At 71.2% G+C, this 55,708-nt stretch carries 49 protein-coding genes and 2 pseudogenes (2 of these 51 cut by a window edge); 25 read left to right on the top strand and 26 right to left on the bottom strand.

Annotated features, from left to right (window positions below):
• A protein-coding gene (locus tag JYK02_RS06310; RefSeq protein ID WP_207049529.1) for a DUF1844 domain-containing protein crosses the window boundary here: on the bottom strand, window positions 1-215 show its 5' portion. 97 nt of this gene lie to the left of the window's left edge; only the first 215 of its 312 coding nucleotides appear in the window; it begins with the start codon at window positions 213-215; its stop codon lies beyond the left edge, outside the window.
• Window positions 212-478: a hypothetical protein gene (locus JYK02_RS06315; RefSeq protein WP_207049531.1), complete on the bottom strand. Its 267-nt coding sequence runs from the start codon at window positions 476-478 to the stop codon at window positions 212-214. The genes JYK02_RS06310 and JYK02_RS06315 overlap by 4 nt, the downstream gene beginning before the upstream one ends.
• Window positions 479-571: 93 nt before the next feature.
• Between JYK02_RS06315 and thiE the strand changes: the two genes are divergently transcribed.
• The 3 genes from thiE to thiD are packed head-to-tail and all read left to right on the top strand — an operon-like array spanning window position 572 to window position 2,757.
• Window positions 572-1,231 (top strand): thiamine phosphate synthase, encoded by a 660-nt coding sequence (gene thiE, locus JYK02_RS06320; protein WP_207049532.1) that lies wholly within the window; start codon window positions 572-574, stop codon window positions 1,229-1,231.
• 21 nt (window positions 1,232-1,252) lie between these two features.
• Window positions 1,253-2,020, top strand: a complete 768-nt coding sequence (locus JYK02_RS06325) for a gamma-glutamyl-gamma-aminobutyrate hydrolase family protein (RefSeq protein WP_207049540.1) — start codon at window positions 1,253-1,255, stop codon at window positions 2,018-2,020.
• A complete protein-coding gene (gene thiD, locus JYK02_RS06330) occupies window positions 2,017-2,757 on the top strand; it encodes a bifunctional hydroxymethylpyrimidine kinase/phosphomethylpyrimidine kinase (protein ID WP_207049550.1) in 741 nt (246 codons plus the stop codon). The genes JYK02_RS06325 and thiD overlap by 4 nt, the downstream gene beginning before the upstream one ends.
• A 441-nt stretch (window positions 2,758-3,198) precedes the next feature.
• Here thiD and dnaB read toward each other — a convergent pair whose 3' ends face one another.
• The 12 genes from dnaB to JYK02_RS06390 all read right to left on the bottom strand — a co-directional run bounded on the left by dnaB (window position 3,199) and on the right by JYK02_RS06390 (window position 13,016).
• Complete coding sequence (dnaB, locus tag JYK02_RS06335) at window positions 3,199-4,596, bottom strand: replicative DNA helicase (protein ID WP_207049553.1); 1,398 nt, start codon at window positions 4,594-4,596, stop codon at window positions 3,199-3,201.
• A 158-nt stretch (window positions 4,597-4,754) separates the two neighbouring features.
• Window positions 4,755-5,525 carry a LytR/AlgR family response regulator transcription factor gene (locus JYK02_RS06340; RefSeq protein WP_207049555.1) on the bottom strand — a complete coding sequence of 257 codons (771 nt, stop codon included), beginning with the start codon at window positions 5,523-5,525 and terminating at the stop codon, window positions 4,755-4,757.
• Window positions 5,522-6,622, bottom strand: a complete 1,101-nt coding sequence (locus tag JYK02_RS06345) for a sensor histidine kinase (RefSeq protein ID WP_207049564.1) — start codon at window positions 6,620-6,622, stop codon at window positions 5,522-5,524. The genes JYK02_RS06340 and JYK02_RS06345 overlap by 4 nt, the downstream gene beginning before the upstream one ends.
• 14 nt (window positions 6,623-6,636) lie before the next feature.
• The gene (locus JYK02_RS06350) at window positions 6,637-7,794 is read right to left on the bottom strand and encodes an acyltransferase family protein (protein WP_207049566.1); all 1,158 of its coding nucleotides are present in this window, start codon (window positions 7,792-7,794) and stop codon (window positions 6,637-6,639) included.
• Window positions 7,795-7,986: 192 nt separating this feature from the next.
• On the bottom strand, window positions 7,987-8,430 hold the full coding sequence (rplI, locus tag JYK02_RS06355) for a 50S ribosomal protein L9 (RefSeq protein WP_207049574.1): 444 nt from the start codon (window positions 8,428-8,430) through the stop codon (window positions 7,987-7,989).
• Between the two features lie 30 nt (window positions 8,431-8,460).
• The gene (rpsR, locus tag JYK02_RS06360) at window positions 8,461-8,868 is read right to left on the bottom strand and encodes a 30S ribosomal protein S18 (RefSeq protein ID WP_120524744.1); all 408 of its coding nucleotides are present in this window, start codon (window positions 8,866-8,868) and stop codon (window positions 8,461-8,463) included.
• Window positions 8,869-8,919: 51 nt separating this feature from the next.
• Window positions 8,920-9,396, bottom strand: a complete 477-nt coding sequence (rpsF, locus tag JYK02_RS06365) for a 30S ribosomal protein S6 (RefSeq protein WP_207049577.1) — start codon at window positions 9,394-9,396, stop codon at window positions 8,920-8,922.
• Window positions 9,397-9,674: 278 nt separating this feature from the next.
• A complete protein-coding gene (gene pth / locus JYK02_RS06370; protein ID WP_207049579.1) occupies window positions 9,675-10,250 on the bottom strand; it encodes an aminoacyl-tRNA hydrolase in 576 nt (191 codons plus the stop codon).
• Window positions 10,251-10,364: 114 nt separating this feature from the next.
• Window positions 10,365-11,060 (bottom strand): 50S ribosomal protein L25/general stress protein Ctc, encoded by a 696-nt coding sequence (locus JYK02_RS06375; protein ID WP_207049586.1) that lies wholly within the window; start codon window positions 11,058-11,060, stop codon window positions 10,365-10,367.
• A 232-nt stretch (window positions 11,061-11,292) separates the two neighbouring features.
• Window positions 11,293-12,246 carry a ribose-phosphate pyrophosphokinase gene (locus tag JYK02_RS06380; RefSeq protein WP_207049595.1) on the bottom strand — a complete coding sequence of 318 codons (954 nt, stop codon included), beginning with the start codon at window positions 12,244-12,246 and terminating at the stop codon, window positions 11,293-11,295.
• Window positions 12,247-12,288: 42 nt separating this feature from the next.
• Window positions 12,289-12,588 carry a septation regulator SpoVG gene (gene spoVG, locus JYK02_RS06385; protein WP_014395244.1) on the bottom strand — a complete coding sequence of 100 codons (300 nt, stop codon included), beginning with the start codon at window positions 12,586-12,588 and terminating at the stop codon, window positions 12,289-12,291.
• Window positions 12,589-12,704: 116 nt separating this feature from the next.
• Window positions 12,705-13,016: a DUF5658 family protein gene (locus JYK02_RS06390; RefSeq protein ID WP_242588474.1), complete on the bottom strand. Its 312-nt coding sequence runs from the start codon at window positions 13,014-13,016 to the stop codon at window positions 12,705-12,707.
• A 257-nt stretch (window positions 13,017-13,273) separates the two neighbouring features.
• Between JYK02_RS06390 and JYK02_RS06395 the strand changes: the two genes are divergently transcribed.
• The 4 genes from JYK02_RS06395 to aqpZ all read left to right on the top strand — a co-directional run bounded on the left by JYK02_RS06395 (window position 13,274) and on the right by aqpZ (window position 16,248).
• A complete protein-coding gene (locus JYK02_RS06395; protein ID WP_120524751.1) occupies window positions 13,274-13,873 on the top strand; it encodes a thymidine kinase in 600 nt (199 codons plus the stop codon).
• A 35-nt stretch (window positions 13,874-13,908) separates the two neighbouring features.
• The gene (locus tag JYK02_RS06400) at window positions 13,909-14,724 is read left to right on the top strand and encodes a uracil phosphoribosyltransferase (protein ID WP_207049599.1); all 816 of its coding nucleotides are present in this window, start codon (window positions 13,909-13,911) and stop codon (window positions 14,722-14,724) included.
• Between the two features lie 12 nt (window positions 14,725-14,736).
• On the top strand, window positions 14,737-15,273 hold the full coding sequence (gene hpt, locus JYK02_RS06405; RefSeq protein WP_207049610.1) for a hypoxanthine phosphoribosyltransferase: 537 nt from the start codon (window positions 14,737-14,739) through the stop codon (window positions 15,271-15,273).
• 147 nt (window positions 15,274-15,420) lie between these two features.
• Window positions 15,421-16,248, top strand: a complete 828-nt coding sequence (gene aqpZ / locus JYK02_RS06410; protein WP_207049611.1) for an aquaporin Z — start codon at window positions 15,421-15,423, stop codon at window positions 16,246-16,248.
• Between the two features lie 11 nt (window positions 16,249-16,259).
• On the opposite strand, the gene JYK02_RS06415 is transcribed toward aqpZ, so the two are convergent.
• From JYK02_RS06415 to JYK02_RS06425, 3 genes are all read right to left on the bottom strand, one after another.
• Complete coding sequence (locus JYK02_RS06415; protein ID WP_207049613.1) at window positions 16,260-17,270, bottom strand: ribonucleotide-diphosphate reductase subunit beta; 1,011 nt, start codon at window positions 17,268-17,270, stop codon at window positions 16,260-16,262.
• 51 nt (window positions 17,271-17,321) lie between these two features.
• Window positions 17,322-19,793, bottom strand: coding sequence for a ribonucleoside-diphosphate reductase subunit alpha (locus JYK02_RS06420; RefSeq protein ID WP_431603471.1), 2,472 nt, complete (start codon window positions 19,791-19,793; stop codon window positions 17,322-17,324).
• 428 nt (window positions 19,794-20,221) lie between these two features.
• Window positions 20,222-20,998 carry an IF-2 protein gene (locus tag JYK02_RS06425; RefSeq protein WP_207049615.1) on the bottom strand — a complete coding sequence of 259 codons (777 nt, stop codon included), beginning with the start codon at window positions 20,996-20,998 and terminating at the stop codon, window positions 20,222-20,224.
• Window positions 20,999-21,126: 128 nt separating this feature from the next.
• Between JYK02_RS06425 and JYK02_RS06430 the strand changes: the two genes are divergently transcribed.
• Genes JYK02_RS06430 through JYK02_RS06445 form a run of 4 tightly spaced genes read left to right on the top strand, consistent with a single transcriptional unit; the run spans window position 21,127 to window position 31,777 of the window.
• Entirely contained in the window at window positions 21,127-27,489 is a 6,363-nt protein-coding gene (locus tag JYK02_RS06430; protein ID WP_207049617.1) for a methyltransferase domain-containing protein, read from the top strand.
• Between the two features lie 24 nt (window positions 27,490-27,513).
• Complete coding sequence (gene dapF / locus JYK02_RS06435; RefSeq protein WP_207049619.1) at window positions 27,514-28,365, top strand: diaminopimelate epimerase; 852 nt, start codon at window positions 27,514-27,516, stop codon at window positions 28,363-28,365.
• A 34-nt stretch (window positions 28,366-28,399) separates the two neighbouring features.
• Window positions 28,400-30,250 (top strand): response regulator, encoded by a 1,851-nt coding sequence (locus JYK02_RS06440; protein WP_207049621.1) that lies wholly within the window; start codon window positions 28,400-28,402, stop codon window positions 30,248-30,250.
• A gap of 24 nt (window positions 30,251-30,274) precedes the next feature.
• Entirely contained in the window at window positions 30,275-31,777 is a 1,503-nt protein-coding gene (locus tag JYK02_RS06445) for a DUF4388 domain-containing protein (RefSeq protein WP_207049623.1), read from the top strand.
• 94 nt (window positions 31,778-31,871) lie between these two features.
• Here JYK02_RS06445 and JYK02_RS06450 read toward each other — a convergent pair whose 3' ends face one another.
• Entirely contained in the window at window positions 31,872-33,248 is a 1,377-nt protein-coding gene (locus tag JYK02_RS06450) for a cytochrome P450 (protein WP_207049625.1), read from the bottom strand.
• A gap of 131 nt (window positions 33,249-33,379) precedes the next feature.
• Here JYK02_RS06450 and JYK02_RS40365 point away from each other — a divergent pair, with 131 nt between their 5' ends.
• Both JYK02_RS40365 and JYK02_RS06460 read left to right on the top strand, forming a co-directional pair.
• Window positions 33,380-34,408 (top strand): AraC family transcriptional regulator, encoded by a 1,029-nt coding sequence (locus tag JYK02_RS40365; protein WP_207049628.1) that lies wholly within the window; start codon window positions 33,380-33,382, stop codon window positions 34,406-34,408.
• 86 nt (window positions 34,409-34,494) lie between these two features.
• Window positions 34,495-35,094, top strand: a complete 600-nt coding sequence (locus JYK02_RS06460; RefSeq protein WP_207049630.1) for an RNA methyltransferase — start codon at window positions 34,495-34,497, stop codon at window positions 35,092-35,094.
• Between the two features lie 17 nt (window positions 35,095-35,111).
• Here the strand turns inward: JYK02_RS06460 and JYK02_RS06465 are convergent, their stop codons facing one another.
• Window positions 35,112-35,456: a hypothetical protein gene (locus JYK02_RS06465; protein WP_014395261.1), complete on the bottom strand. Its 345-nt coding sequence runs from the start codon at window positions 35,454-35,456 to the stop codon at window positions 35,112-35,114.
• Window positions 35,457-35,496: 40 nt separating this feature from the next.
• On the opposite strand from JYK02_RS06465, the gene JYK02_RS06470 reads away from it, so the two are divergent.
• The gene (locus JYK02_RS06470; protein ID WP_207049632.1) at window positions 35,497-36,822 is read left to right on the top strand and encodes a tetratricopeptide repeat protein; all 1,326 of its coding nucleotides are present in this window, start codon (window positions 35,497-35,499) and stop codon (window positions 36,820-36,822) included.
• Here JYK02_RS06470 and JYK02_RS06475 read toward each other — a convergent pair.
• Window positions 36,803-38,125 (bottom strand): M16 family metallopeptidase, encoded by a 1,323-nt coding sequence (locus JYK02_RS06475; protein WP_207049640.1) that lies wholly within the window; start codon window positions 38,123-38,125, stop codon window positions 36,803-36,805. The genes JYK02_RS06470 and JYK02_RS06475 overlap by 20 nt on opposite strands.
• A complete protein-coding gene (locus tag JYK02_RS06480; protein WP_207049650.1) occupies window positions 38,122-39,663 on the bottom strand; it encodes a sensor histidine kinase in 1,542 nt (513 codons plus the stop codon). The genes JYK02_RS06475 and JYK02_RS06480 overlap by 4 nt, the downstream gene beginning before the upstream one ends.
• A gap of 123 nt (window positions 39,664-39,786) precedes the next feature.
• Between JYK02_RS06480 and JYK02_RS06485 the strand changes: the two genes are divergently transcribed.
• The 3 genes and pseudogenes from JYK02_RS06485 to JYK02_RS06500 all read left to right on the top strand — a co-directional run bounded on the left by JYK02_RS06485 (window position 39,787) and on the right by JYK02_RS06500 (window position 42,565).
• On the top strand, window positions 39,787-41,319 hold the full coding sequence (locus JYK02_RS06485; protein WP_207049652.1) for a kelch repeat-containing protein: 1,533 nt from the start codon (window positions 39,787-39,789) through the stop codon (window positions 41,317-41,319).
• 21 nt (window positions 41,320-41,340) lie between these two features.
• Window positions 41,341-42,059, top strand: a pseudogene (locus JYK02_RS39530) (DUF2381 family protein).
• Between the two features lie 11 nt (window positions 42,060-42,070).
• Window positions 42,071-42,565: pseudogene (locus JYK02_RS06500) on the top strand (serine/threonine protein kinase).
• 66 nt (window positions 42,566-42,631) lie between these two features.
• Here the strand turns inward: JYK02_RS06500 and JYK02_RS06505 are convergent.
• Complete coding sequence (locus JYK02_RS06505) at window positions 42,632-43,696, bottom strand: cell envelope biogenesis protein TolA (protein ID WP_207049664.1); 1,065 nt, start codon at window positions 43,694-43,696, stop codon at window positions 42,632-42,634.
• A gap of 177 nt (window positions 43,697-43,873) precedes the next feature.
• Between JYK02_RS06505 and JYK02_RS06510 the strand changes: the two genes are divergently transcribed.
• Window positions 43,874-44,701, top strand: a complete 828-nt coding sequence (locus JYK02_RS06510; RefSeq protein ID WP_207049666.1) for a 2-oxo acid dehydrogenase subunit E2 — start codon at window positions 43,874-43,876, stop codon at window positions 44,699-44,701.
• Between the two features lie 7 nt (window positions 44,702-44,708).
• Here the strand turns inward: JYK02_RS06510 and JYK02_RS06515 are convergent, their stop codons facing one another.
• Window positions 44,709-45,203, bottom strand: coding sequence for a MarR family winged helix-turn-helix transcriptional regulator (locus JYK02_RS06515; RefSeq protein ID WP_207049668.1), 495 nt, complete (start codon window positions 45,201-45,203; stop codon window positions 44,709-44,711).
• A 98-nt stretch (window positions 45,204-45,301) separates the two neighbouring features.
• Between JYK02_RS06515 and JYK02_RS06520 the strand changes: the two genes are divergently transcribed.
• The gene (locus tag JYK02_RS06520) at window positions 45,302-45,706 is read left to right on the top strand and encodes a nuclear transport factor 2 family protein (protein ID WP_207049670.1); all 405 of its coding nucleotides are present in this window, start codon (window positions 45,302-45,304) and stop codon (window positions 45,704-45,706) included.
• 1 nt (window position 45,707) lies between these two features.
• Here JYK02_RS06520 and JYK02_RS06525 read toward each other — a convergent pair whose 3' ends face one another.
• Together JYK02_RS06525 and JYK02_RS06530 are read right to left on the bottom strand one after the other, a co-directional pair.
• The gene (locus tag JYK02_RS06525) at window positions 45,708-46,664 is read right to left on the bottom strand and encodes a zinc metalloprotease HtpX (protein WP_207049672.1); all 957 of its coding nucleotides are present in this window, start codon (window positions 46,662-46,664) and stop codon (window positions 45,708-45,710) included.
• 146 nt (window positions 46,665-46,810) lie between these two features.
• Window positions 46,811-47,230 carry a hypothetical protein gene (locus JYK02_RS06530; RefSeq protein WP_207049674.1) on the bottom strand — a complete coding sequence of 140 codons (420 nt, stop codon included), beginning with the start codon at window positions 47,228-47,230 and terminating at the stop codon, window positions 46,811-46,813.
• A gap of 151 nt (window positions 47,231-47,381) precedes the next feature.
• Between JYK02_RS06530 and fni the strand changes: the two genes are divergently transcribed.
• The 5 genes from fni (at window position 47,382) to JYK02_RS06555 (ending at window position 52,909) form a co-directional block, all read left to right on the top strand.
• Window positions 47,382-48,440: a type 2 isopentenyl-diphosphate Delta-isomerase gene (gene fni, locus JYK02_RS06535; RefSeq protein ID WP_207049676.1), complete on the top strand. Its 1,059-nt coding sequence runs from the start codon at window positions 47,382-47,384 to the stop codon at window positions 48,438-48,440.
• Between the two features lie 33 nt (window positions 48,441-48,473).
• Window positions 48,474-49,802, top strand: a complete 1,329-nt coding sequence (locus tag JYK02_RS06540) for a hydroxymethylglutaryl-CoA reductase, degradative (RefSeq protein WP_207049691.1) — start codon at window positions 48,474-48,476, stop codon at window positions 49,800-49,802.
• 94 nt (window positions 49,803-49,896) lie between these two features.
• A complete protein-coding gene (gene mvk, locus JYK02_RS06545; protein WP_207049699.1) occupies window positions 49,897-50,847 on the top strand; it encodes a mevalonate kinase in 951 nt (316 codons plus the stop codon).
• Window positions 50,844-51,830 carry a diphosphomevalonate decarboxylase gene (gene mvaD / locus JYK02_RS06550; RefSeq protein WP_207049705.1) on the top strand — a complete coding sequence of 329 codons (987 nt, stop codon included), beginning with the start codon at window positions 50,844-50,846 and terminating at the stop codon, window positions 51,828-51,830. Before mvk ends, mvaD begins: the two co-directional genes overlap by 4 nt.
• Window positions 51,830-52,909 carry a mevalonate kinase family protein gene (locus JYK02_RS06555; RefSeq protein ID WP_207049707.1) on the top strand — a complete coding sequence of 360 codons (1,080 nt, stop codon included), beginning with the start codon at window positions 51,830-51,832 and terminating at the stop codon, window positions 52,907-52,909. The genes mvaD and JYK02_RS06555 overlap by 1 nt, the downstream gene beginning before the upstream one ends.
• A gap of 32 nt (window positions 52,910-52,941) precedes the next feature.
• Here JYK02_RS06555 and omp85 read toward each other — a convergent pair whose 3' ends face one another.
• Window positions 52,942-54,120, bottom strand: a complete 1,179-nt coding sequence (omp85, locus tag JYK02_RS06560; RefSeq protein ID WP_207049715.1) for an Omp85 family outer membrane protein — start codon at window positions 54,118-54,120, stop codon at window positions 52,942-52,944.
• 153 nt (window positions 54,121-54,273) lie between these two features.
• On the opposite strand from omp85, the gene JYK02_RS06565 reads away from it, so the two are divergent.
• Window positions 54,274-55,708 carry the 5' portion of an alkaline phosphatase family protein gene (locus JYK02_RS06565; RefSeq protein WP_207049725.1) on the top strand. Its footprint extends 158 nt past the window's final position, so 1,435 of the gene's 1,593 nt are visible here — the first part of the coding sequence; its start codon is at window positions 54,274-54,276; the stop codon falls past the right edge of the window.

Here is a 55,708-nt window from a genome sequence, read left to right on the forward strand (position 1 = left end):
TCGCGGAGCATCGCCAGGAGGTCCAGGTTCTGCCGGGCCGAGGGCAGGTCCTTCTCCATGCGGCCCGTCTCCGGGTTCGGCGCGCCCCCCAGGTGGATGAGGACGGCGGAACCCAGCCCGACGACGAAGGTGCTGAACGACAGGGACTCCTCGGAGGCGGGGCTCGCTTCCCCCGTCATCACGAAGGTCTCACCCCGCTTCTCCGAAGGGCTCATTCGGACGCCTTGTCCTCGTCGTCGGCCGACTCGTCGGCGTCGTCCTCGTCGGAGGCGTCGTCGTCCGTGTCGTCCTCGTCCTCGTCATCGAAGTCGTCGTCGAGGTCGCCATCCATCAGCGTCTCGATGGGGACGGCCTTGTCAGCCACGTCCGGCAGCTCCTCGAGGTGCTTCTTGTACGCGTCCTCGTCCACCTGGCCGCTGCGCTGGTAGCGCTCGGCGGTGCGCTTGTCGAGGTGCTTCGGGTTGATGCCTTCGGCCATGATTCAAATCCTCGGAATTGCTTGGAAAACAGCGCGGCACCTTATAGCAGGAGGGACGCCTGTCAACGCCGCTGTCCCCAGGCCCGGAATCCGATGAACGTCTCGCCCCGCCCCCCGCTTCCCCAAGGCCCGTACCTGTTGGTCGACGACAGCGTCCGTCCGGAGCTGTCCCTGGTGGACAAGGCCACGTGCCTGCTCGCTGGCGGCGCCCGCGTCCTCCAGCTGCGCATGAAGCGCACCCCGCCCCGGGAGGCGCTGGCCGCGGCCCGGGCGGTGGTGGCCCGCTGCCGGGAGGCGGGCGCGGTGTGCCTCCTCAACGACCGGGTGGACCTGGCGCTCCTGTCGGACGCGCACGGGGTGCACGTGGGGGACGAGGACCTGCCCCCGGAGGCCGCGCGGGAGCTCTTGGGCCCGGGCCGGTACGTGGGCGTCACGGCGCGGGGGACGGAAGGGGCCCGGACGGCGCTGGCGGCGGGGGCGGACTACGTGGGCGTGGGGCCGCTCTTCGGCACCACCACGAAGGTGGTGCAGGCGCCGGTGCTGGGGCTGGAGGCCTTCCGGCGGGTGGTGGCGGAGAGCCCGCTGCCGGTGGTGGGCATTGGCGGGGTGGGCCTGGCGAACATCGCCCAGGTGGCGGCGACGGGGGCGCACGGCGCGGCCGTGGTGTCCGACGTCCTGCTCGCCCAGGACATCGCCGAGCGGGTGCGCCAGCTCTCCGCCGCGTTTGACAGCGCGCGGGGGACTGGCCTCTAACCGGGAGCCAGCGCCCCCACCATGAACCATCCACCACCGCGTCATCACGGGACGACCCCGCGTCGTCCCAACATCGGCCTGAGCCCGGACTGGGTCCAGCCGGCCGACTCCGCCTTCCCCCGCTACGAGCTGAAGGTGCCCTACGCGGAGGCGGTGCTGCGCGCGGGGGGCCTGCCCTTCGTGCTGCCGTACACCGACGACGCGTCCTGCGTGGACGCCTACCTGGAGCGGGTGTCCGGGCTGGTGGTGACGGGCGGCGCGTTCGACATCCCCCCGTCCGCGTACGGCGAGGAGGCCCGTGAAGGGATGGGCCCGCTGAAGGAGGGCCGCACGGCCTTCGAGGCGCAGCTCATCCGCGGCGCGCTCAAGCGCAACCTGCCGGTGCTGGGCGTCTGCGGCGGCATGCAGCTCTTGGCCGTGGTGCTGGGCGGCACGCTGTTCCAGGACATCCTGCGCGAGGTGCCGGGCGCGCGCGACCACGAGCAGAAGCACGACCGCACCCAGCCGCAGCACCCGGTGGAGGTGAAGAACGGCACGCTCCTGGCGGAGGCCGTGGGGCACGGGCAGCTGATGGTGAACTCCACGCACCACCAGGCGGTGAGCAAGCCGGGCACGGACGTGACGGTGAGCGCGGTGTCGCCGGACGGCGTGGTGGAGGCCATCGAGTCCACCGCGCACGCGTTCGCGCTGGGCGTGCAGTGGCACCCGGAGCTGATGCTGGGGACCATCCCGGTGCACCTGGGCGTCTACAAGTCGCTGGTGCAGAAGGCGCGAGAGCACCGCCGGTGAGGCCTCGCGTCCTGCTCCTGGCGGGACTGGAGCCCACGGGCCGGGCCGGGCTGCTCGCGGACGTGGCCGCGGTGCGCGCGCGGGGCGGCGACGCGGTGGCGGTGCCCACGGCCCAGACGGCGCAGGGCGCGCACACGTTCGCGGTGGTGCCTGCCTCTCCGCGCATGCTGGCCGCGCAGGTGACGGCCGCGCGCGAGTGGGGCCCCCTGCATGCGGTGAAGTGGGGCGTGGTGCCCGGGCCGTCGCAGCTGGCCACCGCGAAGGCGGCGCTCAAGGACTCGGACGTGTGGTGGGTGGTGGATCCGGTGGTGCGCTCGTCGCGGGGGCAGGTGCTGTCGAGGCTGACGGCCCGGCACTACCTGGCGCTGGCGGGCCCGCGCGTGCTGGTGACGCCGAACCTGGAGGAGGCCGCGTGGCTGCTGGGCCGGCCCGCGCTGGGCACGGTGGAGGACGCCCAGGAGGCCGCGGAGGCGCTGTGCCAGCGCGGCTTCGGCGCGGTGCTGGTGAAGGGCGGGCACCTGCCGGAAGGGCAGGGCCTGGCGGACGTGCTCGCGTCCGCCGGCCGCACCGTGGTGATGCGGGGACGGAGGCTGAAGCGGCCCCCTGAGCGCCGGGGCACCGGCTGCCGGCTGGCGTCCGCGCTGGCCGCGGAGCTGGGCCGGGGCACAGGCCCGGAAGCCGCGGTGCGAGCGGCCCGCGAGCATGTCACGGGCTACCTGCGCACCGGCCGGGACTGACGCGCGGCCATCGCCTCCGGCAGAGCGTGCGGCTCGGCGCCGCGCACGAGCCGGGACTGACGCGCGGCCACCGCTCCCGGTAGGGCGTGTGGCTCGGCGCCGCGCGCACCGGCCGGGACTGACGCGTGGCCATCGCCTCCGGCAGAGCGTGCGGCTCGGCGCCGCGCACCGGCCGGGACTGACGCGCGGCCATCGCCTCCGGCAGAGCGTGCGGCTCGGCGCCGCGCACGAGCCGGGACTGACGCGTGGCCACCGCTCCCGGTAGGGCGTGTGGCTCGGCGCCGCGCGCACCGGCCGGGACTGACGCGCGGCCACCACTTCGGCAGGGCGTGCGGCTCGGCGCCGCGCGCACGGGCCGGGACCGACGCGAGCGGACCGGCTTCGGTCCGGGCAGACGGCGCTGGGCTCGGAGCCCCTGCGCGCGGATCAGGACCGGCGCGGCTACTCGGTCCGGGCGCGGCTTTCGAAGCGCGTGTACTCCGCGAGGAACACCAGGTCGATGGAGCCGATGGGGCCGTTACGCTGCTTGGCGACGATGAGCTCCACGGGGATGACCGTGCTGCTCTGGCCCCCGCCACCACCGCCACCGCCACCTCCACCGCCTCCTCCGCCCTCGCCGCCTTCCTCTTCCGTCTCGCGGTGGATGAACATCACCACGTCGGCGTCCTGCTCGATGGAGCCGGACTCACGCAGGTCCGACAGCATGGGCTTGCCGCCCTTGCGCTCCTCCACCTTACGGCTGAGCTGGCTGAGCGCGATGATGGGCACTTCCAGCTCCTTGGCCAGTTGCTTGAGCGCGCGGGAGATTTCCGCCACTTCCAGCTGGCGGCTCTCCACCTTGCCCTTCTGGTGCATCAGCTGGAGGTAGTCGATGACGAGCAGCGACAGGCGCGGGTCCTTCTGCTTCACACGCCGCGCCTTCGCGCGCAGGTCGAACGGGGACAGACCGCCCGAGTCGTCGATGTAGATGGGCGCGTTGTAGAGCGCGCCCGCCATCTCCTGGAACTTCTCCTCGTCGTGCGGGGACAGCCGGCCGCCACGCAGCTTCTTCATGTCCACGCGCGCGGTGGACGCGAGCAGACGCATGAGCAGCTGATCCGCGGGCATTTCCAGGCTGAAGATGCCGACGGCCTTGTTCTCCTTCAGCGCCGCGTGCACCGCGATGTTCATGGCGAAGGACGTCTTGCCCACGCCGGGACGCGCCGCGAGGATGATGAGCTCACCGGCGTGCAGCCCCGTCAGCTGGTTGTCCAGGTCGATGTAGCCCGTGGACAGGCCCGTCACGCCCGTCGCCGCGGTCTTCATCTTGTCCAGCAGGTCGAGCGTCTGCTCCATCAGCTCGCTGACCGGACGCAGGTCGCCTTCGCGCTTCTTCTCCGCGAGGAGGAAGACCTTGCGCTCGGCCTCATCGAGCAGGACGTCCAGCTCGCCCGTCTCCTGGCTGGCGAGTTCCTGGATCTCCCGGCCCGCGTTGGCCAGGCGCCGGCGCAGCGCCTGGTCCTTGACGATGTGGGCGTACTGCACGGCGTTGGCCGCCAGCGGGACGACCTGGTCCAGGCCCATCAGGTACGCGGGGCCGCCCACCGCCACGAGCTGGCCGAGGACCTTGAGCTCCTCCGCGAGCGTCAGGTGGTCCACCTGCTTGCTCTGCTGATCCAGCCGCATCATCGCGGCGAAGATCTGCGCGTGCGAAGGGCTGGCGAAGTCGTCCGCGTGGACGACCTCCGCCACGGGCGTGATGAGCCCGTTGTCCGCCAGCACGGCGCCCAGCACCGCACGCTCCGCGGCGAGATCCTCGTGGACCCGCCGTCCTTCCCTACCGTCCAGGACGTTCTGCATGGCTGCTTGGAACCTCTACAGGCAGCGTCTGACACGTTCCAGCGGACGTCCAGTTTCCTGGCAACAGACCTGTAGCACCCGGTAGGTCCTGGGGAGACGCCCTGACGCACCGTGACACCCGCGCCCCGTCTCCGGGTGAACCGACCCGGCGCGTCGGGCTATTCGGCGGCGCCCCACTGCTGGAGGAAGGCCTCCCGGTAGGTGCGACTGAGGATCACCGTGGAGCCGTCCTTGAGGACGAGGATGCCGTCCCCGTGCGTCCACGGCTCCAGACGGGCCACGGCCTCCAGGTTCACCAGGTCGCTGCGGTGCACGCGCACGAAGCGGGTGGGGTCCAGGCGCTCCTCCAGGGCGCGCAGCGTCTGGCGCACCAGGTGTTCGCCCTGGGCGGTGTACAGCCGCACGTACTTGTCCTCCGAGGACAGGCGCCACACGGTGTCCAGGCGCAGCGGGACCCAGCCCTCGCCCACCTTCACCACCAGCCGCTCCAGGGGGCGCTCCGGGCGGGCGCGGGCCACCGTGGCGAGCAGGGCGTCCAGCGCGGCCGTGCTTTGCGTGCCCGCGCTCAGGAGCGCATGGGCCTTGTCGAGTGCCCGGGAGAAGCGGCCGGCGTCGTAGGGCTTGAGGAGGTAGTCCGCCGCGTGGGCCTCGAAGGCCTGGAGCGCGAAGCGCTCATACGCGGTGGAGAAGATGACGGCGGGGCAGGCGTCCGGCCCGAGCGCCTCCAGGACCTCGAAGCCGGTGAGGCCGGGCATCTGCACGTCGAGCACCACCAGGTCCGGCCGCAGCGCCTCGATGCGCGCCAGCGCCTCCGTCCCGTCCGAGGCCTCGCCCACGCAGGTGAAGCGCGCGTCGGCCTCCAGCAGGCGCTTCACCTTCGCGCGCGCGGGCGCCTCGTCGTCCACCACCAGCACGCGGAACACCGTCATGACGTGGCCTCCCTTCGGGGCAGCCACACCGTCACGCGCGCGCCGCCCTCCGGTCCCGCGCCGCGCTCCAACCGTGCCCGGTCACCGTGCAGGAGCGTGAGCACGCGCTCCAGCTGCGTCAGCCCCACGCCGGGTCCGGAGGCAGGGGAGGGCGCTCCGAAGCCTCGCCCGGTGTCCTCCACCTCCAGCGCCCAGCGGTCGGCCTCGGCGCGCGCGCGGATGCGGACCTCCAGCGTCCCCACCCGGTCCTGGTTGTGCTTCACCGCGTTCTCCACCAGCGTCTGCAGCGCGAAGCACGGCACCCGCTGGGACTCCAGGCCCGGCGCCACGTCCCAGCGCACCTCCAGCCGGTCGCCGAAGCGCGCCGCGAGCAGCGCGACGAAGCGCTCGGTGTGCCCTCGCTCCTCGGCCAGCGTCCAGGTGGGCTCGGTGCGCTCCAGGCTCGCACGCAGCAACTGGCCCAGGTCGCTCAACAGCCGGTCCGTGCGCGACAGGTCCTCGTACATCACCGACCCGATGGTGTGCAGCGCGTTGAAGAGGAAGTGCGGGTGCAACTGGCCCGTGAGCGCCTGGAGCTGCGCGGCCCGCAGTTCACCCTCCAGCTCCGCGGACCGCAGCGCTCGCGCCTGCCGCTCCCGCCACTCGTACACGAGCGAGATGACCGCGCAGCCCAGGCCATAGGAGATGAGGTCCTTCTGGGCCTCCATCGGCAGCGCGTAGACGGGAGGCCCCAGGTCGTACGTCCCCAGCTCCAGCAGCGCGTAGACCACGTGCCGCGTTCCCGCCATCCCCGCGATGTGCAGCGACGTGAAGAGGAGGAACGCCGCGGCGTGGATGCCCAGGAAGCGCGTCCAGCCCGCGCGCGGCGACGGCGCGTTGAGCACCGCCGTCATCAGGATGGGCAGGAGCACCGTGACGACCAGCGCGCTCGTCACCTCCCAGATGAAGGCCGGCGCCCAGTGGCCGGGATGCCGCTGCATGAGCTGCGTCAGCCGCACCGCGCTGCCCTGCCACAGCCCCAGGGCCAGCCCGAACGCCAGGAGCTTGAGCGCCGTGCGCAGCCGCAGCGGGGGCCAGCGCCACGGCCTGGCAGGCATCTGCTCCCGGTCCCTCACCCCACCGCCTCCGGAGCGAGGACGGCCGTCCGCGCCGCGCGGGGCTTCATGCCGAAGAGCGGCCGCAGCCACGACACGCGGGACACGCCCTCGCACAGCGCCAGCGTGAGCGCGAAGGACACCGTGAGCACCACGAACAGCATGGCCCACGGCCCCACCGGCAGCCGCAGGCACAGGTAGCCCACGCACACGATGACCGTCTGGTGGAAGATGTAGAACGGATACGACAGCGCCTGCGCGTGCGGCAGCCACGCGGGGGACACGCGGATGTGCCGCCGCGCGTAGGCCAGCGCCACCAGCAGCCCGCTCCAGATGAGGACGGAGCCCCCCACGATGGCGGGCACCACCGGCATCACCGGCCACGGCCAGACCAGCTCCACGATGAGCGCCACCCCCCACAGGGCCAAAAGCCCGTGGCGCAGCGCCACCAGCCGGCCCCACACGCCCGGGCAGCGGCCCAGCAGGTGGCCGTACAGGAAGAGCAGCCCGTAGAGCAGGAAGGTGCGCGGATCATCGAACAGCGCGTGCGTCTCCGGGTAGTCGCGCAAGAGCACCCGGACGAGCGCCAGCGGCACCCCGAGCCACAGCACGTTGATTCCCCGCGACAGCCACGCGTCCACCCACGCGAGGACCCTTCCACCACGCTCCGTGCGCAGCGCCGCGAAGAGGGGCAGGGCCAGGAGGCAGTAGTGGAACAGGTAGGCCACGAACCACAGATGGTGCCAGCTGAAGCTGCCCGCCGGATAGGACACGAACTCGAACACCGTCGGGTAGAACGCGGCGTAGCTGCCCTGGAACTGCCCCCGGAACAGCCGCTCCACGTAGATCTGCGGCGGCACCACCACGAACATGCCGAACACCAGTGGCAGCAGCAGCCGCTTCGTCCGGTCCTTCGTGAACGCCCCCAGCGAGCGCCGCCGGAGCGCGAACGCCGTGCCCGCGCCGGAGATGACCATCAACAGCGGCATGCGCACCAGGTGCAGCACCGACATCACGGGCTCCAGCTGGGGCAGCGCCTGGGGGCTCTTGATGTGCCAGTCCCAGGTGTTGAACAGCATCCCGGTGTGGAACAGGTGCAGCACCACGATGGCCAGCACCCGGAGCCAGTCCAGGTCGGGGTGGTGCACGGCGGCGGGGCGGGTGGGGGCGTTCATGGGGCGGGGACCTCCAGGCGGTATCCACCGCTGAAGTACCCACGCCGTGGCCCAGGCCTCCACGCGGATGCCGTGGAACGGACCCGGCGCGGCGCCAGCCGGACTGGAGACGCGAAAAGGGCCGCCCGGTTGCCCGGACGGCCCTTCCCTTGAAGCGTTGGAGCCGTGGAGCGCTCCAGGTGATGCGGTGGACTACTCGGCCACCACGTCGACCTTGATCTTCGCCGTCACCTCGCGGTGCAGGCGCAGCTCCACGTCGTAGCTGCCCAGCGACTTGATGGGCTCGGCCAGGTGCAGCTGGCGGCGATCCACCTGCTGGCCCTGGGCCGCGAGCGCCTCGGCGATGTCCAGCACCGTCACGGAGCCGAACAGCTTGTCCTGCTCGCCCACCTTGCGCTTGATGGTGACCTTGACGTTGCCCAGCTTCTTGGCCTGCTCGTCGGCGGCGCCCTTCAGCTTGGCGCTGCGAGCGGTCTGCACGGACTTCTCGTGCTCCAGCTGGCGCAGGTTCTGCTCGCTGGCCAGGACCGCCTTCTTGCGCGGCAGAAGGAAGTTGCGGCCGAAGCCGTCCTTCACCGTGACGAGCTCGCCGGACTTGCCGAGGTTGTCGATGTCCTCACGCAGAATGACCTTCATGTTCCTGTCTCCTGTGTTGCGGACCGGCGGCTAGCCGACCACCGCGTTGTAGGGGAGGAGCGCGATGCCGCGGGCGCGCTTGATGGCGACCGCCACCTCACGCTGGTGCTTCGCGCAGTTGCCGGAGATGCGGCGGGGGATGATCTTGCCGCGCTCGGTGACGAAGTACTTCAGCGTCGCCTGGTCCTTGAAGTCCACCGACGCGTTCTTCTCCGCGCAGAACCGGCAGACCTTCTTGCGGCCGAAGCCACGACCACCGCGCTTGTCGTCGTCGCCGCCCATGCCGCCGCGGTCGCCGCGATCACCACCACGGTCGCGGTCACCGCCGCGATCACCACCACGGTCGCCACCGCGCGAACCGCCGCCGTAGCCGCCACCGCCACCACCGGGGCCGCGGGAAGCGCCCGCGCCCTGCTTGCTATCCATGCCGTTGCTCATGAATGTTCTCGTTTCCTGGAAGGTTGGGGGAAGGTCCCGTCAGACGAGGCTTTAAGCCTCCTCCGCGGACTCCTCTTCCGAATCGCCACCCGCGAACTCCGGGGACTCGCCACGGAAGCCACCCTCGCGCTCGGCGGGGGCGCCCGGACGGGTCTCCTCGACGTCGCCGGCCAGCTTCAGGTCCTCGAGGACCGGACGGGACTCGGGGTCCACTTCGTCCGCGATCTTCACGGAGATGTAGCGGGTGACCTCGTCGAGGTTGCGCAGGTTGCGCTCGATCTCCGCCACCAGCTTGCCGTCACCCAGGAAGCTCGTGTGGACGTAGATGGCGCGCGGCTGCTTGGCCACGGGGAACAGCGTCTTCTTCTTCCCCCACACCGTGAAGCGGAGGACCTTGCCGCCCTCGCGCGAAACGATGCCGCGGACGCGCTCCTTGAGCTTGTCCACGTTGTCGTCGGTGAGGTCCGGCTTGACCAGGAAGATGGTCTCGTACTCACGAAGCCGCTTGGCGGCCTGCGTCTCTGCCATGTTTCTCTCCCCTTGGGGTCGAGTGCCCCCCGGACCATCCGGGGAGCGGGGAAACGGCCGGTGACCCTCGAAGGTCACCACCGGGGACGGGAAATCCTCTCGCGCGCCCGTCACCATCGCGCCTTGGCCCGTGCCTGAACACGGGAAGCTTTGAAAGAACATCCCCCTTGCGAATGCGTGGGACGCACTCCGGGGGAAGGGGCTTCTAAGAGGACCCCTCCTGGAAAGTCAAGCGGAGGGAAGGGGGCAGGCGGCCGGGCGCCGGCGGTCCGGGCGCTTCAGGCCCGGCGGTTGTGGCGGTTCATGGCGGTGGCCAGCCCGTCGCGCACCCAGCTCTCCGCCATGTCCGCCGCCTTGCCGATGAGCTCCTCCAGCCCGCGGCGCTCGCCGTCGTCGAAGTTGGACAGCACGTAGCCCGCCACGCGCTCCTTGGCGTTGGGGCCTTCTGGCTTGCCAATGCCCACCCGCACGCGGATGAAGGCGTCCTCGCCCAGGCACTGCACCATGCTCTTGAGGCCGTTGTGCCCGCCCGCGCCGCCGCCCGCCTTGAGCTGCAGCCGGCCGAAGGGCAGGTCCAGCTCGTCGTGCACCACGAGCACGTCCTGGACGGCGACCTTGTAGAAGCGCGCGGCCTCCGCCACGGAGCGGCCGGACAGGTTCATGTACGTCTGCGGCTCCACGAAGAGGATGCGCTCGCCGCCCAGGCTTCCCTGGCCCACCCGCGCCTGGAACTTGTCCTGGGTGAGCTCCGCGCGGGCGCGCGCGAGCAGCGCGTCCACCACCATGAACCCGACGTTGTGGCGGTGGCGCTCGTACTCGCGCCCGGGGTTGCCCAGCCCGCAGATGAGCTTCATGGACGGCTCCGGAAGGAGGGCGGGGCGCAAGGGGCCCACGCCCGGGAAAAAGACAGCGGGGCAGGCCCTGGAAGAGGCCCGCCCCGCGAGGAGACACCAGACGGCGGAAGAGGACTACTTCTTCGCCGGGGCCTTGGCCGCGGCCGCCGCGGGGGCCTTCGCGTCGCCCGCCTTCGCGTCGCCCGCCTTCGCCGCCGCCGCGGGAGCCGCCGCCGCCGCAGCAGCCGCCGCCGGAGCCGCCTCCGCCGCTTCCGGCGCGGAGAGGACCGCGATGGTGTAGTTGACGTGCGTCTTCACGGACACGCCCTCGGGGAGCTTCACGTCGTTCACGTGGATGGCTTCCGCGATCTTCAGGTTGGTGACGTCCACCTCGATCTGGAGCGGGATGGCGCCGGGGAGCGCCCAGACCTCCAGGTTGCGGCGGATCTGCGTGAGCAGACCGCCGTCCGCCACGCCCGCCGCCTTGCCGGTCAGCACGACGGGCAGGTTCACCTTGACCTGCTCCTTCTCGTTCACGGCGATGAAGTCCGCGTGCAGGATGTCGCGGGTCAGCGGGTCCATCTGGTAGTCCTTCAGGAGGACCTGCTGATCATTGCCCGCCAGCTTCAGCGAGATGAGCGTGTTCAGCTTGTGCGGCGTGTTGATGGCCGTGCGGATGGCCTTCGGGTCCACGGAGATGTGCAGCGGCGCCTTCAGGTGCTTGCCGTAGACGACGGCGGGAACGCGGCCGGCGGCGCGCAGGCGGCGGGCAACGCCCTTGCCGGAGTTGTCACGGGCCTGGGCTTCGAGGGTGCTCTTGTCGGTGGCCATGGAAAGGCTCTCTTTTCGGTGGGGTACCGCGGATGTCACCGGTCCGTCGGGCGCCCTCGGCATCCCACCCCCATGGTGGGCCCCGAAGACGGCGCCCGGGCCGTTTTGCTGGCCCGTTGAACCGGTGGAGGGGGCCGGACATGCCAGCCCCCGGGGTCCTTCGTCAAGCCGCCCGGCTTCCAGGCGGCCCGCAAGCTCGCAAGCTCGCAAGCTCGGAAGACTGGAAGCAGGCTCAGACGAACAGCGAGCTGAGCGAGTCCGCGCGATGGATGCGCGCGATGGCCTCTCCGAAGAGGGCGTCGGTGTGCAGGGCGCGGATCTTCGGGCAGGCCTTGGCGGTGGCGGCCAGCGGCACCGTGTCCGTGAAGACGACCTCCTCCAGGACGGAGTCGGTGATGCGCTGGATGGCGGGGCCGGACAGGATGGGGTGCACCGCGTACGCGACCACGCGGCGCGCGCCCTTGTCCTTCAGCGCCAGGGCCGCCTGCGCGAGCGTGCCCGCGGTGTCCACCATGTCGTCCACGAGGATGGCGTCCTTGCCCTTCACGTCGCCAATGAGGTTCATCACCTCCGAGGCGTTGGGGCGCGGACGGCGCTTGTCGATGATGGCCAGGCCCGTGTTCAGTCGCTTGGAGTAGGCGCGCGCGCGCTCCACGCCGCCGGCGTCCGGGCTGACGATGACCAGCTCGCTGGACTCCGGGAAGCGCTTGCGGATGTCCTCCAGGAACACCGGCGAGCCGTAGAGGTGGTCCGAGGGCATGTTGAAGAAGCCCTGGATCTGCCCGGCGTGCATGTCCATGGACACCACCCGGTTGACCCCCGCGACCTCCAGCATGTCCGCCACCAGCTTGGCGGTGATGGGCGTGCGGGCCGCCACCTTCCGGTCCTGCCGCGCGTAGCCGTAGTACGGCATCACGGCCGTGATGGAGCCGGCGCTCGCCCGCTTGAGGGCGTCGCACATGATGAGCAGCTCCATCAGGTGGTGGTTCGTGGGCGGGCACGTGGACTGGACGATGAACACGTCCTGTCCGCGCACGTTCTCGCCGATCTCGACGTGGATCTCCCCGTCGGAGAACGTGTCCACCGTCGCCTGGCCCAGGGGACGCTGGAGGTACTGGCAGATGCGCTGCGCCAACGCCGGGTTGGAGTTCCCGGCGAACACCTTGAAGTCACGCGACGGCTGCATGGGGGCGCTGACTAACCCGTGAGCGCCCCGAAGGGAAGTTCGTTAGTCGAGTTCCGCGGCCACGGGACCGAGCGTCCCGTTCTGCGCCTGGTGAAGGTGTTTCTCGTACTCAATGAGGATGACCCGCTCCATCTGGCTGCGCGTGTCCGCGTTCAACGGATGGGCGATGTCCTTGTAGGTCCCGTCCTTCCGTTTTTTCGCGGGCATCGCGATGAAGAGCCCGGTGGAGCCGTGGATCACCTTCAAGTCGCGCACGACGAAGCAGTGATCCAGGGTGATGGTGACGTACGCCTTGAGCTTGTCCTCTTCGACCGGAAACACCCGGACGTCGGTGATGTTCATGTCCCCCCCCGAACACTGGAAGATCGGAGCTACGGGGAAGCCTGGGACAGACCGGAGGTGAAAAGCAAGCACCTCCTACCCGTCACACCGGGGACCGTTCACTGCCCCGTCAGCCGCTATGCCCCGAAGGGCCAGTGACTCAGCAGGTGGGCGAGGAAGGCCAGGTGGTAGACGACGATGATGGCGTAGACGACGGCGCCCGCGCGGATGGCGAAGCGGCTGGCCTTGAGCCGGCGGTGCAGGCACAGCAGGCACAGCCCCGCGTTCACGATGAGCAGCTTGCTGAACATGAAGAGCAGCGGGGACTGCTCGTACGCCACGCGCATCACGGGGTTGAGCTCCTCCGCCACCCCCAGCTGCAGGAAGAGCAGGGTGAAGAGCCCGTCCAGCAGGTTCAGCATGAGCAGCGCCACCGACGCCGGCGACATGTAGAAAGAAGCCTGCTGCGCCCAACCCCCGCCCTGCACCTCGTTCGCCGTCGCCGCCACTCGCCACCCCCGAAGGTTCCCGTCCGTGCTACCCGGGGGAAGGGCTATTCAAATCCCTTGCCAGGGGTTTCCCGGGCTTCCCGGAAGCAGCCGGGCAGGCGGCGCGGGTGGGGGCTTGCCTGTCCGGAAACGAAATTGACGGGAAGGGGTGGCCAGCGGAGATTGGCGCCGCTTCCGCCCTTCCCGACGAGTGCCCCTTGCATCAATTCCCCAAAGATATCGGGTGGATAGAGGTCATCTGCGGCTCGATGTTCTCCGGCAAGACGGAGGAGTTGATCCGCCGCGTCAAGCGCGCGCTGTACGGCCGGCAGAAGGTGCGGGTGTTCAAGCCGCGCATCGACACCCGCTATGACGACACGCAGGTGGTGAGCCATTCCCAGTTGAAATTGACGTCCCTCCCCATCGAGAGGGCTGAAGAAATTTTCCGGCACCTGTCCCCCGACACGCAGGTGGTGGGCATCGACGAGGTGCAGTTCCTGGGCGGAGAAGTCGTGCAGGTGTGCGAGGCGCTCGCCCAGAGGGGCATCCGCGTCATCTGCGCCGGGCTGGACCAGGACTACCAGGGGCGCCCCTTCGAGCCGATGCCCCAGCTGATGGCGGTGGCGGAGTACGTCACGAAGGAGCTGGCCATCTGCGCGGTGTGCGGAAACCCGGCCAACCGTTCGCAGCGCATCATTGGCAGCGAGGAGCGGGTGGTGGTGGGCGCGGCGGGGGCCTACGAGCCGCGCTGCCGCAAGTGTCACGTGGCGGAACCCGCGGAGGCCAGCCCTCCGCAGACGCTGAAGCTGTTCGACTGAAGAGCCGCCCAGGAGCGGCGCGGGAGCCCCATCCGATGCGTGACACCCTGTACGCGAACGTCCCGTTCAAGTTGAACGAGATGACCCACCACTATGGGCCCAACGTCCACCTGGTGGGTAATCCGTTTCTCCTCTCCCAACTGGCCACGCTGTGCGCCAAGGGGACGCTCCAGCCGCAGATCAACCGGCTGGTGGAGCAGCTCTACGCGGACCTGGTGAAGACGGTCATCAACGCGGAGTTCCCGCGCAAGATGGTGACCCTCCCCACGCGCATGATCGACTCCACGCCCCTGGGCATCTACCAGGGCGAGGTGGTGGACCCGCAGCTGCGCGTGGTGACGGTGAACATCGCGCGGGCGGGCACGCTGCCGTCGCAGGTGACGTACGACCTGCTCAACTTCACGGTGGATCCGTCCCTGGTGCGCCAGGACCACATCATCATGAGCCGGATGATCGACGCGGCCCAGGCGGTGGTGGGCTCGGAGATTGGCGGCGCGAAGATTGGCGGGGACGTGGATGACGCGTTCGTGCTGTTCCCGGACCCCATGGGGGCCACGGGCGGCAGCCTGTCCACGGCCATCACCCTGTACAAGACGAAGGTGCCCGGGCGGGCGCGGCGCATCATCACGCTCAACCTCATCGTCACGCCGGAGTACCTGCGGCGGATGACGACGGAGCACCCGGACGTCATCATCTACGCGCTCCGTCTGGACCGCGGCCTGTCCCCGCCGGAGGTGTTTGGCACCGCGCCGGGCCTGCTGTGGGAAAAGGAGCGGGGCCTGGATGACCGGCAGTACATTGTCCCCGGCGGCGGCGGCTTCGGGGAGATCATGAACAACGCCTATGTGTAGAGGGAGCACCCGGTGACGACGTTCCACGAGAAGGATGTCGGCGTCCTCATCTCCGAGGAGGCCGTGCAGGCGCGCGTGAAGGAGCTGGGCGCGGAGATCACCCGCGACTACCAGGGCAAGGAGCTCACGCTCATCTGCGTGCTCAAGGGCTCGGCGTTCTTCGCCATCGACCTGGCGCGCGCCATCGACCTGCCGCTCACGCTCGAGTTCCTGGGCGTGTCCAGCTACCACGGCGGCACGGAGTCCACGGGCGAGGTGCGCATCACCACGGACGTGTCCAAGCCGATGGCGGGCAAGCACCTGCTCATCATCGAGGACATCATCGACACGGGGCTCACCATGAGCTTCCTCCTGGAGAACCTCCGGGCGCGCCACCCCGCGTCGGTGAAGATCTGCTCGCTGCTGGAGAAGCCCGCGCGGGCCAAGACGAAGGTGAACATCGACTACAAGGGCTTCGTCATCGAGGACAAGTTCGTCGTCGGGTACGGCCTGGACTACGGCGAGAAGTACCGGAACCTGCCGTTCATCGGCATCTGGAAGCACGTCTGAGTGCCCGGGCGTCCCACCCCGCGGGGTGGGGGCCTTGAGTCTGCGAGGGCCCTGTCCACGCGCCGCAAGGCGGCCGTGTGCAGGGCCTTCGTGCGTCACGGGGTGCGTGCATGCACAGCCTCCTCTGAACACGGAGGAGGCGTGGGCATGCGAGACGGGAACGTGAGGCCCGCCCGGGCGACGACGACCACGGGTGGGGAGGCGATGCGGAAGTACCTGGCGGAGGCCATCGGCACGTTCGTGCTGGTGCTCGGTGGCGTGGGGACGGCGGTGCTGGCGGGCGAGCGCGTCGGCTTCCTCGGCGTGGCGTTCGCCTTCGGGCTGTCGCTGCTGGCCATGGTCTACACGGTGGGCCCCATCTCCGGCTGCCACGTGAACCCGGCCGTGACGGTGGGCCTGCTGATGGCGGGCAAGTTCGACAAGCGCCACGTGGCTGGCTACGTCGTCGCGCAGTGCGTGGGCGCCATCGTGGCGGCGGGCGTGGTGCTGCTCATCGCCAGGGGCGCGCCGGGTGGGTACTCGGCGGGCGCGGAGGGGCTGGGCAGCAACGGCTACGGGGCCTCGTCCCCGGAGGGCTACGGCGGCGGGGCGGCCTTCCTCACGGAGGTGGCGCTCAGCTTCCTGCTGGTGCTGACGGTGCTGGGGGCCACGGACGCGCGAGCGCCGGTGGGCTTCGCGGGCGTGGCCATCGGCCTGGTGCTGACGCTCATCCACCTGGTGGGCATCCCCATCACCAACACGTCGGTGAACCCGGCGCGCAGCCTGGGGCCGGCGCTGTTCGCGGGAGGGGATGCCCTGCGGCAGTTGTGGATGTTCATCATCGCGCCGCTCCTGGGCGCGGCCTTCGCGTCCGCCGTGTACCGGCTGGTGAACCGGCCGGCGGTGCAGATTTCCGCCACGCGCGCGGAGCAGGCCACGGACGAGGAGCGCCGCGAGCGCGTCATGGGCCGGCGCGACGCGGAGCACCCCGTCTAGAGGGTGGGGCGCTAGAAGGCGGCGTCGAAGACGACGTCGTTGGCGGCGCCCACGCCCACGGCCACCTGGTAGGACGACACGCGGCGCTCGAAGAAGTTGGTGAGCTCCTGCACGTCCTGCAGGTCCATGAAGTGCAGCGGGTTCTTCGTGTGGAAGATGGGGGCCATGCCCAGCATCTGGAGGCGCTGGTCGGCCACGTACTCCAGGTAGCCGCGCATCTCCTGCACGGACAGGCCCATCACGCCGCCGCTCAGCAGGTCCTGGGCGAACTGCGTCTCGCACTCCACCGCGTCGCGCATCATCTGCACGACGTCCTTCTCCAGGCTCGCGTCGAAGAGGTCCGGCTCCTCCTTGCGCGCCGTCTTGATGGCCTCGAAGGCGAAGGCCATGTGGGCGGACTCGTCACGGAACACCCAGTTGGTGCCCGCGGCCAGGCCGTTGAGCAGCCCCTTGCTGCGCAGGAAGTACACGTACGCGAAGGCCGCGAAGAAGAAGAGGCCTTCGATGCAGCCCGCGAAGCAGATGAGGTTGAGCAGGAACTGGCGGCGGTCCGACTTGGAGCGGACCTGGTCCACCGCCTGGATGCTGTCCATCCACTTCATGCAGAAGCGCGCCTTGCGCTGGATGGACGGGATGTTGTCCACCGCCGCGAAGGCCTTGGCGCGCTCGGCCGGGTCCGGCACGTAGGTGTCCAGCAGCGTCAGGTAGAACTGGACGTGCAGGGCCTCCTCATAGAGCTGGCGCGACAGGTACATGCGCGCTTCCGGCGCGTTCAGGTGCTTGTAGAGGTTGAGCACCAGGTTGTTGCCGACGATGGAGTCGCCCGTGGCGAAGAAGGCCACCAGCCGGTGGATGAGGTGACGCTCCGCGTCCGTCATCTTCGAGCGCAGGTCCACCAGGTCCGTGGAGAAGTCGATCTCCTCCACCGTCCAGGTGTTCTTGATGGCGTTGCGGTACATCTCGAAGAAGACGGGATACGCCATGGGGCGCAGCGTCAGGTTCATTCCCGGATCGAGCAGCATTTCTTCAGCACTCCCTTACAGACGAAGGACGGGTGGGGGAGACGGCCAGGGCTACTGGCACGCCTCGCACGCCTCGGGGTTCTCCAGCGAGCACGCCACCGCTTCAGCCTCCGCGGTGACCACCTGCGACACCGGCGCGGGCGCGGCGGAAATCGTCGGGCCGCCCTGGCCCACGGTGGCCTTGGCGATGCGGGTCGCCGGGCGCGAGCGCAGGTAGTACGTCGTCTTCAGCCCCTTCTGCCATGCGTAGAAGTACATCGAGGACAGCTTCCCGATGTTGGGCGTCTCCACGAAGAGGTTGAGCGACTGGCTCTGGTCGATGAAGGCGCCGCGGTCCGCGCCCATGTCGATGAGGGCGCGCATGGGGACCTCCCACGCGGTGCGGTAGATGGCGCGCAGCTCCTCCGGCAGCTCCGTGAGGTCCTGCACGCTGCCTTCGGCCAGCTTGATGCGGTTGCGGGTGTTCTCGTTCCAGAGCCCCAGCTGCTGCAGGTCGCGCACCAGGTAGCGGTTCACCTGGAGGAAGTCACCGGACAGCGTCTCGCGCTTGAAGAGGTTGGACACCTGCGGCTCGATGCACTCGTAGCAGCCCGCGATGGACGCGATGGTGGCCGTGGGCGCGATGGCGATCATCAGCGAGTTGCGCAGGCCCACCTTCATGATGCGCGAGCGCAGCGCGTCCCAGCGCAGCGTGTCCTCCGGGACGATGCCCCAGCTGTCGAACTGCAGCTCGCCCTTGGCCGCGCGCGTCTCCGGGAAGGACGGGTGCGCGCCGAACTGCTCCGCCAGGTCGGAGGAGGTGACGAGCGCCGCGTAGTAGATCTCCTCGGAGATCTTCTTGGACAGGTTGCGCGCCTCCACGGAATCGAAGGGCATGCGCAGCTGGAAGAAGACGTCCTGGAGGCCCATCAGGCCCAGGCCCACCGGGCGCCAGCGGCGGTTGGAGTCCGCGGCGGTGGGGATGGGGTAGTAGTTGAGGTCGATGACGCGATCCAACTGCTTGAGCGCGAGCATCGCGTTGGAGCGCAGCAGGTCGAAGTCGAACTTCCCGTCCTTCACCATGCGGCCCAGGTTGAGCGAGCCCAGGTTGCACACCGCCGTCTCACCCTGGCTCGTGACCTCCAGGATTTCGGTGCAGAGGTTGGACAGGTGGATGACGTTGCCCGGCTGGCCCGTCTGGTTGCTCTTGCGGTTGCAGATGTCCTTGAAGGTCATCCAGCCGTTGCCCGTCTGGGCCAGCACCTTCATCATCCGGGCGTACAGGTCGCGCGCCTTCACCTTGCGCACGGCCTGGCCCTGGGCCTCGGCCTCCACGTAGGCCTTCTCGAAGGCCTCGCCGAAGAGGTCGGTGAGGTGGGGCGTGGCCTTCGGGTCGAAGAGGCTCCACTCCTGGTCCGCCTCCACGCGGCGCATGAAGAGGTCCGGCACCCAGTTGGCCAGGTTGAGGTTGTGCGCGCGGCGGGCCTCGTCGCCGGTGTTGTCACGCAGCTCGAGGAAGTCCTCGATGTCCGCGTGCCACGTCTCCAGGTACACGCAGCACGCGCCCTTGCGCTTGCCGCCCTGGTTCACCGCCGCCACGGACGCGTCCAGCGTCTTGAGCCACGGGACGATGCCGTTGGAGTGGCCGTTGGTGGACTTGATCAGCGACCCGCGAGCGCGCACGCGGTGGTACGCCACGCCGATGCCGCCGCTGAACTTCGACAGCATCGCGATGTCCGAGTACTTCTTGTAGATGGCGTCCAGCTCGTCCGCCGGCGAGTCCAGCAGGAAGCAGCTGGAGAGCTGCTCGTGGCGGGTGCCGGAGTTGAACAGGGTGGGGGAGCTGGGCAGGTACTCCAGCGAGCTGAACAGGCGGTAGAGCTCGATGGCCTCGCGCGCGTTGTCGCCGGACAGGGCGCACGCCACGCGCAGGAAGAAGTCCTGCGGCGTCTCGATGACTTCGCGCGTCTGCGGGTTCTTGAGGAGGTAGCGGTCGTAGACGGTGCGCAGGCCGAAGTACTCGAACAGGTCGTTGCGGACCGGGTCGATGGCGGCGTTGAGCTTGCGCGCGTTGGCCTGGACGAAGGTGAGCAGGCGGTCCGCGATGAGGCCGTGCTTGTGGCCGGCGGCGACGGACTGGCTGAAGGACTGGATGTCCTGGTTGCTGACCTCCTTCTGGATGAAGGTGGAGAGCAGGCGCGCGGAGAGCCGGGCGTACTCGGGCTCCTCCACGATGAGCGCCGCGGCGGTCTGGATGGACAGGCTGTCCAGCTCGCGCGTGGTGGCGCCGTCGTACAGGCCGCTGATGGTCTTGGTGGCCACGCGCATCACGTCCACGCGTGACAGGCCCACGCAGGACTTGCCCACCGCGCGGACGATCTTGTTGAGGTCCACCGGCTCCGCCGTGCCGTTGCGCTTCTTCACCCGCATCGTGGTGGCGAAATCACCGGGCGCCGACGAGGCCTGCGTGGCGGGCGCCACGGTGGCGGAGTCAGGGGGCGGAGAGGCGACGACGTTCGGCTTCAGGGGCGTCTGGACGGTCACGGGCGTCTCACTTCCGGGCAAGGCAATGGCGTAGCCACCAGGGCGGACTGACCCCGTGGGTGACGGCTTCGGAGATGACAGGGAGGGACTACTTCCGATCAGGACCCGCGGGCTTGGCGGCAACAACCCGACATGTAGCGAATTGTGAGGCGAATGTGTGTGTCAGGCAAGAAAACCACACGAGCCTCCGGGTTTCGGGAACGTGCCCCCGGGGTGGCGGGCGAGCAACAGAGGAGACCCAAGCTATGGGGGGTCCCCTGGTGTGTCAACGCTAGATCCTGTGTAAACCTGCCCCCAGGGTCGGATCGATCATTGCAATCTATGATCACTCACCGACACTTTTCGGGCCGTCCTCCGGCGGACATTTACACGGCCGGAAAAGGCCGCCCGTGACCGTCTTTTTCATGGGGTCATCCAACCCCCCAAGATCAGGGCGCGAGGCCCGCGTCGGGGGTTGGGGCGCCTGACGGAGGCGTGGCGGGGGCCGGTGCTACAGGGGTGTTGCTCGGGCCCGGTGCTACAGGGCTGTTGTCCGGGGCGCTCTCGGTGTGGACGGCGCGGCGCAGGGCCTCCTCCAGGTTCCGGGCGGTGGGGCCCACGGTGGTGAGCATCTGGTTGGCGGCGCGGGCGTGGCGGTTCTCCGTCTCCGCGGCGAGCTTGAGCTGGGCCAGCCCCTCCGACACCAGGCGGCGGGCGTCCTCCAGCTTCTGGCGGGCCTGGTAGAAGGCGACGTCGGTGAGCATGGACTGGAGGCTGCGGCGCTGCTCCTCCGTGATGCCGGAGAGCTTCTCCGCGCGGCGCAGGTAGTAGAGGCCGCGCTCCACCTTGGGGGGCTCGCCGGACGCGATGCGCGGGCGGGCCAGGGTCTCCAGCAGGGGGAAGAGGGCGCGGTCCAGGTCGTCGCGGTCGGTGAACTTCTGCTGCGTCAGCAGGGTGACGTCCTGGCCCTCCAGGGGGATGGGGGCGTAGGTGTCCGCGAGGCGCGGGTCGCCCGGGCGGTAGGCGGCGGCGCCCGTGGGCATGGCGCGGCCCTTCATCACCACCAGCTCGTCGTTCTCCTGCACGACGGTGAAGGTGCGGGCGTTGAGTTGGCCCAGGAGGAAGACGACGCCGCCACCCAGGCCCAGGATGACGAGGAAGACGAGCAGTCGGGTGAAGGTGCGGCGGGCCCGGTAGCCGAATCCCTGCGGTGAATGGGTGGTCATGTCGCCTGCTCTCCGGTCGGTCGGGCGTGGGCCCGTGAGGGTCTGGCCCTGAAATTGGGTCTTCTGGGACTCCAACGCTACAGTTCTCGCCCCCTCGGGAACATCATTTGCAACCCACCTTTCGTCGCATGGGGCCCAGCGAACTGCTGCCCCGCTACATCTTCGCGGAGAGCCTGTTCGCGCGCCGACGCGTGCTCGAGGTCGACGCCGTGTCGTCCACGGGCGGCGAGAGCGCGCGCTTTCTCGTCGAGCGGGGTGCTCGCACCGTGGTGGCGTGCGACGCGGACGTGGCGGCGGTGGAGGCGGCGCAGAAGGCCCATGCGCACCCGCAGCTGCGCTTCCGCGCCAACGTCTATGACGACCTGGAGGCCGGCAGCTTCGACCTGGTGCTGGTGACGGACCTGGCGCCCTACGTGCGCGCGCCGGAGCTGCTGGCGGAGCTGGCGCGGCTGGTGGCCCGGCAGGGCTTCCTCGTCGGCGGCCTGCGCAACATCGCGGGGCTGGCGCTGCCGCAGCTGGTGGATCCCGAAGAGACGGTGCCGCCCACGTACGGGCAGCTGCTGGACGCGCTGAGCGCGCACTTCCCGCATGTGGAGGTGGCCACGCAGTCGCCGGTGCTGGGCTACCAGCTCGCGTTCGAGAAGGGCGAGGGGTTGCAGGTGGACGGCTCGCTGGTGCGGCACAGCGAGGCGGCGTACTTCGTGGTGATGGCGGGCCTGGAGCCGGCGCGGGTGGTGGACCCGACGTGGGTGCAGCTGCCGCCGGAGCCGCTGGCGTTCACGCGAGGCAAGCTGGACGAGGTCGCGGCCCGGGCGAAGACCTGGGAGGAGCGGGCAGGGCGGCTGAAGGAGGCGGTGTCCAAGCTCCGCGCGGAGATTGGTGACCGCGAGGCGGAAGTGGTCGCGCTCAAGCCCGCGCTGGAGGGTGCGCGGCAGGACATGGCGCGGCTGACCGCGCAGCTGGAGCAGGCGCGGGGCACGGTGGAGTCCGCGCGCGAGCGGGACGACCTGAGCAGCCGGCTGCGGCGGCGCGAGCTGGAGCTGCAGGTCGCGACGGAGCGGATCGCCGACGCGGACAAGCGGCTGACGGCGCAGCGCCTGGAGGTGGAGGCGGCGCAGCGGGCGCAGGCGGACGCGGGCGTGCAGGTGCTGGCGGCGCAGGAGTCGCTGCGGCTGGAGCGGGCGCGGCGCGAGGAGACGGCGGCGACGCTGGACGAGACGCGCGAGCGGCTGACCCAGGCGTACACGGACGTGCGCACGCTGCAGGACGAACTGGGCGCGCTGCGCGTGGACCGGGAGCGGGACCGGCTGGCGGCGGAGCGGGCGCAGGACGGGGCGGAGGACCGGCGCCGGCAGGCGGAGGCGGCTCGCGAGCGGGAGCTGCGCATCGCGGAGCAGTACTCGACGGCGCTCGCGGCGGTGGAGCACCTGAAGGCGGAGCTGGCGCGCGCGCAGGAGTCGGCGCGGACGGCGGGCGACGCGGTGCCGGTGAAGGAGGCGGAGTTGGCGCGGGCTCGCCGCGAGTTCGCCGAGGCCCAGCAGCGGATGCACTCCGCGGAAGGGGCGCGCAAGGACGCGGAGGCGCGGCTGTCGGAGCGCGAGTCGCTGCTGCGCGGCCTGGAGACGGAGCTCACCGCGGCGCGCGAGGCGGAAGGCCGGCTGCGGCAGGAGCTGGAAGGGCGCGCGCAGTCCGAGTCGGCGGCGCGGGCGCTGGCGGCGCGGCTGGAGGAGGAGCTCCACGCGGCCAGGCTGCGGCTGGAGACGCTGGAGGCGGAGCAGCAGCGGGTCGAGTCCGCGCAGCACGCGGCGGGGCAGCGGCTGGCGGCGGCGGAGACGGAGCGCGTCCGGGTGGAGGCGGCGCTCGTCCAGGCCATCGACGCGGAGCGGGCCCAGGCGCAGGCGCGGCTGGAGGATGCGCTGGCCCAGGCCCGCGCGGAAGCCGACGAGCGGGTGACGAACGCGCTGGCCGCCGCGCACTCCGACGCGGATTCGCGCCAGGAGCGGGCGCTGGCGGAGGCCCGCGAGCAGGAGGAGGCGCGGCTCGCTCGGGCGCTGGCGGAGGCCCGCGAGCAGGAGGAGGCGCGGGTCGCGCAGGCGTTGGAGTCGGCCCGGGCTGATGCGGATGCGCGTGTCGAGCGTGCGTTGGCGGAAGCAGCGCAGGCGCTGGAGACGAACCGGTCCGACGCGGATGTTCGTGTCGAGCGTGCGTTGGCGGATGCGCGTGAGGCGGCGCAGGCCCTGGAGGCCGCTCGGGCTGATGCGGATGCGCGTGTCGAGCGTGCGAAGGCGGAAGCCGCGCAGGCTCTGATTGAAGTCCAGGCCGATGCGGATGCGCGCGTTGAGCGCGCGCAGGCGGACGCGACGCAGGCGCTGGCTGAAGCCCGGACTGATGCGGATGCGCGCGTTGCGCGTGCGAAGGCGGAAGCCGCGCAGGCGCTGACCGAAGTCCGGACCGACTCGGATGCTCGTGTCGAACTGGCGTTGGCGGAAGCGGTCCAGGCGCTGGATGCGGCCCGGGCTGACGCGGATGCGCGTGTCGCGCGCGCGGTGGCGGAAGCGGCGCAGGCGCTGACTGAAGCCCGGGCTGAGGCGGATGCGCTGTTGGCGAAGGCGCTGGCGGACGCGGCGGCCGAGCGGGAACAGGCCCTTGCCGAGGTTCGCGCGAGTGCTTCGGCTCAACGCAGCCGGCACCTGGCGGACGTGGAGGCCCGCGCGGCGCAGGCGCTCTCTGAAGCGCGCGCGGAGGCAGAGGCCCAGCGGCTCCAGGCCCTTGAGGATGCCCGCGCCGAAGCCGAGGCCGAGCGGGTCCGGCAGTTGGAGGAGGCCGAGCTCCGCGCGGCGCGGATGCTCGCCGAGGTTCGTGCCGAGGCCGACGCGGTCCTTGCCCGCCGGTTGGCGGAAGCTGAAGCCCGCGCGGCCCAGACCCTCGCGGATTCGCGTGCGGAGATGGAAGCCCAGGCTCGCGCCGAGGCCGAGGCCCGGGTGGCCCGTGCTCTCGCCGAAGCCCGCGCAGAGTCGAGTGGCCAGACGGAGCAGGTGCTCGCCAGCGTGCGCGCCGAGGCGGAGGCCCGGCTCACGGAGGCGGAGGTTCGTGCCACGGAGGCCCTCGAGGCCGCGGTCGAACAGGCCCGCGCCGAGGCCCGTGACACCCTGGCCCGTGAGATCTGGGAACACGGAGCCCGGCTCGCGGAGTCGAACCAGGCCCGCGAGGCCGCCGAGGCTCGCAACACGGAGCTGGAGGCCACGCTCCGCACGCTGCGGCAGGAACTGACCGATTCGGAAGCCCTGGCGGCGCTCATCCAGGAGGACCTGTCGCGGGAGCAGAAGGCCCGCGCTTCGACCCAGGCGGAACTCGAAGCGGCACGCGAGTCCCTGATCACCGAGCAGGAGCGGGCGGCTCGCTGGGAGGCGTTGCTCGCCGACACCCAGGCGCAGCTGTTGTCGGAGCGCGAGCAGCAGGCCCGCGCGCAGGTGGCGCTCGCGAACCTGCAGGCGTCGCTCGACGCCGAGCGGGCCCTGCGTGCCCGGTTGGAAGGCTCCGAGTCCTCGTGGAACGAGGCGCAGAGCGCGCTGGAGGCGGACCGGCTGCGGCTGGATGCCGCGCTGGGCGTGGCTCGCACCGTCCTGGAGGAGGAGCGTGCGCAGCGGGTCCGGCTGGAGGCGGCGTTCGCCCAGCTCCAGACGGAATCCGCTTCAGCGCTGGAAGCGGAGCGTGCTCGGGCCGAAGCCTCGCGGGTCGCCGCGCTGGAAGCCCGGACCCAGCTGGAAGGGGACCTGTCGGCGGCACGTGCCGCGCGGCTGTCCACCGAGGCCGCGTTCGAACACACGCGCCAGACCCTCTCCGAGGTCCAGGCCGCCTTCACCGAAGCGCAGCGCACGAACGAGGCCGCGTTGCTGGAGTTGCGGCAGTCGCAGGCGACAGTGCTGGAAGAGGCGCGTGCGGCACTGGCGGACGTGCAGCAGTCGCAGGCCGCCCAGGACGCGACGGTGCGCGAGCTGCGCGCGGAGCTGACGGAAGCGCGGCGGTCCGAGGTGGAGGCGTTGTCCTCGCTGGATGACGCTCGTACGAACGAGGCCGCGCTTCGCTCGGAGCTGGAGACCCTGCGCGCGGCGTCCGTGGCGCAGCGTGAGCGCCTGTCCGCGGCGGAGCAGGCGAAGGACGCGGTCCAGGCCCGGCTCGCGGAAGTGGAAGCATCGCTGTCTGAGACCGAGTCCCGCTACACCGAGCAGGCCGCAATCCTCTCCCCGATACAGCAGGCGCTCGCGGTCGAGACCTCGCGAGCATTCTTGTTGGAGCAGGCCCTGAAGGAGGCGGATGCTCAATATTCCGTCGAAACTTCGCGCGCGAGCTTGCTGGGACAAGCCCTGGAGGAGGCGGAGGCTCGTCATGCCGCCGAAGCTTCGCGCGTGCTCTCGCTGGAACAGGCCCTGACGGAGGCCGAGGCGCGGCTTGCCACGGAGACGGAACGCTTCGCCATGAAGGTGGCGGAGGCGGAGTCCCGGCAGTCCACGGATACCGCACGGCAGGCGTCGCTGGCCCAGACGCTCGCGGAGGCCGAGGCCCGGCTTGCCGCGGAGTCCTCTCGTCGCTCCGAACTGGAAGCGGCGCTCACGGAGGCGGAGTCCCAGCAGGCCGCTGCGTCCGCACGGCGTGCCGAACTCGAGGCATCGCTCGCGGAGGCTGAGTCCCGGCAGGCCGCGGAGTCCACGCACCGCTCGGAGCTGGAAGCTTCGTTGAAGGAAGCCGAGGCCCGCCTCTCCACGTTGGAGCAGGCACTGGCGGACGCGGAGAAGCGCGCTGCCTCCGAGACGTCCCGCCGCGTTGAGCTGGAAGCCTCGCTCACGGAAGTGGAGTTCCGGCTCGCCGCCGAAACCTCGAACCTCAGCGCGCTGGAGGACTCGCTGGCGCAGGCGGAGGCCCGTCTCGCCGCGGGCTCACAGTCGCAGGACGCGGCACGCGAGGCCGAAGCCCAGGCCGCGCGTCTCATGGAGTCCCTGACGACACGCGAGCAGGAGCTGCGCGAGGCCAGTGCCCTGCGTGTCTCCATGGAGGCGCAGCTGGAAGGCGCGCTCTCCCGGACCGAGCGCCAGCAGCAGGACCTGGACGAACTGCGCGCGCAGTTGGGCGTGAAGGAGCAGGAGCTGGCGGCCCTGCGCGCGGAGACGGCCCGGTTGGGTGCCGCGCACCAGGAGCTGATGCGCCTGGGCTCCGAGCTGCAACGGGCACACGCCGCGCTGCATGAGCGGAGCCAGCAGGTGGGCCGGCTGGAGGCGGAGTTGGTGGACGCCAGCGACCGGCTCGCCGCGACGCGCGAGCACGCGGAGGTGCTCGTGGTGCAGCTGGAGACCGCGCGCCGCTTCGCGGGCAAGGCCACGAACCTGGAGGCCGCGCTGGAGGCGCTGCGCGCCGAGCTGGAGACCGCGCGCGCGGAGACGGCCCGGCTCACGGAGACCGGGAACGAGCGCACGTCCACGCTGGAAGGACAGCTCGCGGACCTCACCGCGCGCGCGGAGCAGGAGCGGACCGAACTGGAAGCCCGGCTCTCCACCCTCTCCACCGAGAGGGCGGAGCTTCAGGTTCGGCTCGCGGAACTGTCCGCGCAGGCCGGGACGGACCGGGCCGAGCTGGAAGCCCGCCTCGCCGAACTCACCGAACAAGCCCGCGAGGAGAAGTCCTCCATCGAGGCCCAGCTCGCGGACGTCACCGCCCGGGCCGCCGCGGAGCGGGCCGAGCTCGAAGCGCGCCTCGCGGACCTCACCGCGCAAGCCGACTCCTCGAGCGCTGAACGCGACGCCCGGCTCGCCGAAGCCGAAGCGCGCGCCGCGACGGCACAGGCCGAGCTCGAAGCCCGCCTCCAGCAGTCCGCTGAACTGACCCGCGAATCCCTCGCCGCCATGGAGGCCCGCCTCGTTGCCGCGCTCGAAGAAGCCCGGACCGAGCAGGCCGCGCTGGAGTCCCGCGTCGCCGCCCTGACCCAGGCCGCCGCCGACGCCGAAGCCCAGGCCCGCCGCGCGGACGCCGAGCGCACCGCCATGGCCTCCGAACGCGAGCGCCTCCAGTCCGACCTCACCGTCGCCCGTGCCGCCCGCGTCCGCCTGGAGGGCCGTGCCAGCTCCCTGGAGACCGCCGCCGCGGATGCCGTGCGCATCCTGGACGCCGAGCGCGCTGAACGCGACCAGCTCGCCGCGCGGATCCGCGAACAGCAGGCCCGGCTGGAAGCGCTCGAAACCGAACGCGAGACCCTGGTCCAGGCCCTGGAGGACGCCAAGTCCTCCGCCGCCCCGCCCCCGGAGGACGTCCTGGAGATGGCCGCGGAGATGGAGGTCCTCCAGGCCCACGTGGAGAAGATGCAGGACCAGCTCGCCGCCCGGGAGGCCGAACTGGCCGAGCTGCGCCGCGCCAGCGCCCCCGCCACCCCCGGCGCCTCCCGTCGCGCCATGCCAGCACTGGACGTTCCGTCCCCGCCCAAGAAGGTCGGCGAGCGCGAATAAACGCCGCCGTCTACACTTGCCCCCGTGGACGCAAGAGAACGCATCTTCAAGTACCACGGGCTGGGCAACGACTTCGTGGTCCTGGACCGCCGCCGCACGGGCGTGGACATCGACGCGGAGCAGTCCCGCTGGCTGTGTGACCGGCGCCGGGGCATCGGCGCGGACGGGGTGCTCGCCCTCCTCCCGTCGTCCCGCGGCCTTGCCCGCATGGTCGTCCACAACGCCGACGGCAGCATCGCGGAGATGTGCGGCAACGGCCTGCGCTGTGCGGTGAAGTATCTGGTGGACCACTCTGGCCAGCACCCCGCGGTCATCGACGTGGAGACCGGGGCGGGCGTGCTCACCTGCGAGCCCGGCTACGGCGACGGCGGCGTGGTGGGCGTGGACATCTCCATGGGCCCGGCCCGGCTGGTGGCCGCGAACCTGCCCTCCGGGGCCACGGGAGAGCCTTTCGTCAACGCCCCCGTGCCCGGCCACGAGGACCTGCGGGGCACCGCGGTGAACATGGGCAACCCGCACCTGGTGCTCCTGGATCAACCCCTGGAGGCCGCCGAGCGCCTGGGCCCCACCCTGGAGCGGCACCCGGCCTTCCCGGACCGCACCAACGTGGAGTTCGTCCGCGTGGACGAGGACGGCCTCACCGTCGTCGTCTGGGAGCGGGGCTGCGGCCTCACCCAGGCCTGCGGCACGGGCGCGTGCGCGTCCGCGGTGGCGGCGGTGCTGGCGAAGCGCCTTCCCTCGAACGCCTGGCTGCGCGTCACCCTGCCGGGCGGCGACCTGCGCATCCGCGTTCCGGCCGACCTGTCCGACATCCGGCTCCGGGGCCCGGTGGCCTCCGTCTTCGAAGGCGTTGTCGCGCTTCCAAGGGCCCGATAACCTTCGCTTTTCCTCCCTTCGCCCCCCGAGCGCCGTGGCCGGTCCCATCCTCGTCGTCGACGACGACCTGTTCTTCCGAAACCTCGCCACGGACCTGCTGTCCCGCCGCGGGCACCGCGTGGTGGCGGTGGAGAACGCCACCCTCGCCCTCGAAGAGGTGGCCCGGGCGACGTTCGACCTGGTGCTCACCGACGTGGTGATGCCCGGCGTGGACGGCTTCGCGCTCACCGCGCGCCTGCGCGAGCGCGACCCCGAGCAGGAGGTCATCCTCGTCAGCACGCGCGACGACGTGCAGGGCTCGGAGGTGGCGCTGCGCCTGGGCGTGGCGGACTGCCTCACCAAGCCCATCGAGGAGGCGGACCTGCTGCTCGCGGTGGACCGCGCCATGGAGCGCGCCCAGCTGCGCCACGAGCGCGCGCGGCTCCAGGACGAGAACCTGGAGTTCGCCCGCTTCCACAACCTCCAGCAGCGCTGCCTGGAGCTGCTCTCCCATCCGGATTTGGAATGGCTCCAGGAGCGCGTCATCGCGGACCTGGGCGCGGTGTGCGACGCGCAGAGCGCCGCGCTGTGGGTGGTGGACGACCGGGGAGACCTGGCGCTGCGCTCGTACCGGGGCCTGCTCGACAAGCAGTTCCTGCCGGAGAAGATGAGCCCGGAGGGCCCGCTGTCGTTGCGCCTGCGTGAAGCCGCACCGTGGCTCGCGCGCGACGAGCGCTCCCCGGTGCTGTACGTGCCGCTGGTGGCGTCCGGTGAGGTGATGGGCCTGGCGCAGCTGTCGGATCCGCTCACCGGCGACTTCCGGCTGGAGCACACGCGAGACGCGAAGGTGCTGGCGGACTTCGCGGCGGTGGGCGTGAAGAACGGCCGCAAGCTGATGGCGCTCCAGCGCCTGGGCCTGCGCGACCGCGACACCGCCGCGTACAACCTCAGCTACTTCACCGACTACGCGTCCAAGGAGATCTACAAGGCGCGCAGGTACGGGCGCACGTTCTCGCTCCTGACCTTCAGCATCGACAACCTGCCGCTGGTGCGCGTGCGGCTGGGCGCGCAGGACGCGAAGAAGGCGGTGCGCGGCATCATCAAGGCGCTTAGCAAGATCATCCGCGACTCGGACGTCATCGCGAAGGCGAGCGACCAGGAGTTCTACCTCCTCCTGCCGGAGACGGACTTCTTCGGCGCGATGATGTTCGTGCGCCGCGCCGTGGCCGCCGTGCGGGATGAGCCGGACGTGCAGGACGTGGAGCAGCGCCTGCCGCTCGCGCTGGTGGGCGGGGCCAGCACGTTCCCCAAGGACGGCGAGGACTTCGACGAGCTGGTGCACCGCTGCCGCCGCCGCATGGACGAGCGCCGCGCGTCGCTCCAGCGCCGGCTGATGCTGGACGGGCTGCCGTTCTGGGACGAAGTGGATCTGCTGCTGGGCACACCCAACAGCCCGCGCCTGCCCACGGATGACCGCGCCGAGCCCAGCCGCCGGGGCAAGGTGGCGGACGTGCTCTTCGACGAACTCCAGGTGGAGATCGCCCGGGAGCTGGTGCGCGACCCGGGCTCGCGCGGGCTGCTCTACGTGGGCGGCCCGGAGATCCGCGCGGACCTGCCGCTGGCGGTGGGGCTGGAGCAGGCGCCGCCGGACCTGTCCTCGCGCATCTACCTGCTGGGCCGGCGCGTGGACCTGGAGTCGCACGCGGCGCTCACGCCGGTGTTCCTGGAAGGGGATGAGCGAGTGGCGCGCCACGAGTTCATCCTCTGGCTGTCGGAGAGCGCGTCGTACGCGCTCATCCAGCGGCGGGGGCGGGGCGCGACGTGGGGGTTCCACACCTCGGACACCGCGGTGGTGGACGGGCTCATCTCCAAGCTGCAGGCTGAATACGACCTGCAGCCCTACTGACGTCACGAAGCGGAGCAAGCGACCTTGGCCCAGGTGCGGAAGATCCTCATCGCCGACCCCGACCTCGACTCCGTGCGCGCCCTGTCGCGGGCGCTGCGCACGAAGGGCTATCAGGTGCACTACGCGCCGGATGGCTCGCGAGCGCTGGAGGTCGCGGTGCTCCGGCACCCGGACCTGACGCTCTTCGACGAGGCGTGCCGGCTGCTGGACGCGCGCACGTTCGTGCAGATTCTTCGCACCAACCCGCGCACGGAAGACATCCCGGTGGTGCTCACCACGTCCAGCCTGGACACGGACCGGGCGCGGGGCATGCGGGACGGCACGCTGCGCAAGCCGTTCAACCTGGACGAGGTGCTCAGCCGCATCGAGCACATCTTCCGGCGCAACGAAGCGGCCAAGGACCTCAAGAGCGAGCAGCAGGAGATTGAAGGCTCGCTCAGCCAGCTGAGCATCCCGGACCTCATGCAGATTCTGGGCATGAACAAGCGCAACGGGCGCCTGGCGCTGGAGCGCGGCTCGGAGCGCGGCGAAATCACCGTCTCCGACGGGCGCACGGTGAATGCGCGGTTGGGGAGGGTGGAAGGGGAGAAGGCGCTGTTCCGGCTCCTGGCGTGGACGGAGGGCAACTTCACGTTCACCCCTGGCACCAGCGCCGCGAGGCCGCGCATCAACCGCGCGATGGACGACGCGCTGCTGGAGGGCATGCGCCAGTCGGACGAGGTGAACCGCCTGTTGCCGGGCCTGCCGCCGCGCCACACGCGGCTGATGCTGGCGCCGGAGGTGGACCTGTCCGAGGAGCAGCACCCGGTGACGGCGCAGGTGATGGAGCTCTTGCGCCAGCCGCGCGCGCTGGGCGAGGTGCTGGACCTGGCGCCCGCGACGGACATGGAGGTGCTGGGCGTGCTGTCCACGCTGCTCCAGAAGGGCGTGGCGCGGCCGACGGAGAGCGAAGGCCAGAACCTGGGCGCGGGCGACCTCATCGGCGCGGCGGAGGTGCACGCGCTGCGCGGGCGCCTGTTGCGCACGCGGACGCTGGCGAAGGTGGCGACGGCGAAGGTCTTCGTTTGCGGCAGTGGTTCGTCCGCGGCGCGGCGAATCCTGGCGCGGGTGCCCGGGCTGGAGGCGATGTCGGCGGATCCCACCGCGGTGAAGAGCGGCTTCGGAACGCTGGGACGCCTGGAGCTGAGCGACGTGCTGAACGTGGACTTCTGCGTGCTGCCGCCCGCGGAGGCCGCGCGGCCGCTGTGGCGTCCGTTCAGCGCGGGGGCGATTGGCGCGCTCTTGATGGACAACTCGGAGCCGGCGGTGCGGCTGGCGCACTATCTCGCCTGGGAGGTCCGCATCCCCATCGTGGTGGTGGGCACGGAGGTGCCGGCACCGTTGCAGGGCGCACCGGCCGGCGTGATAGCGCCGGGGGAAGACCTCACGGAAGCGCTGCGAGCCATGCTGGTCCAGGCGCTCAACCCCGCGCCCACGCTGCCCGGCGTCACGCAAGTGCAGCGCGCCTCCGTCACGCCGCCCCAATGAGAGTTCAGGTGCGCTGCTCCAGGGACATCAGGAGCGCGCGGCCTTAGGCCGCAGCGTCAGGTGAAGCCGCACCTGTAGACGCCGCACTGAACGTTCAGGTCCGGCGCTCCAGGTACATGGGCAGCGCGCCCTTCGGCCGCAGCGTCAGGTGCGAGTCCGGGTCCAGCGTGAAGCCGGGCGCTTCGCGCAGGCGGTAGCGCTGGGCCACGGTGGCCAGCACGAGCTGCGTCTCCATCATCGCGAAGCTGTTGCCGATGCACTGCCTCGGTCCGCCGCTGAAGGGGAAGTACGCGAAGCGGTGGCGCTTCGCGGCGGCCTCGGGGGCGAAGCGCTCCGGACGGAAGGCCTCTGGCTCATCCCAGAAGTCCGGGTGGCGGTGCGTGACGTAGGGGCTCACGTCGACCGCGCTTCCCTTCGGGATGCGGAAGCCTCCGATGACGTCGTCCTCCTTCACGGTGCGGCTGAAGATGACCCCCGCGGGGTACAGCCGCATCGCCTCCTCCACCACCTGCTTCGTGTACGTGAGCTTCGGCACGTCCTCCACCGTGGGCGCGCGTCCCCCCAGCACCGCGTCCAGCTCCGCGTGCAGCCGGGCCTCCACCTCCGGGTGCTTCGACAGCAGCCCCCACACCCAGCTCAGCGACGTGGCCGTCGTCTCGTGACCGGCGAGCAGCATCGTCATCACCTCGCTGCCCAGTTGCTCGTCCGTCATGCCCTCGCCCGTGTCCTCGTCGCGCGCGAGCATCAACATCGACAGCAGGTCGCCGGTGTCCTCACCGCGCTGGCGACGCGCCGCGATGATTCCCTGCACCGTTCCCAGCAGTGTTCCGCGCGCGCTCCGGAAGGCCCGGTCGTAGCGCGTGGGCAGCACGGGCGGCAGCATGCGGAAGGTGCGGAACCGCTCGGCGATCTGCTGGCTGAGCTCGGTGAAGGCCTCGCCGACCTGCGCGGCCTGGGCCTCCACCGACGTGCCGAAGAGGGCCTCCCCAACCACGGCGAGCGTCAGCCGCATCATCTCCCCGTTGACGCCCACGGGCGTCCCGTTGGCGGCGGCCCCGTCCCAGCGCTGGAGCATCGCTTCCGTCTGCCGCACCATGCCCGCCGCCATGCCCGCGATGCGCTGCCGGTGGAAGGCGGGCTGGGCCAGCCGCCGCTGCCGGAGCCAGAAGTCCCCCGTACTCGTGAGCAGGCCGTCGCCGGTGATCCACCGGGCCATGCGGTACGACAGGTGGTCCTTCGTGTAGTTCTTCACGTGGTCCTGCAACACGTGCTTCACGGCGTCCGGATGCGCGACCAGGTGCGAGCGCAGCGGCCCCAGCCGGTAGCGCACCACGTCGCCGTACTGGCGATGGAGCCCTCTCAAGCAGCCCAGGATGTCGCGGCGCACGTCGGGCAGGATGCCCATGAGCAGGTGGCCCCGGGGGCCCGGAGGCTCACGGGTGACAGCAACGGTGGCGGCGGCGGTGGTCATGGGGCGCTTCCTCCTGGAGGGAGGTATCGCGCCCCGGCGCCCGGGGTGCATGGTCCCGCGGCGCCAACACATTGTCCGCGGGCGCCACGGCACATTGCGAGCCGAGGGGCCCCGGGCCATGCTGGCCCGCGATGCGTCCACAGACGCTCCAGTCCTCGCTGTTCCGCCCCCTGTTCCAGGTGGGCGCATCGCTGGGCATCGCCCGTGCGCGGCTGCTCGAGGCGGTGGGCGTGGACGAAGCCCTGCTCGCGCGTCCGGACGTGCGGCTGCCCTACGCGGCGCTCCAGCGCGTGTGGACCCTGCTCGTCGAAGTCGGCGGCTCGGAGCCGCTGGCCGTGCGGCTCGCGCAGGCCCTGGAGCCCACCCACGTGGGGCTCGTGGGCTACGTGCTGGTCAACAGCCCCGACCTGCGCACCTCCCTCCAGCGCTATTGCCGCATCCACGCGCTGCTGGATCCGCGCACGCGGTGGCGCGTCAGCGTGCTGCCCGGAGTGCTGCGCGTGGAGCTGGCGCTGGACCCACAGGACGAATGGGCCTCGCGCCTGAAGCACCCGGTGGAGGGGCTGCTCGTGGCGCTGGTGGCCAGTGGCCGCGCGCTCAGCGGCGAGGACTGGCGCCCCACGCGCGTCTGCGTCACGCACCCGCGCCATGCGGCCTCCTCAAGCGTGGAGGCCTTCCTCGGCGTCGGCATCGAATACGACGCGAGCGCCAACCTGGTGCAGGGCGACGAGGCCGCCGCGAAGCTCCCCATCCGTCACGCGGACATCGAGCTGGGCAACCTGCTCCACGCCCGCGCGGAGGCGGAGCTGGCCCTGCTGGAGGCCCACGAGGTCCGCTCCTGGCGCGAGCGCGTGGAGGAGGTGCTGGCGGCCCAGCCCCGCACGGGGGACCTGGTCCCCGTGGACGTCGCGGCGCGGCTCGCGGTGAGTGAGCGCACGCTCCAGCGCCGCCTGCGGGAGGAGGGCGTCACGTTCGCGGGCCTGGAGGACGCCGTGCGCCGCGACCGCGCCTTCCAGTTGCTGCGCGACGGACAGCTGCCCCACTTCGAGATCGCCTTCCTCCTGGGCTTCAGCGACGCCAGCGCCTTCACCCGGGCCTTCCGCCGCTGGAGCGGGACGACGCCGGGGCAGTGGCAGCAGGGACAGGCTCCGAAGCCGTGAGGGGAGCAGGCTCCGGAATCCACCCCCGGCGCGGAATGTTTTCTCCATGGGCGCGGCACACGGCCGCACCGGAGAGGGGAACACGGATGATCAAGACGCTGAGGGACGCGGAGGAGCTGGTGCGCACGCGCCACGTCATCACCGAGGTGCCCACGCACGGGCCCACGTCCCTCGTCGAACAGGTCATGGGTGGCCGGCCCACCGGCAGCTGGCGGGACCATGCGAAGGGGCGCCTCGCGTACCGGCTGGGACGCATGCTGCGCGCGTCGAAGGACGTGCTCGCGGTGCGGCTCGTGGAGGGCAAGGTCGCCTTCGTGGACCCCACGCTGTGGCCCGCCGTCTACCGCGTCGCCATGGAGCCCGCGCGCCGCCGCCCGTCCCTCCAGGGGCTGTCCCTGGACGCCCGCGCGCTGCTGTCCACCGTGGAGCGCGACAAGCGCGTCCAGCTGGACAAGGAAGGGCCGTGGACCAAGGCCCGCGAGGCCCTGGAGGAGCGTCTGCTGGTGCACTTCTCCGAGGCGCAGGACGAGGACGGACGCCACGTCGCGGTGCTGCGCTCGTGGCGGGACTGGGCCTCCGTGACGCTCAAGGCGGACGCGGCCCGGCTCTCCTACGAGGACGCCCAGGCGCGGCTGCGGGCGGCGTGTGACGGGGCGCCCACGGGACTGGGGCCCTGGGTGTTCTGAAGACGCGCGCCGGGGCCTCAGGCCGCTTCGTCGAGGATCTCCAGCGCGTCCCTCACGCCCGGCAGCCGGGCGAGCAGCTCGTACTCCGCGGGCTGGAGCATGGACACGCGGCGTCCGGCGACGCGCTCCATCCACAGCTCGATGCGGTGGTCGCCATCCGGGTTGACCTGCCGCGAGATGCGGGCGCGGCGGCCCTCCTTGTGGCAGGCGAGGATGTCCTGCTGGAGGCTGCGCAGACGGCGGAACACCTTCAGCGCCATTCGACCCTCGGGGGTGTCGAACGTGTGGAAGTGCCGGTTCCGCGACAGCGGCCGGCTGGGATCATGAAGCCTCTCCACGAGGCGGCGCACGAAAGGGTCCATCGACGGAGAACGATAACATCCGGTACCCTGTCCCTCAGCGATGCCCCATCGATTTTTCCCCCGCTCGTGGACGCTCGTCCTGCTCCTGCCGCTTGCCTGCAAGGACCCGGAGACGGCGGCCGCCCAGAAGCAGGCCGTCCAGGTCCAGAACTCGCTCTCGGAGGGCCGTGACGCCCTGACGCAGGGCCAGTACGTGCGCGCCATCGCCGCGCTGCGGAAGGCCGCCAACTCCGCACCGGAGAGCGTGGAGCCGCTGCTGCTGCTGGCCAAGGCCCACCAGGGCGCGGGCAACCCGGGCGCCGCCATCCTGACCCTCAAGCAGGCGGAAGGCCTCCTGCCCGGCACCGACCCGGTCATCCAGAAGCAGCTCGCGGACCTCTACCTGGGCGAGGGCCAGATTCCCCTGGCCATCTCCACGCTCAGCGCGCTGCGGGACGAGGGCAAGTTGCCCAACGAGGACATCCTGGCGCTGGCCCGCCTCCAGGCGCGGCAGGGGCACCCGGACGAGGCCTTCACCACGCTGGAGCGCATCCTCCGGGAGAACCCGGACGACGCCGCGACGAAGACGGTGGAGGCGGAAATCCTGCTCATGAAGGGCGAGGAGCTGCTCGCGGCGAACCTGATGGACCGCGTGCTCCAGGCCTCTCCCAGCTTCACGCCCGCGCGGCTGTTGCGTGCGCGCTACTTCCTGATGAGCGGCGTCTACGACATGGCGGAGGCGGACCTCCAGGCCGTGCCGCCCGAGGACGCGGACTCCACGGACGTGGTGGCGATGAAGGCCCGCGTGCTCATGGAGATGAAGCGCCCCGCGGAGGCGGAGGGCGCGCTCAGGAAGCTGGTGGAGGACGACGCGGACAACGCGGAGGCCATCGCGTGGCTCGCTGAAATCGTCTGCGCGCAGGGCCGCGCGTCGGAGGCCCAGCAGTTGGTGGACCGCGCGCTGCATCTGCGCCCGCGCTTTGGCCGCGCGCTGTACGTGCGCGGACGCGTGCTGGAGGAGCAGGGGGACGCGCGCGCCGCGGAGGACAGCTACCGCTTCGCCCTGAAGACGGAGCCCTCGTTCGCGCCCGCGCTGTCGCGCATGTGGCGGCTGCACCTGAAGGCTGGCCGCAAGCCGGAGGCGCAGGAAGTGCTGGAGCGGCTCCTGGGCCTGGGCGAGGGCACCGCGGAGGAGAAGGCCGCGCTCGCGAACCTCTACGCCCAGTTCGAGACGCAGCTGCCGCGCGGCAAGAAGCTCATCGAAGAGGTCCTGAAGCGCGAGCCGCAGAACCCCGAGTACCTGCGCATCCAGAAGGCCATCGACAAGGCGACGCCCAAGAAGAAGAAGGCCCCGTCCGGGCCCATCATCATCCGCGGGCGGCGCTGATCAGCACGGGCCCGGAGGAGGGCAGCCCCTCCGCGTCCGCGACGACCTTCTCCAGCGCCTTGAGCCCCTTGCGCTGGCCCACCGCCACGACGAGCAGGTTCTCCCGCGTGAAGTAGCGCCGGGCCACCTCGCGCACGCGCGCGGCCGTCTGCCGGTCCACCTGATCCGCGCGGTGGCCGAATGTCTCCGGCGTGCGGAACAGCTCCACGCCGCCGAACCACCCGGCCAGCTCGCCCGGCGAGTCCTGGGAGAACTCCAGCAGCATGCGGTGGCGGCGCTTGGCGCGGTTCAGCTCCTCGTCGCTCGCCTCCGTGTCGCAGAGCTCCGCCAGGCAGCGCAGCGCCTCCGCCACCACGAGCGACGCCTTCTCCGGCGCGCTGGCCGCTTCAATCTCGAAGAGGCTGATGTCGTGGTACGTGTCCAGCCCGGCCTGCACCGAGTACGCGAGGCCGCGCTTCTCCACGATTTCGAAGGGCAGCCGCGACGACAGTCCGTCGTCCAAGAGGCGCCGCAGAATCTGGAGCGCGGGGAAGTCCTCGTGCTGCTCCGGCACGCAGCGGAAGGTGAGCTTGAACTCCGTCTGCGACTCGTCGTGGGTGACGAAGTGGAAGTGCGGGCCAGGGCCCAGCAGGGGCGGCGCGAGCTCCGAGGTCGCAGGCCCCCTGGGCAGGTGCGCGAAGGCGCGCTCGGCCAGCTCCAGCACCTGCGCGTGCTTCACGCTGCCCGCGGCGGACACCACCAGGTTGCCGGCCACGTAGTGCCGGGCGAAGTGCTCCAGCACCTGGGCGTGGGTGAGGGCCGTGACGGACTCGCGGGTGCCGGCAATCTTAAGGGACAGCGGGTGGCCGGGGAACAGCAGGCGCTTGGACAGGTTGTCCAGGTCGATGTCGCGTCCCTTCTCGTCCACCTCGTCGAGCATCTCCTCCAGGATGATCTGCCGCTCCACCTCCATGTCGGTGAGGCGGGGGCGGGTGAGCATGTCCCCGATGACGTCCAGGCCCACGCGCAGGTGCGCCGGGTGCAGTGGGGTGTAGTAGTAGCCGTGGTCGCGGGTGGTGGCGCCGTTGAGGTTGCCGCCCACCTCCTCCACGGCCGCGTTCATCTTCACCGTGTCCGGCCAGCCCTCGCTTCCCCGGAAGAAGAGGTGCTCCAGGAAGTGGCTGACGCCGTTGTTCTCCACCGTTTCGTGGCGGCTGCCGGTCCGCACGTAGACGGCCAGGAGGGCGGTGTGCAGGTGGGGGGTTTCGACAGTGACGACGCGCAGCCCCGAGGGCAGCACGTCCCGGTACGGTGTAAAGCTCATGCGCAGGGAAGCCTTAACACGAAGGTCGTTCCCTGGCCGGGAATACTCTGGCAGGAGAGCGAGCCCCCGTGGGCCTGCAGAATCTGCTGGCTCACCGCGAGCCCCAGGCCGGTGCCGCCCTCCTTGGTGGTGAAGAAGGGCTCGAAGAGGTGGCGGCGGGCCTCCTCCGTCATGCCGTCGCCGGTATCGCGCACCGTCACCTCCACGTCGCCGTCGCGCGGAGCGGTGGCCACGGTGAGCCGGCCTCCCGTGGGCATGGCCTCGCGGCTGTTGCGCAGGAGGTTCAGGAACACCTGCCGCAGCTGTCCCTGGTCCGCGAGCACGCGAGGCGTGTCGGGCGCGAAGTCGCGCACCACCTCCACGCCCGCGCGCACCAGCTCCTCGCGGGTGAAGTCGAGCACGCCGTCGAGCACCGCGATGATGTCCTCCGGCTCCAGGTCCGGCCGGGCGGGGCGGGCCATGCGCAGGTACTGCTCGGTGACGTCGGTGAGGCGGTCCACCTCGTGGGTGACGGCGGAGAGCAGCTCGCGCGCCTCCGTGGCGGTGTCCTGTGATTCGAACCGCGCGCTGTCCACCGCGTCCTGGAGCAGCTCCACGTTGAGGCCGATGGAGGACAGGGGGTTTCGCACCTCGTGGACGATCTGCGCGGAGATGCGGCCCACGGCGGCCAGCTGCTCCGCGCGCATCAGCGCCTCCGCCTGGGACTTGAGCTGGGCCTCACGCGCCTGGAGCGAGCGGGCCATCTGGTCGAACTCGCGCGCGAGCAGCGCGACCTCGTCCTCGCCGCGCACGCCCAACTGGGCGGAGTAGTCACCCCGGCCGATGCGGGACACGCCTTCAATCAGGGTGCGCACCGGGCGCAGCGTGCGGGCGGACCACGCGGTGACGCCCACGCCCACGCCAATGGCCATGATGGACAGCGCGATGATGGTGAGGCCGGTGCGGCGCTCGCGCTCCTCCGCGCCGTCCACGCGCTCGCGGATGCGGTTGCCCAGCGTCGCTCTCAGCACGCGCAGCTCGCGGCCGATGGCGCTCTCCAGTTGGCGCAGCTCCGCGGTGGCGCGCGCCACCTCCTGGCTCTCGGGAGACTCGGACGCGAGCGCGGTGAAGACCGCCTCCACCGCGTGGCCGTAGGCCTGGGAGTTGCGCGCCAGCTCGGCGAAGCGCGCGTCCAGCTCCTTCACGAAGGGCACCTCGCCTTCGGGCGCGAAGGTGAGCACCTCGCGGGCCTTGGCGCGGGCGGCCTCCAGGCGCTGGGCCATCTGGGGCGCGTAGTAGAGGCTGGCCAGCCGGATGAGGGCGCGGCGCGTCTCCACGCTGTTCTGCTCCAGCACGCGCTCGGTGTCCTTCTCCTGGCTGGTCTGGAAGGTCTCCAGCGCGGCGGCGTCCTGGGACAGCTGGAGGTAGCCCTGGCTGACCAGGCGGATCTCCAGCCGGTTGCGGTGCAGCTCCGCCACGCTGAACAGGGACACCGCCCCGAACGTCAGCAGCACCAGCGCGTAGCCCAGGAAGATGCGGGTGGCGAGCGAGAGCTTCATGGAGGAGGGGACAGGACATACGTCCTGGGGCGGGCGCATTACAGCGCAATCCCCGCCGCGCCGCCTGCTTCCGGCCGTCTGGACTCCACCCCTCCGGGGAGGGGGGCTGGTAGCGTCCACCGCATGGCTCCGCGCTTCGTCCGCTCCACGCTCCTCGCCGCCGCCCTCGTGGGCCTCACCCCCGCCTGCGGGGAGAAGGAGGTCCGGCCCCCCCTGGACCTGCTCACCGCCGCCTGTGCCGGCACGCAGCCCCTGGCCGGGGTGACGCACCTGCGCTTCCGGGTGACGGGCCCGGGCCTCGACACGCCCCGGGAGCGGGTGTCGACGGTGAACTGGACCCGGGCGGACGTGCCCGCCGTTCCGCCTGGCCCCGAACGGGTGCTGGAGGTGCGGGCCTACGTGGGGGCACCGGATCAGGGCGGCCGGCTGGTCTCGCTGGGCCGCTCCATGCCGTTCCCCGTGTGGCCCGAGGGGGACGGGGAGGATGAGCAGGCTGTCCGGGCGCGCGTGCTCCTGCGACGGATTGGGGAGTTCGTGCCGGTGAACCTGGCGTCGGATCCGAGCGTTTGCTCGTTGCCGCTGGAAGCGCGCGCCGCGCACACGGCCACGACGCTGCCGGATGGACGGGTGCTCATCGTCGGAGGCTATGCGCCCCGGGCGGACGGGACGCGGCCCGTGTCAGCGACCACGGAGGTGTTCAACCCGAGGAACGGCACGTTCGTCCCCGGACGGGACGTGGGCGCGCGGGCCTTCCACACGGCGTCGCTGCTGCCGGATGGCCGCGTGTTCCTGGCGGGTGGCGCGGAGTCCTTCGCCCCGCTGGCGTTGCAGCCCACGTCGCGCCTCCTGGATCCGACGACGGACGCGGTGAGTGAGCTCACGCTGGCGGCGGCCCGCTACCAGCACGCGGCGGCGGTGGATGCGGCAGGGCACGTGCTGCTGGTCAGCGGACGCGCCGCGGACGGCGGCACGGTGGACACCGTGGAGGGCTTCGACCCGGCCGCGGGTCGGTCTGTCCAGTACGCCTTCCCGTTTGCCTACGTGGACGCAGCGCTGACGGTCGAGCAGAGCGGCAAGATCTTCCAGGTCGTGGGCGGAGGCGATGCCGTGGGGGCCAGGAGAGACGTGGTGCCTTTCGTGTTCGGCGACGACGACATCATCCAACTGGGGGCGGAGGCCGACCTGCGTGTCCCCCGCGTGGGGGCCACCGTGGCACTGCTGGGCCGAGCGGACGAGTCCCCTCGCCCCCTGGTCATCGGTGGCTTCGACGGTCTGGACCCGGCGCAGGGGGCGCGGCCCGTGGGCGCCTCCGAGTTCCTGGAGGGCGTCGTCCGCACGAGCGACGGCCCCGCGCTGATGCCCCGGAGCAACCCGTGCGCGGTGACGCTGCCGGACGGCCGCGTCGTGGTGCTGGGAGGACGGGGCACGGCCCTCGGCTCGACGTACGCGGTGCCATGGGTGGAGCTGATCACCCCGCACGCGGGCGCGCAGCCCACCGTGCTGGGCCTGCCGCTGATGCCGCAGCCGCGCGTGTGGCACACCTGCTCCGCGCTGCCGGACGGCTCCGTGCTCGTGGTGGGCGGCGTGGACGACAGCACCGGGGAGCTCCGCTCCAACCCGGAGGCCCTGGTGGTGATGCCTCCGCCGCGCGACTGAAGCTGCTACGGTCCAGGTCCCATGAAGGACTGTCTACCCAGCCGGTTGGCCGTGGCCCTGGCGTTGTTCCTGACGACCGTGGATGCCGCCGCGCGGGAGCGGGAGGAACTCGCGATCCGCACGGTGCTGCTGTCAGAGCATCCGTCGGACTCCACGCACACCCTCTACGTGAAGGGGAAGGTCGCCACCGTCCTTCGTTTCGAGATGCCCGTCGACCCGGCACGAACCCGCATGCTGGCGTGGGAGGGCCGGTTCGAGCCGCTGCTCGCGGGCGGAACGCGGTGGATCAGCAGGTGAACGTGTTCGAGGACCCGCGCGGCTACGACGCCATGCACTCGACGCTGATGGACTCACTCAAACAGCGGCGCGTCCTGGAGGAAGAGAACCACCGCATGAGGGAGGAAGAGCACTCCGCGGATCACGCGCTGGCGACGCTTCTGGCCCAGGGAAACCTCAAGCACACGCCCTTCAACCGCCGTCAGGGATGGAGCCTCAAGGAGGAAGGGGCGGACATCCTGGTGGAGGTTCTCTCCAGCACGACGCTCCCGAAGGTGGCGGTGTTGTTCACCCTGACCAACCGCGATGCGAAGAAGCCCTGGCGGATGATGGAGGCCCGGCTGTCCACGGTCTCTGGCGGGAACTCACGTGCGTTCGCACTGCGCATGCAGCAGGAGGAGATCGCGCCAGGCGGTCTGTCCCAGGCCTACCTCGTCCTGGAACAGCGTTTCATCCGGGAGTAGATCGACGCGACATGAACGCACCGCGCAAGTGGTCCCCGCTTGCCCTCGTGCTGGCCCTGTCGCTGGGCTGCACCACGACTCGAGGAGGCGTGGGGCTTCGTTCGGACGGGACGCCCAAGCCCGAGGATTGTCCCGAGGACGCGCTGAACACGATGCGGATCCTCCGCTTGCGTGTAGGCGACGGAGCGAATGTCGCGCTCGACATCAACCAGGACGACGTCAGCCCCATCACGCTCTACGACGGTCCCGTGGAGAGCATGTTGATCTCCGGCCTCGGGCCGCTTGAAACGACCACCCGTCTCTACGGGCGGGTGTGGACCGGCGGCCCGCAGGTGGTCGTCCGGTAGTACTACGAGGCGCATCCACCTGACGGCGACAAGATCCCCATCTGCGCCGTGGCGCGGCTCTCCAAGGGGCAGCTGCGCAAGCGGCCGGACTCCAAGCCGGGGACGGCCATCCTGGAGTTCTCCTCGGCGGGCGTCGACATCGTCGAGTCCTACCGCTGATACACGAAGGCCCCGCGTCCCGGTGAGGGGACGGCGGGGCCTGGGTGCTTCAGGCTGGGACGCGGCTCAGGCGTTGGACGGCGGGGCCTCGGTGGGCTTCGCCTCGCCCTCGGTGGAGGCCGGGGCCTCCGTCGGGGTGGCGGGGGCGGCGGCGCGGGCCTCCGCCTCGGCGCGGGCGCGGGCCTGCTCGTCGCTGCGCTGGTCGCTGGCGGCGACCTCGTCCGGCGTCAGCTCCGTGCGGTCCGCGAGCATGCCCGTCTTCTTCTCCAGGTCCTTGATGGCCCGGCGAAGCAGGTCGCGCTCCAGCAGCGTGCGGTTGAGGCGCTTCTCCAGCGCCTTGTACTTGTCCTTGCCCAGGTCGGCCTCGGACTTCGTCACCGACAGGATGCGCGCCTGCGTGTCCGCGCGGCCCTTCAGCCGGCGCACTTCCTTCTCCAGCTCCGCGGCGCGCGCGCGGTCCTTGCTCGCCGCCTGCTCCAGCCGGTCCATCTTCTCGCGGTCCGCGTCGTTCAGCTCGCGGTAGCGGCGCACGGGCTCCGCCGGGGCCACGGGCACGGGCGTCACGGACACCGCCGCGCTCACCACGGGCTCGCTCGCGGGCGCGGAGATCTGCTCCGGCGTCGCGGGGGCGGCGGCCGCGGGCGCGGACACCGGCGCCGGGACGGCGGCGGCGGGGACCTCACGGCGGCGGGGGCCGTTGCGCGACTCGGTCTCCGCGCGCAGCCGGGCGTTCTCCGTCAGGGCCTGCGCCAGCTCCGAGCGGGTCTGCTCCAGCTGGATGCTGGCGTTGCGCTCCACCTCGGCGCGGGCCTTGGCCAGGTCGTTCGAACCCTTGTCGCCTTCCTTCTGCTCGAAGAGCTTGCGCTTGGTCTGCTTGAGCTGCTCCTTGACCTCCTGGAGCTGCGCGCGCTGCTCGTCCAGCTCCTTCTGCTTGCGCTGGACCTCCGATTCCGCCTTCGCGCGCGCCTTGCTCTCCGACTCCAGCTCGCCCCGGAACGACGGCGCGGAAGAGGAGGAAGAAGAGAGCGAGGGACGGCCCGCGTTGGCACCAGCGCCGCTCTTGTCTCCGAAGAGCAGCAGGCCGAGCGTCACCGCGAACCCGACCGATACGAGGATGAGTGCAACCAGCAAGGGAACGACCTCCACAGAAAGATGCAAAAAGCGGGGCAGCCTACCGCTGGGACATGGCGCGTCAAGGCTTCACTGGCAGGCAACCCGGCGGGCCCCACCCGCCGTGCCGGCCGTGCCGCGCCGTCCGCCTGGATTCCAGCTCCCCCATGGGCGCCGTCCTGAGGCACGCTCGCGGCCATGGCGCACCTGGAGCTGAAGCCGAAGCGGGACGTGTCGAGCTTCCGCAAGCTCGCCATCGGGAGCTGGGCGACCGCGTATGACCCGACGGTCTACGGCACGCTGACGGTGCGAATGGACGCGGCGCTCGCCTGGATGGACGCCTTCCACCAGCGCACCGGCGTGCGCCTCACCGCGACGCACCTGGCCCTCAAGGCCGTGGGCGAAGCGCTGCGCCGCTGCCCGGACGCGAACGCACTCTTGCGCTACCAGCGCATCTACCTGCGCCAGCGCATCACCGTGTGCGCGGTGCTGCCGGGCGCGGATGCACAGGGCCTCACGCCCGTGCGCATCGAGGACGTGGACCAGAAGCCCATGCGCGAGCTGGCGCTGGAGGTGGAGGCCACCGCGGCACGCGTGCGCGAGGGGCGCGACCCGCAGGTGGAGCAGGGCCGGCGGCTCCTGGCGCGCGTGCCGCATCTGCTGCTGCACCGCTTCACCGGGCTGGTGTCGTTCCTCACGTACACGCTCAACGTGGATCCGTCGTGGCTGGGCCTGCCCAGGGATCCGTTCGGATCCGCCGTGGTGGTGGACGTGGGCGAGCTGGGACTGGACACGGCCTACCTGCCGCTGGCGCCCTTCACCCGCGTGCCCATCTTCCTCGCGCCCGGCGCGGTGAAGCAGGTCGCGGTGGTGGAGGAGGGCAGGGTGGTGCCCGGCCACGTGATGAACATCAACGCGTCCTTCGACCACCGCTTCCTCGACGGCTACCACGCGGGCGTCATCGCCAACACGCTGCGCGAGATGCTGGAGCACCCGGAGGAGTCCTTCGGCCCGCTGCCGGGATAGCCCGCGGTCAGCGAGGCTCGCGCACGCGCCGGCGCCGCACCGTCTCCGCGCCGCCCAGCGACTCCAGCACGGCGGCGAGCACCCGGCGCGTCTCTTCAATCACCTGGGCCCCCTGCGAACGGCGGAAGCGCGTCTCGAGCTCCGCCCGGAGGTTCCGCGTCGTCTCGACGGCGGCATGGCCCCGCTCGGACAGGCGGATCCGCCGCGTGCGCGCGTCCTCGGAGGGCGCCGCCTCCACGATGCCGAGCGTCCGCAGCTCCGCGACCGTCTTGGACGCCGCCTGCTGCGTCACGCCGAGCAGCTCCGCCAGCTCGCTGATGGTGCGCGGACCCCCCAGCAGGTGCTGCACCACGTAGCCATGCCCCTGCCGCAGCCCCGGGAAGCCCGCCGCGTGCACCTGCTCCAGCACCAGCGCGTTCACCCGCATGCCCACGAAGAGGGCCAGGTGTCCCAGGTCCAACGCCTCCAGCTCCGCACTGCCCCTGCGCGCCCGACGTGCCATGGCCCTCCGTCTTGCATCCACAACTTCGGTTGTGCAATGACGGTTGTGAAACCAGGGTTGTGGAAATTCCTTTCGCCAGCCCGGTCCAGGAGCCCGCCATGTCCCAACCGTCGCCGCATCTGGAGTTCACCCGGCGCTATCTCCAGGCCCTCGAGGCGGGGGCGACCGGAGAGGCCCTTGCCGCCTTCTTCCACCCGGAGGTGCGCCAGCACGAGTACCCCAATCGCCTGACGCCGCAGGGGACGACGCGCGACCTGGCTGCGCTGCTGGCCTCCGCTGAGCGCGGCCAGAAGGCCGTGTCGGCCCAGCGCTACGAGGTGGTCTCCGCCCTCTGTGTGGGGGACGCGGTGGCGGTGGAGGCGGAGTGGAGCGCGACGCTGCGGGTGCCCGTGGGGAGCCTGCCCGCGGGCGGGACGATGCGGACGTCGCTGGGCATGTTCTTCACCTTTCGCGACGGCCGCATCGTCTCCCAGCGCAACTACGACTGCTTCCAGCCCTTCTGACCTAGTACGCGTACTCCCAACCGCCGCGAGCGCGCGTGCCCTGGCCCATCCGCGCGCTCATCTCGCGCAGTCGGCGCACGCGCTCCGGGATGGGCGGGTGCGTGGAGAACAGCGACATCACCCCGCCGTGGTGCAGCGGGTTGACGATGAACAGGTGCGACGTCGCGGGCGCCCGGTCGTACGGCATGGCCTCCGCGCTGCGCTCCATCTTGAGCAGCGCGCTCGCCAGCGCGTCCGGGTCCCCGCACAGCTCCGCGCCCGTGGCATCCGCGCCGTACTCGCGCGAGCGGCTCACCGCCAGTTGCAGCAGCGTGGCCGCGATGGGGGCCACCAGCAGGAGGCCCAGGTTGGACAGCGCCCCGGCGACGCCGCCGTCCCGGTCGTCGTCGCCGCGGCTGAGCATGCTGCCGCCGAACCAGAAGAGCATCTGCGCCGCGTAGCTGATGATGCCCGCGAGCGTCGCCGCCACCGTGCCGATGAGCGTGTCCCGGTTGCGCACGTGGGCAATCTCGTGCGCGAGCACGCCCTCCAGTTCACGCCGGTCCAGGATGTCCACGATGCCCGCCGTCACCGCGACGGCCGCGTGGCTGGGGTTGCGGCCCGTGGCGAACGCGTTGGGCTGCGCGGTGGGCAGCAGGTACACCTTCGGCTTCGGCATGCCCGCGCGTGCGGACAGCCGCTCCACCATCTCATGCAGCCACGGCGCCTGCTCGTACGACAGCGGCTGCGCCCCGTGGATGGCCAGCGCGATGCGGTCGCTGAACCAGTACGAGCCGAAGTTCATCACCACCGCGAAGACGCCCGCCATCGCCAGGCCCTGCGCGCCGCCCAGCCGCTGGCCGATGACGAGCACCAGGCCCGTCAAGCCCGCCAGCAGCACGGTCGTCTTCAATGCGTTGCCCAGCCGGTGCCACCCGCCGCCCTTGAGCGCCGGTACCGCCGGTCCTCGGGATGTCATGTGGGGGTCACGCCGCGCCATGGTCCTCGTTCCGTGCCTTTCGCCCCGTCAAGGGGGCCACACGAAACGTAAGCAGGCGGGAGGGGGCGTCAACGTAGACGGGTCCAGGCCACCCCGGAGGCCCATGGCCCCTGGGGCCGCTCGTCTCAAAGGTAGAAACGATCCGTGACTCCGGCCGTACGCTGGAGGATGGCGCTCCAACCGAGCCAGACATCAATGCCACTGTCGCCCGCCTTCGACTCGCTCCCCAGGGCACCGAGCGAGCCCGTGCAGCCCGCCACCGTGCCCAGCCCGGAGTCACGCACGTGCTCCAGGAGCGCGCGCGCGGTGGGCATGCCGCGCGCCTCGAAGCGGTCCGCCACGTCCTCGCGGCCGGCGAAGTCCGGCTCGTCCAGCCTGTCCATCAGGAAGCGTTCCAGGGCCCACCAGAACAGGTACACCTCCACGCGCCGTCCGGCAGCGGTCGCCGCCGCCGCGATGGAGAGCCCCTGGTGCACCCGGTCGTACTCACCACTGTGCAGGAAGACGACGACCCTGTTGTCCGGCGTGCTCACGCGGTGGCTCATACCGTCCAGAAGCCATCGCGTCCATCCACGCCCCGAGGGCGACCGCTGGGGCCCTTTGGCTTGCACCCCGACCCGGGCACTTGCTAGGAACCCGAGGACCTTCCAGGCTTACACGTTTTTTGCAGCGACAGCGCGGGCGGCACTGAGGGACATGGGCGACGAGACGACAGCCAGGCGGAAGGATGCCCACCTCGACCTGTGCGCGACCGGCGACGTGGAGCCGGCACAGAACTCCACGCTGCTGGAGGACGTGCACCTCATCCACTGCGCCATGCCGGAGATGGCGGTGGAGGACGTGGACCTGTCCACGCCGTTCCTGGGCAAGCGCCTCCAGGCGCCGCTGCTCGTCACCGGGATGACGGGTGGCACCGACCGGGCGGGCACCGTGAACCGGGACCTGGCGCTGCTCGCCGAGCGGCACGGCCTGGCCTTCGGCGTGGGCAGCCAGCGCGCCATGGCGGAGGACACCGCTCGCGCGGCTTCCTATGCCGTGCGCGACGTGGCGCCCACGGTGGCGCTCCTGGGCAACATCGGGCTGTACCAGGCCATCGGGCTGGGCGTGGACGGCGTGCGGCGGCTGATGGACGCCATTGGCGCGGACGGCATGGCGCTGCACCTCAACGCGGGCCAGGAGCTGACGCAGCCCGAGGGCGACCGCGACTTCCGGGGCGGCTACCGCGTGGTGGAGGAGCTGGCGCGGGCGTTCGGCGACCGGCTGCTGGTGAAGGAGACCGGGTGCGGCATCGGCCCGGACGTGGCGCGGCGGCTGGTGGAGCTGGGCGTGCGCAACGTGGACGTCTCCGGGCTGGGCGGCACGTCGTGGGTGCGCGTGGAGCAGCTTCGCGCGGTGGGCTCGCAGGCCCAGGTGGGCGCGGAGTTCAGCGGCTGGGGCATCCCCACCGCGGCGGCCATCGCCAGCGTGCGCAAGGCGGTGGGGCCGGAGGTGCGGCTCGTGGCCAGCGGCGGGGTGCGCGGTGGGCTGGAGTCCGCGAAGGTGCTGGCGCTGGGCGCGGACCTGGCGGGCATGGCGCTGCCGCTGTTCCGGGCCCAGCAGCAGGGCGGGCTGCCGGCCGCGGAGGAGGCGCTGAAGGTCATCCTCACCGGCCTGCGGCAGGCGCTGGTGCTGACGGGCAGCCGCTCCGTCGCGCAGTTGCGGCAGCGGCCGCGCGTGGTGACGGGCGCGTTGAAGGATTGGCTGGCGGCGTTGTGATGCAGGGTGGATCCCAGGTTGGGAAGGAAGAACATGTCTGACACCGTGACGTCCCGGCTCGCCGGATTCCACAAGCTGCCCCTGGAGGAGCGTCTGGCGCGCATCGGCCAGATGTTCCGGCTGACCGAGGCGGAGCTGGAGCAGCTGCGCGGCGAGAGCGGCCTGGACCTGTCCACCGCCAACCAGATGATCGAAAACGCGGTGGGCACGTTCTCCCTGCCGCTGGGTCTGGGCCTGAACCTCAACGTCAATGGGCGCGACTACTTGGTGCCCATGGCGGTGGAGGAGCCCTCCGTCGTCGCGGCGGTGTCGTTCGCGTCGAAGATCGTCCGCGAGGCGGGCGGCTTCGTCGCGGAGGCCGACGAGTCGATGATGATCGGCCAGGTGCAGGTCTCCAACTACGGGGACGCCGGCGTCGCGCGCGAGCGCATCCTGGACGCGAAGGAGCAGATCCTCGCGCTGGCCAACAGCTTCCACCCGGCCATGGTGGCCCGCGGCGGCGGCGCGAAGGACGTGGAGGTGCGCCTGTTGCCCGCGCCCGAGGGGCCGCGCGGCGAGCCGCTGCTCATCGTCCACCTGCTCATCGACGCGCAGGAGGCGATGGGGGCGAACCTCATCAACACCATGGCGGAGGGCGTTGCGCCGCTGATTGAACAGGTCACGGGCGGCCGGGTGTACCTGCGCATCCTGTCGAACCTGGCGGACAAGCGGCTCGCGCGCGCCACGTGCCGCATCCCGCTGCCGCTCTTGGCGGACTTCGGCCTGCCGGGCGAGGAGATCGCCGAGGGCATCGCCCAGGCCAGCCGCTTCGCGGAGGCGGACCCGTACCGCGCCGCCACGCACAACAAGGGCGTGATGAACGGCATCGACGCGGTGGCCATCGCCACGGGGCAGGACTGGCGCTCCATCGAGGCCGGCGCGCACGCGTTCGCGTGCCGGGGCGGGCAGTACCGGCCGCTGTCCACCTGGTACCTGGAGGAGGGACACCTCGTCGGCCGCATCGAGCTGCCGCTGGCGCTGGGCATGGTGGGCGGCCCCATCAAGATCCACCCGGGCGCGCAGGTGGCGCTCAAGCTGATGCGCGCGACGAGCGTGCGTGAGCTGTCCATGGTGTTCGCGGCGGTGGGCCTGGCGCAGAACTTCGCGGCGCTGCGGGCCCTGGGCTCCGTGGGCATCCAGAAGGGCCACATGGCCATGCACGCGCGCAGCGTCGCCGTCACGGCGGGCGCTCGCGGCGGGGACGTGGAGAAGGTGGCCAACCTGCTGGTGAAGGCGGGGCACGTGAAGGTGGAGAAGGCGCGCGAAATCCTCGCGAGCCTGCCCCCGGAGACGCCCGCCATCGCCACCCTCACCAACGGCTGACGTCCGGCCCCGGGCGCTCCTCTTCGCGGGAGCGCTTGACGGGGCAGGGCGGGGCGCGGAAAGAAAGCGCCCGTCCCTTCGCCTGCCTGGTGCCATGACTCCCGCAAAGAATCCCCTGGTCGCCTTCGGTGCCGGCAAGGTCATCCTGCTGGGCGAGCACAGCGTCGTGTACGGCTACCCGGCCATCGCCGGCCCGCTGAGCATCGGCGTGGTGGCGCGCGGCGTGCCCTCGCGCTCGTGCGTGCTGGACGTGCCGGTGACGGCGGACGCGGCGCAGAAGCGGATGATGCGCAAGGCGTTCGCCCGGGCGGCGCGGCTGGTGGGCGAGCCGAAGGTGAAGGTGACGCTGGAGCCGCAGCTGCCGCTGTCCGCGGGACTGGGCAGCTCCGCGGCGCTGGCGGTGGCCACCTCCCGCGTGCTGCTCCAGGCGGCGGGGCAGGCGCCCACGCCGAAGGAGACGGCGCGGCTGGCGTGGGAGATGGAGCAGGAGTTCCACGGCACGCCGTCCGGCGTGGACCACACCACCAGCGCGGAGGAGAAGCTCATCCTCTACCGGCGGGTGCAGGCGCCTTCGGGCGCCACCGGGCGGGCTCGCGAGCTGAAGAGCCCGCGGCCGGTGTCGGTGGTGGTGGCGCTGGCGGGCGCGCGCAGTCCCACGAAGCTGACGGTGGGGGCGCTGCGCGAGCGGCAGGCGCGGTGGCCGGAGCGCTACAAGCGGCTGTTCGGCCAGGTGGGGAGGCTCGTCACCGACGCGGCGAAGGCGGTGGAGGCGGGCGACCTGGAGGGGCTGGGGGACGCGATGAACGTCAACCAGGGCCTCCTGAACGCGCTGGGCCTGTCGTCGCCAGCGCTGGAGGACATGGTGTTCCGGCTGCGCTCGATGGGCGCGCTGGGCGCCAAATTCACCGGAGCGGGAGGTGACGGTGGCGCGGTCATCGGCCTCTTCTCCGAACCGGAGCCCGTGGTCGCGCGGCTGACGCGCGACGGCGTGCGCTGCTTCGCGAGCCAGCTCGCGGGGCCTCGGGCCCAGGGAGACATTCCATGAAGGCAACGGTCCGGGCGCATCCCAACATCGCGCTCGTGAAGTACTGGGGGAAGCGGGACGAGGCGCTCATCCTCCCGCATCAGTCCAGCCTGTCGCTGACGCTGGCGCCCATTCACGTGACGACGACGGTGGAGTTCGGAGCGCCGTCGGACACGGTGGAACTGCACGGCCACGCGGCGAAGGGCAGCGAGCGAGACCGCGTGCTGCGCCTGCTGGACGCGGTGCGCGTGCAGGCGGGGCGCGACCTGGGGCCCGCGAAGGTGGTGTCGCGCGGCGACTTCCCGATGGCGGCGGGCCTGGCCAGCAGCGCGGCGGGCTTCGCGGCGCTGGCGGTGGCGGGGCGCGCGGCGGCGGGGCTGCCGGAGGACACGCGGGCGTCCAGCATCCTGGCCAGGCGGGGCAGCGGCTCCGCGTGCCGCAGCGTGCAGGGCGGCTTCTGCGAGTGGCAGCGCGGTGAGCGCGCCGACGGCGAGGACAGCTACGCCGTGCAGCACTTCGACGCGGGCCACTGGGCGGACCTGCGCATGGTGGTGGCCATCGTCGACCGCGGCGAGAAAGAGGTGAAGTCGCGGGACGGGATGAAGAACACGGTGGAGACGAGCCCGTACTACCCGGCGTGGGTGAAGGACGCGGAGGCCGAGGTGCCCCGCGCCCGCGAGCTCATCGCGAAGCGCGACCTGGAAGCGCTGGGCGAGCTGTGCGAGCGCAACGCATGGCGGATGCACGCCACGTCGCTCGCGGCGGATCCACCGCTCTGCTACCTGAGCGCGGCGACGCTGGGGCTCATCCAGCACCTGCGAGAGCAGCGCAAGAAGGGCGTGCCGGTGTGGTTCACGCTCGACGCGGGCCCGAACCCGGTGCTGCTGACGGACGCGGCCCACGAGGTCGCGGCGGAAGCCCTGGCCCGGGCCTGCGGCGCCGTGGACGTGGTGCGCTGCGTCCCCGGTGGAGATGCGACGCTCCTCACCGAGCACCTGTTCTGATGGACCGAGCGCTCTCCGCCCCGGGCAAGCTGTTCATCTCCGGTGAGTACGCCGTGCTGTGGGGCGGCGTGTCGCGCCTCGCCGCCGTCGCGCCGCGCACGGCCGCCTACGTGCGCAGGCGTCAGGACTCACGCGTGCACATCTGCCTGGAGGAGGGGACGCTCCAGGGGCTCACCACGCCCCGGGGCGTGAAGTGGGAGCGCGACGTGCCCGCTGGCTTCTCCTTCGTTGCCCGCACGCTGGATGAGGCCCTGCGCGCGCACGGCCGCGCGAGCGTGGGCTTCGACGTCGCGGTGGCGCCGGGCGCTGTGGGCCCGGGTGGCCACAAGCTGGGCATCGGTGGCAGCGCTTCCGCGACGGTGCTTGCCGCGGAGGCCGCGCGCTACGTGCTCGAAGAGAAGTTCGACGTGCTCAAGCTCGCGCTCACCGCGCACACGCTGGGGCAGGGCGGCAAGGGCAGCGGCGGCGACGTGGCCACCAGCTTCGCGGGCGGTGCCGTGCGCTACCGGCGCTACGACATCACCGCGCTCGCGAACGCCGCCAACACCGGCCGCTTCAACGCCGCGCTCGCGGAATCCCCGCCCGTGGACCTCTGGCGCATGCCCGTGCCCCGCGTGTCCATGCTCTACGCCTTCACTGGCGAGAGCGCGTCCACGAAGCTCCTCATCGACCAGGTGGAGGCCCGGCTCGCGGAAGCGGGCCGGAAGGCCTACGTGGAGCGCTCGGACGCCCTGGGCCACGCGATTGAAGACGGCCTGGGCGGCGGCGACTTCCGCGCCTTCGCCGAGGCCGTGAAGGCCCAGCACGCGCTGCTCTTGGAACTGGGCCCGCTGGAGACCGAAGGCATGCGCCGCGTGCTGGCCATCGCCGCGTCCTACCACTGCGCGGGCAAGCTCTCCGGCGCGGGCGGCGGCGACGGCTGCATCCTCTTCGCTCCAGACGCGCAGGCGCGTGAGGCCCTGCGCCAGGGCCTGGAGTCCCGCGGCTTCCTCACGCTGACGCTGGACGTGGAGCAGGGCGTGCGCGGCGAAGCACAGGTGGATGCGCGGCTTCGCGGCTGGGTGGACGCGCTCACCTGAAAAAACAGCGCGGCGAGCGAGCGGGCCCGCCGTTAGAACATGTGACCGAACGTGATGTAGAAGCGCTGACGGCCCGTCTCGGTGGAGCGCGCGTAGTCCATGCGCACCACGGCCGCGCGGCGCGAGAAGCGCAGGCCGCCGCCGATGCCCGGGTGCCACTCATGCCACTTGCCGTCCGTCACACCCGGATGCCACACGCGGCCCAGGTCCAGGAACACCACCGCGCCCAGCGCCAGCGGCTGCCCGAAGAAGGCCATCTTCGCCGCCTGGAAGCGCAGCTCGGAGTTGCTGAAGGCCTTCACGTTGCCGGCGAAGCGGTTGCGCTCGATGCCGCGCACGCTGCTCATGCCGCCAATGCCCTCGGAGACGTTGACGCCGCCCGTGGTCATCCACTCGAAGAACGGCACCTCGCCGAACAGCATGTCCAGCGTGAGCCGCTGCGCGAAGACGAGCCGCGGCGTGATCTTGATGTAGCGGCGCTCGCTCAGCGTCACGCCCGCGTACTGGTAGCGGCTGAACGTGGCCAGGCCCGACACGCGCAGCGCCACCTCCTCCACGCCGCCGGTCGTCGGGTCGGACTCGTCGTCGCGCGTGTCCCAGAGCGCGCCCGCCAGCAGCTGCCCGCTGGGCCCGCCCTCGATGCCGATGGGCCGCTCCTGCGCCAGGATGGACGTCTCGTAGGGTGACACGCGCGTGTAGCGCCAGCCGTAGCCCACGTACGACTGGAACGGGTGCTTCTCACCGAAGGGGCGCCCGCGCAGGCGCACCCAGAGACCCGGCGAGCCCTTGTCGTAGTTGTACCGCTCGTCGTCCACGTTGCCCCGGAAGTCCGGGGCGGACAGGTTGCCCGCGCCGAAGAACGGGCTGCTCTTCTCCTGGCGGTACTCCAGCCGTCCCTCCAGCCGCAGGGGCCCCAGCAACTGCGGCCCGTCGTAGCGGAGGTAATGATTCATGGCGCCGCGCGCGGTGAAGAACACCTGCGCGGACAGGGCATGCGCATAGGGCGCCTTGGTGCCGTCGCCGTACAGGTACATGCCGCCCACGGCGCCGTAGCCAAAGCCCTGATCCGAGCTGAAGGACAACAGGGGCAGCGCGATGCCGTCCATCGTCGGCGTCCGCTTCACGGGCACGAGCCCGGGCGCGGTGCGGCCAGCGGCCACGGCGCTCAAGGACATCAGCATGAAGAAGAGAAGGACGACTGGAGCCAGCATCGAAACCCCGTGAAGCCCCGAGGGGGCGCATCGATTCCAGCCCGGGACAGCGAACCCTTCCGCCCGCCTGCTCTCCAAGAGAGCAGCACGGCCCCGGAAGCTCCTGTCCCCCTGAATGCCCATTTTGCCTGAGGGGATGGGGGAGCCGTCAACGTGCGCGAAAGTCTCAGCGAGCTGGTCAGCGAAAATTCACGAAACTGGGCGAATACCCTCGTCCGGAGGATTGGCTCGAAAGTTCCGCCAGCGGCTGCCCGTCGGCCCCGGAACGCACTGCTGGTCCACCTGGACGGGGTGCCCAAGGCCCTCCTGGACGAGGCCATCGCGGCGGGCCGGATGCCCTTCGTTTCACAGTTGGTCCGCTCTGGCGCGTATCACCTGGAGAACGCCTTCTGGGGCGCGCCCACCTCCACGCCCTTCTTCCAGGCGGGGCTGCTCTACGGGCTGCAACACCCCAACCTGCCGGGCTACAGCTGGTACGACCGGGCGCTCGGCCGCAAGGTCCAGATGAACACCCCGGCCGACGCGATGGCCATTGATGCGCGCCTGCGCGGCCACGGCCGCACGAGCCTGTTGGATCACGGAGGGCACACCTACTTCTCGCTCTTCCACGCGGGCGCCATGAACCGCATGTGCATGAGCACGCTGTCGAGCTTCAAGCTGATGGCGCGCTCGTTCGCGTACGAGATGCAGGGTCTGGGGTCCGCGCGCACCAAGGGCGCATGGGACTTCCTGCGTTCCTTCGGCATGGAGTCCTGGCACGCCGTGCGCGAGGTGCGCCAGTGGGCGCGCGCCCTGAACGACTGGCGCCACGAGCAGGGTTTCCTCCTGAGCCGCATCCTCCTCCAGCGGTTGGGCTGGAGCTTCGCGTACACGAAGTCCCTGGTGGACATGGTGCGCGGCGTGCCGCTCATCTACCTGGTCTACGGCAACTACGACGAGGTGGCCCACCGCCGGGGCCCGCGCTCGGAGCTGGCGCTCCAGGAGCTGCACCGGGTGGACGCGTCGCTCGCGGAGCTGTTCGCCGTGGCCCGCGCCGCGCCGGAGCCCTACGACGTCATCCTCCTGTCCGACCACGGCCACGTGGACAGCCTGCCCCTGGAGCAGCGCCAGGGCCGGCGCCTGGAGGCCGTCCTCTTCGAAGGGGAAGTGCCGCCGCTGAAGGACGACGTGCGCCGGGGCCTGCTGGATGGCCGCTCGCCCCCTGCGCCGGACACCGCCGCGCGCGAGCCCTTCATCCCGGTGGTGGTGGAGGCCGGCAACTTCGCGCACGTGTACCTGAGCGGACGGCCCGTGCCGCTGGAGGCGCGCGAGCTCCTGGCGCTCCACCCGGAGGTGCTGGCCCGGGCGACGAGCAACCCGGACATCGGCATGGTGGCGATGCGCCGGGGCGCGGAGGCCGTCGTGGTGATGGGCGGAGGCGTCTACGGCCCGGCGGACCTGGACCGCGCGCCGCTCACCACCGAGTACAGCCGGCGCGCCGTGGCGGACTTCCTCCACGGACTGCCGCGCATGGACACCGCGGGCGACCTGGTCCTCTTCGGCGAGGCCGTCCAGAAGGGCGGCACGGTGGGCTTCGCCTGGGAGTTCG

Source organism: Corallococcus macrosporus (assembly GCF_017302985.1).
Taxonomy (GTDB): domain Bacteria; phylum Myxococcota; class Myxococcia; order Myxococcales; family Myxococcaceae; genus Corallococcus; species Corallococcus macrosporus_A.

Bases quoted from the DNA above. Each gene is read 5' to 3' on its own strand.
- JYK02_RS06315 (WP_207049531.1), bottom strand. From the start codon at position 478: ATGGCCGAAGGCATCAACCCGAAGCACCTCGACAAGCGCACCGCCGAG.
- thiE (WP_207049532.1), top strand. From the start codon at position 572: ATGAACGTCTCGCCCCGCCCCCCGCTTCCCCAAGGCCCGTACCTGTTG.
- JYK02_RS06325 (WP_207049540.1), top strand. From the start codon at position 1,253: ATGAACCATCCACCACCGCGTCATCACGGGACGACCCCGCGTCGTCCC.
- dnaB (WP_207049553.1), bottom strand. From the start codon at position 4,596: ATGCAGAACGTCCTGGACGGTAGGGAAGGACGGCGGGTCCACGAGGAT.
- JYK02_RS06340 (WP_207049555.1), bottom strand. From the start codon at position 5,525: ATGACGGTGTTCCGCGTGCTGGTGGTGGACGACGAGGCGCCCGCGCGC.
- JYK02_RS06345 (WP_207049564.1), bottom strand. From the start codon at position 6,622: ATGCCTGCCAGGCCGTGGCGCTGGCCCCCGCTGCGGCTGCGCACGGCG.
- JYK02_RS06350 (WP_207049566.1), bottom strand. From the start codon at position 7,794: ATGAACGCCCCCACCCGCCCCGCCGCCGTGCACCACCCCGACCTGGAC.
- rplI (WP_207049574.1), bottom strand. From the start codon at position 8,430: ATGAAGGTCATTCTGCGTGAGGACATCGACAACCTCGGCAAGTCCGGC.
- rpsR (WP_120524744.1), bottom strand. From the start codon at position 8,868: ATGAGCAACGGCATGGATAGCAAGCAGGGCGCGGGCGCTTCCCGCGGC.
- rpsF (WP_207049577.1), bottom strand. From the start codon at position 9,396: ATGGCAGAGACGCAGGCCGCCAAGCGGCTTCGTGAGTACGAGACCATC.
- pth (WP_207049579.1), bottom strand. From the start codon at position 10,250: ATGAAGCTCATCTGCGGGCTGGGCAACCCCGGGCGCGAGTACGAGCGC.
- JYK02_RS06375 (WP_207049586.1), bottom strand. From the start codon at position 11,060: ATGGCCACCGACAAGAGCACCCTCGAAGCCCAGGCCCGTGACAACTCC.
- JYK02_RS06380 (WP_207049595.1), bottom strand. From the start codon at position 12,246: ATGCAGCCGTCGCGTGACTTCAAGGTGTTCGCCGGGAACTCCAACCCG.
- spoVG (WP_014395244.1), bottom strand. From the start codon at position 12,588: ATGAACATCACCGACGTCCGGGTGTTTCCGGTCGAAGAGGACAAGCTC.
- JYK02_RS06390 (WP_242588474.1), bottom strand. From the start codon at position 13,016: ATGTCGCCGGCGTCGGTGGCGCTGCTCATGCTGAACCTGCTGGACGGG.
- JYK02_RS06400 (WP_207049599.1), top strand. From the start codon at position 13,909: ATGCGTGACACCCTGTACGCGAACGTCCCGTTCAAGTTGAACGAGATG.
- aqpZ (WP_207049611.1), top strand. From the start codon at position 15,421: ATGCGAGACGGGAACGTGAGGCCCGCCCGGGCGACGACGACCACGGGT.
- JYK02_RS06415 (WP_207049613.1), bottom strand. From the start codon at position 17,270: ATGCTGCTCGATCCGGGAATGAACCTGACGCTGCGCCCCATGGCGTAT.
- JYK02_RS06425 (WP_207049615.1), bottom strand. From the start codon at position 20,998: ATGACCACCCATTCACCGCAGGGATTCGGCTACCGGGCCCGCCGCACC.
- JYK02_RS06430 (WP_207049617.1), top strand. From the start codon at position 21,127: ATGGGGCCCAGCGAACTGCTGCCCCGCTACATCTTCGCGGAGAGCCTG.
- JYK02_RS06450 (WP_207049625.1), bottom strand. From the start codon at position 33,248: ATGACCACCGCCGCCGCCACCGTTGCTGTCACCCGTGAGCCTCCGGGC.
- JYK02_RS40365 (WP_207049628.1), top strand. From the start codon at position 33,380: ATGCGTCCACAGACGCTCCAGTCCTCGCTGTTCCGCCCCCTGTTCCAG.
- JYK02_RS06460 (WP_207049630.1), top strand. From the start codon at position 34,495: ATGATCAAGACGCTGAGGGACGCGGAGGAGCTGGTGCGCACGCGCCAC.
- JYK02_RS06465 (WP_014395261.1), bottom strand. From the start codon at position 35,456: ATGGACCCTTTCGTGCGCCGCCTCGTGGAGAGGCTTCATGATCCCAGC.
- JYK02_RS06470 (WP_207049632.1), top strand. From the start codon at position 35,497: ATGCCCCATCGATTTTTCCCCCGCTCGTGGACGCTCGTCCTGCTCCTG.
- JYK02_RS06475 (WP_207049640.1), bottom strand. From the start codon at position 38,125: ATGAGCTTTACACCGTACCGGGACGTGCTGCCCTCGGGGCTGCGCGTC.
- JYK02_RS06480 (WP_207049650.1), bottom strand. From the start codon at position 39,663: ATGAAGCTCTCGCTCGCCACCCGCATCTTCCTGGGCTACGCGCTGGTG.
- JYK02_RS06485 (WP_207049652.1), top strand. From the start codon at position 39,787: ATGGCTCCGCGCTTCGTCCGCTCCACGCTCCTCGCCGCCGCCCTCGTG.
- JYK02_RS06510 (WP_207049666.1), top strand. From the start codon at position 43,874: ATGGCGCACCTGGAGCTGAAGCCGAAGCGGGACGTGTCGAGCTTCCGC.
- JYK02_RS06515 (WP_207049668.1), bottom strand. From the start codon at position 45,203: ATGGCACGTCGGGCGCGCAGGGGCAGTGCGGAGCTGGAGGCGTTGGAC.
- JYK02_RS06520 (WP_207049670.1), top strand. From the start codon at position 45,302: ATGTCCCAACCGTCGCCGCATCTGGAGTTCACCCGGCGCTATCTCCAG.
- JYK02_RS06525 (WP_207049672.1), bottom strand. From the start codon at position 46,664: ATGACATCCCGAGGACCGGCGGTACCGGCGCTCAAGGGCGGCGGGTGG.
- JYK02_RS06530 (WP_207049674.1), bottom strand. From the start codon at position 47,230: ATGAGCCACCGCGTGAGCACGCCGGACAACAGGGTCGTCGTCTTCCTG.
- fni (WP_207049676.1), top strand. From the start codon at position 47,382: ATGGGCGACGAGACGACAGCCAGGCGGAAGGATGCCCACCTCGACCTG.
- JYK02_RS06540 (WP_207049691.1), top strand. From the start codon at position 48,474: ATGTCTGACACCGTGACGTCCCGGCTCGCCGGATTCCACAAGCTGCCC.
- mvk (WP_207049699.1), top strand. From the start codon at position 49,897: ATGACTCCCGCAAAGAATCCCCTGGTCGCCTTCGGTGCCGGCAAGGTC.
- mvaD (WP_207049705.1), top strand. From the start codon at position 50,844: ATGAAGGCAACGGTCCGGGCGCATCCCAACATCGCGCTCGTGAAGTAC.
- JYK02_RS06555 (WP_207049707.1), top strand. From the start codon at position 51,830: ATGGACCGAGCGCTCTCCGCCCCGGGCAAGCTGTTCATCTCCGGTGAG.
- omp85 (WP_207049715.1), bottom strand. From the start codon at position 54,120: ATGCTGGCTCCAGTCGTCCTTCTCTTCTTCATGCTGATGTCCTTGAGC.